The following is a 56,872-nucleotide window of genomic DNA, read 5'->3' as shown; positions in this document are numbered from 1 at the left end:
CGCGCGGCCTGATGGAGCTGCACATCGACGTTCCCTGGATCCTGCAGGTCGCCGAGGCCGCCGGCGCGAACGATCCGGCCCCTGACGACTACGGCGTCCCCGTCTCGGCGGTCGCCCGCCACCGGGCCGAGCTGTTCGAGCAGCCCGTCTACGACGGCCCCTACGCCAAGGCCGCCGCCTTGGTGCACACCCTGGGCCGGTGCCGCTGGCTGGAGCGCTCCAACCTGGCCGTCGCCGCCGCCTGCGGGGTGATGTACCTCGACGCCGTCGGCATTCCCGTCAAGCCCGCCCGCGAGGACGCCATCGCCCTCAAGGACCTGCTCCTCGACCCCGCCTGCACCGCCGGGAAGATCGCCGCCCTGCTGCGGACCTGGCCCACCGCCACCTGACACCCGCGAACGGGGCCCCGCGGGTCGCCTGTCTCGACCCGCGGCGCACAGCGCATCAGAGCATGAGCAGCAGCCGTGTGTTCGCGACGAGCTTGCGGTTCACGCTGGTGCTCTGCACGAAGATCGTGAAGTCGTCGTTGTGGTCCGGCTTGACGCGAACCTCCACGTCCGGCAAGCCGAGCAGGGCTCGGGCCTCGGGGCCCGTGTACACCCGGTCCGTCTTCTTCTCCAGCACCGCTATCTGCTTCCGCGCCTGGATCTTCTCCGACTTGCTCAACTGGTAGAACGCACCACCGGTGCGGTAGGTGTGCCCGCTTTCGACGACCCAGTCCCGGATCGCCGCGTCACGATCCACCGGGATCAGCTCGTACTGCGACGGATTCACCGGCGTGAGGCCGGCCGCCTTGATGGTGTCCTTGTTGACCGCCTCGGCACCCATGGAGAACACCGCACGCGATCCCCGGATGCCCTTGGTGCGGCCCACCATGAATTTCTCGGTGGCCTGCTGGATGACCTGCCCGGCCTCCTCCAGACCCTGTGTGCTCGTGGCGTCCCAGATGGCGATGTTGTCCTTCGGGAAACCGCACTGCATGGCCTCGCGCTTGCCCATCTGGTCCGGCACGAGGACGGCCAGCGTCCAGTTGACCTCCTGTGTCTCGATCATCTCGGCCACAGCCTTGACCAGTTCACGCGGATCCGTGGCAGGGGCGTCCGGGCAGTGATGGCTCGCGTTCTCCTGCCCGTCGGTCAGCACGAACGTCAGGAAGCTGTGGTCGCCGTACAGTTGGGCCGTCTGCGCCAGCTCCCGCTGTGACTTCAGTGCGGCCGCCAGCAGGGCCGTCATGCCACCGACCCGGTACAGCTGCTTCAGCGACGGCATCCGCAGCACGTCCTTGTCGTAGATGACGCACTCCACCTTGTCCGCGAAGACGTACACCGTGACACGGGTTTCCTGGTCCAGTTCCCTCGAACGGCGGGCAAGATACGCGATCTGCTGGTCGGCGACCTCGACGACCTTGCGGCTCAGGTGCGACATGGACGAACTGGCATCCAGCACAAGGGCAACGTGATTGATGTAGTTCTGGCTTCCGGACACGACGGCTCCCCCTCATCCCGACTCGATGCTCCTACCGTCTCACGCACCACTGACAATCGATCTTGACTCCCAGCCGGGCTGAGGAGCCCACCCCGCTCATGCCGGCAGGAGGCGCGTCACCATGGCGTTGATCAGGGCGTCGAGCCGGTGCGGGGTGAGGAGTTCCGGGACGGTCAGGTCATCGACGATCAGTCCCAGCATGGCCAGGTAGAGCAGGACCACCCCGGTGCGGTCGCCGGGCAGGCCGTACCCCAGGTGGAAGCCGATGTTGGCGTCGAGCTCCGCGGTGAGGAAGCGCGTCAGCTCCGTGTGGAGTTCGGGCCGCCGGGTGGCCTCCAGGCGCAGTTCGAGCATGGCCAGGTGACTGCTGCGGTCGCGGCGCATGCGGTCGACGAGCTGCAGCAGCAGGGTTCTGACCAGCTCATGTGACGGCTCGGCGGTCATCGTGTCGGCCAGCTCGGCCGGATCGGGAGTCAGGCGCTCGTGGGTGCGTCCCATGACCTGGGCCAGCATGTCGGCGCGGTTGGCGAAGTAGTTGGACGCCGTCCCGGTGGGGACGCCCGCCTCCTTGTCGACGGCGCGCAGCGTCAGGCCCCGGGAGCCTTCGCGGGCGAGGACCTCGATGGCGGCGTCGAGCAAGGCGGTTCGGCGGGCCGGGTTCTGACGCATCGACAGCTCCTGGGAAACTCATTGAAATCACTGCAAGTGAAGTACTACGTTCAAACCACTTCAAGCAGAGTACATCAACGAAGAGAGACTGAATGCGCAAGCTCACCTACTACGTCGCTGCCAGCCTCGACGGCTACATCGCCGCCCCGGACGGCAGTTACGACTTCTTCCCCTTCGAGGGAGAGGTCCGGGAGGCGATCCTCGCCGGGTATCCCGAGACGATGCCGGTGCACCTTCGCGGGCCGCTCGGCCTGACCGCCGTCCCGCACCGGCACTTCGACACCGTGATCATGGGGCGCGGCACCTATGAGCCCGCCCTGAAGGCGGGCATCACCAGCCCCTACCCCCACCTGGAGCAGTACGTCGTCTCGCGCACCCTGACCTCCACCGACCCGGAGGTGGAGATCGTCGCCGACGACCCGGCCGCGCTGGTGCGCGACCTGAAGAAGCGGGACGGCATGGGCATCTGGCTCGCCGGCGGCGGCAAGCTGGCCGCCGCGCTCCGCGACGAGATCGACGAACTGATCATCAAGCGCAATCCGGTCGTCATCGGCACCGGCATCCCGCTGTTCGACGGCCCGTTCGCCCCCACCGGCTTTCTGCCGACCGCACGCCGCGCCTTCGACTCCGGCGTCAGCATCGTCACCTACACGAGGAAATGACGTCCCTCGGCAAGACAAGCCGATGCCCCATCACCGCTTGGCCCGCGGGCGCGAGTTGGCCCACGACCGCGAGCCCCCTGCGCCGTACTCGACCCCCGCGGCGATGTCTCACTCCGGGGCGGCCGTAATGGAGGGGAAGAGGAGGCCGCTGACCTCGGCCCAGCGGCGGGGCAGGTCGGCGCGGCGGTTGAGGACGTCGCAGATGTGCTGCGTACCGAAGAACGAGGACACGAGGGCGTGCGCGGCGGCCTCGGGGTCGACGCCCTCGCGGAGCTGACCGGCACCGCGGGCCTTGGCCAGCAGCGTGGAGATGGTGGAGATCCACTCCACATAGGGCTCGGGCAGGGTCGTGTCGGCCAGGGACCGTTCGGCCTGGAGTCTGGCCCCGGCCTTGACGACGTCGTCGTTGAAGAAGTTGCTGGCCGCACGGCTCAGCAGCGCCTGGACGGTCTCCATGGGCTGCAGGCCCGCGGCGTGCGCCTCGTCCGCCAGTTCCCGCCAGCGGTTGTACAGCTCGCGTACGACCTCGGCGGCTATGTCCTCCTTGTCGCGGAAGTGGAAGTACACCGCGCCCTTGGTCATCCCCACCTGCTCGGCGATGTTGGCGATGGAGGTATGGGGGAATCCCCGCTCGGCGAACAGTTCGGCCGCCGCGGCGAGCACCTGGGCCCGGGTCTGAGCGGCCCGCGCCTGCTTCGGTGCGGGGCGGGAGGGCTGGCGGCTCGTGGCCGCGCGTGTGGTCCTGGGAGTAGGGGGCTTGCTCACGACACGATCCGATCTGTGCGGTTCCGCCTCCTAGCATACCGCCCCCCAGGTTTGTTCTACATGCGGGGTGCCTTGCCAGCTCGTCATCCCGCCGCCAAAGCCCGTCTGGAGGGCTGCTTCAAGCGATTCTCAAGCGCGCGTCATGAGGTCGCCAACTCGCTTGGAATATACCTTCCTGAAGGTATATTTCAAGCCCAGGCGACGTTGACCACCCTGCCTCTTGCCATGGTGGGGGGTCTGGTCACGAGGGGGTAGAGAAATGCGCGCTCAACTTTCGGCCGCAGGCATCAGCCTGCCGACTGCCGGGCAGCCGTCCTCCCCGTTCACTCGGGGGTGGGACGGGAGACCTGAGCCCACCCGTGACGCGGGGATACCCGGCCCGCGTTTCGTGCCCCGTCAGCTGGTCCACAAGACCACGGCGGGGCACGTTCTACTTACCGACGGGATACGACTGGCCCAGGACAGGTTCCTGCTCGCCGCCATGCTGCCGCCGGACCACGGCCTCTACCAGCAGGACAGTGCGGGCTGCACCGATCCGATGCTGGTGGTGGAGGCACTGCGGCAAACCGGCTACTACATCCAGCACCGCTTCTACGGCGTGCCGGACACACACAAGTTCATTCTCGGAGGAGTCACCTTCGGCGCCGAGGACACCGGGCTGCTGGCCGCCGGCACGTCCTGGCTCCCCGTCAATCTGCATGTGACCTGCACGCCCACCGGCCCATGGACCCGCCGCCGGCTGGGGATGCGGCTGGAGGTCGAGTTCAGCGTGGCCGGGCTGGTGTGCGGGCACGGCAGCCTCCTTTCGGAGGCGGTGGACCCGCGCCTGTACGAAGTGGTCCGCCGCCGGGCAGCGCCGGCCGAGCCGTCCGGACCCGCGCCGTCCGGTGGGCGCCTGCTGCCGCCCGGCGATGTCGGCCGCCGCGGCCCGACGGACGTCCTGCTGAGCGACGACGGGATCGCCGACGGCTGGCTGCTGCGGATCGACCAGGAAAATCCGGAGCTGTTCGACCACCCCGTGGACCACGTACCCGGCATGGTGCTGCTGGAGGCGTTCCGGCAGGCGGCGCTCGCCGCGACGAAGCCGGCGACGAAGCCGACGAAGCCGGCGACGAGTGCGCCGACCGAGCGCCGGGTCTCGCTCACCGGGCTGCGGGCGGAGTTCGCCCGATACTGCGAGCTGGACGGCCCCGCCCGGATCACCGCCAGGCCGCAGCCCGGCCATCCCGTCGCGGACCGGACGCTGGTCCACGTCACCGTCGAGCAGGCAGGCGCCGAGATCGCCACGGGCACGATGGAACTGGGACCGGACGCCGACGGAAGCGAGGAGGTGAACCGATGACGCCGACCTCGGTGTTCCCGGGCCGCACCCTGGACGTGACCGGCCTCGTGGACTGCGCGGCGCGGTACGCCGCCGAGGTCGACGGGGGGCGCCGGCTCCGCCCGGAGTCCGTGGCGGCGCTGGCCGAGGCGGGCTTCGCCCGGCATTTCGTCCCCCGCCGGTGGGGCGGCGCGGCCGGCGGCTTCGCCCCGCTGGTACGGGCGGCGACCACGGTGGGCGAGGCCTGCCCCGCGACCGCGTGGTGCGCGACGCTGTTCGCCGCGCACGGACGGATCGCCGCCTACCTGCCCGAGCAGGCGCAGCGGGAGATCTGGGGCCCCGGCCCCGACACCCTGATCGCCGCGTCCGTCATGCCGCCGGCCGGCCGCGCCGGGGCCGTGCCGGAAGGCTGGCTGCTGCGGGGGGAGTGGGGCCGGGCCAGCGGGGTCGACTTCGCCGACTGGGTGCTGGTCTCCTGTCCGGTGCCCGACAGCGACGGGGAAACGGTGCGGATCTTCGCCGTCCCGGCCGGGGACTGCCTGGTCAAGGACACCTGGCGCACGGTCGGCATGCGGGGCACGGGGAGCAACACCGTGGTCCTGGACGACGTGTTCGTCCCCGGGCACCGTACGGTCGCGCTGGCGGACCTGCTCGACACGCGGCGCCCGGCCGAGGCGCGCTGCCACAACGTCCCCTACCCCCTGGTCGCGGCGCTGATGTTCGCCGGCCCGCTGGTCGGAGCCGCCCTGGGCGCGGTGGCGGACTCGATCTCCACCTCAGGCGCGCGCCTGGCCTCGGATCCCGGTGCGCAGCAGGCGCTCGCCCGGGCCGCGGCGGAGACGTGCGCCGCCGCCCTGCTGCTGCGGGAGGCGGCCGACCGCGCCGACCGGGGCACGGCCGACGCGAGGACCATCGCCGAGAACCGGCGCGACGCGGCGGTGGCGGCGCAGCTGTGCGTCGGCGCTGTCGACCGGCTGTTCTCCGCGCGCGGCACCGGGGGGCTGGCCGAGGACGACCCGGTGCAACGGCGGTGGCGGGACATCCACGCCGCCGCCAGCCATGCCACACTGCGGCTCGCCACGGCGGCGGAGGCGTACGCGCAGGCCGTCCTGGCGTGAGGCGGCGGCCGCGCGCCGCCGGAGACTGACCGGGGTGGCACGGCCTAGGCCCGCGGCGGGACGCTGTCTCGCAGCGGGCCGGACAAGGCCGCCCACAGGTCGTCGAACCGGCGCGCGGCATCCGCGTCACCACGCGGCACGGGATGGGGAACCCCGAGAAAGACCGACATCAGCAGTCGGGCGATGGCCTCCGGCGGACATCGGCCGATGGTCCGAAGACCGGCCTGAGCCTCCGCCACGGCGCGGGTCAGCATCAGGCAGATCCGCTCCACGAGCCCGAGGCTGTTGCGGTCCAGGTGCGGCGCCTCCACGGCGAGCCGCAGCGCGGACCGGGCCCGAGCGTCCTCGCGCAGGTGCCGGGCGAGATCGAGCATGACCGCCCGCAGCGAGTGCAGCGCCGTCGCGCCGTGCACGGCGCGACGCGCCGCGCGCGCGGCCAGCTCGTCCCCGGCCTCCTCGATCAAGGCCGCCGCCAGCTCTTCCTTCGAGGAGAAATGCCCGTACAGCGCGCCTTTGGTCATGCCGGTGCGTTGCACCACGTCGAGCAGTGTCGTGCCCGTATAGCCGTGCGCGGCGAACTCCTCCGCCGCGGCGTCGAGCACCAGCTCCCGGGTGCGGACTGCGCGCTCCTGAGTCACACGGATCCTCCGTACGTGATACACAGAAAATACCTTTGCAAAGGTATGTTATTGGCTCGCGGCGGAACATGTCGCGCGTTCGCCCTGGCGACCAGGGTCGGGGAGGTTGTCATGACGGGTGCAGCGAGGCGTGTGGCGTTCTTCGACGTCGACGAGACGCTGCTGGTCGGCAAGAGCATGGTCGAGTTCCTGCGGTACTGGGTGGCGCGCGACGGGCGTGGCGACGCCGAGTTCCGAAGTGCCATGGCCGAGCTGCGGGCAGTGGCGGAAGGAGCCGGCAGGGCCGCCGCGAACCGCGCCTACTACCGGCGCTTCGCCGGCGTCCCCGGCGCGGAGCTGGCGGAGGCGGGCAGGCGCTGGTACGCGCAGTACCGCCGGCGGCCGAACGCCTTCGTGGCCTCCACCGTGGCGGCACTGGCCGCACACCGCGCGGCGGGAGACCTGCTGGTGCTGGTCTCCGGCTCGTGCCGGGCCATGCTGGATCCACTGGCCGCCGACATAGGTGCCGACAAGGTGTTATGCACGGAGCTTGCCATCGGCGCCGACGGACGGCTGACCAGCGAGGTGGGCCGCCCGATGATCGGCCCGGCCAAGGCCGACGCGGCGGTGACGCTGCTCGGGAGTCTCGGCGTCGGCCCCGACGACTGCTTCGCCTACGGCGACCACGCCAGCGACCTGGACCTGCTGACGGCGGTGGGCGGCCCGAGGGTCGTCGGCGACGACCCGGTGCTGGCCTCGTGGGCCCGCCGTCGGGGCTGGCCGGTGCTGCCTGCCTGAGTGAGCGTGCGCCTGCGGAGCACGGCGGTGCGGCCGGGGAGTCGACCGGTGCGGCGTCGGATCGCGCGGCGGTACGACGTGACCGCCGCGCTCCAGGGAAGCCCGGGCGTCAGATCAGGCCCAGGTGCCGTAGATCCGTCACGTACTTCTCGATCAGCGGCCGGGACAGGTGTGGAATGTCCTTCTGCGCCCCGATTCCGGCGGCGCGCACCGCCTCTCGGAACCGCTCGGCGGGGACAGCCGCCCCGGCCACGGGTGTCGCCGGTTCTCGCCAGGCGTGCATCAGGGGGAGGAGGGAGTGCTGCCGTTGCCTCTCCGGCAGGGCCCGCAGCGCGGCCTCGAACCGCTCGCGCCACTCCCGGTGGTCCCCGACCCAGTGGATGGCGATCCCGGAGTCGGCCAGCCAGTCGACGACCGTGTCCAGCGAGATGCCGTCGTCGTGCGGGTTGACCGCGTTGAATGTGCGGTAGCCGGCCGCACCGGCCCCCAGGGTGGCCACCGAGGCGGCGACGAAGTCACCCGGCAACCCGTCGTAGTGCGCGCGCGGCCGCCGGCCCGCGTCCCCGCCGCGGTAGAACGAACCGGGCGCGATGCCGGTAGCGATCAGGCTCAGCACCAGGCGGGTGAAGGTGTCCGGCACATTGAGCTGCCCGGTGTAGCGGCCGTGCGCCAGGATCATGTCCGAACGGAACACGGTCACCGGCAGCCCGCACAGGTCGTGGGCTTCCCGCAGCAGCACCTCGCCGGCCCACTTGCTGGTGGCGTAGCCGCCCGCGTGGCCCTCGTCGATCGGGCGCACCGGGTTGCCCACCCTGATGTCGATGTCCTCGTCCACCGCGGGCGCTCCGTGCGATGCGACGGCCACGCTGGACAGGTAGCTGATCGGCTTCAGCCGGGTGGTGATGGCCATCCGGATGAGTTCGGCGGTGCCGACGACGTTGGGACCGAACAGCTGCCGGTAGGGCAGGACATGGTTGACCAGCGCGGCCGGGTGCACGATGAGGTCCACCGTGGCCGCCAGTCGCTGCCAGGCCCGCTCGGTCAGGCCCAGGTCGGCCATGCCGATGTCGCCGGCCAGCACCTCCAGCGTGCCGCCTGCGGCCAACTCGGCGAAACGCCGCTTGAGTTCGGTGTCCCCGCTGTCCAGCGCCTCCTCCAGGCGCCGTCGAGCGGTTGCGTCATCGGCGCCGCGCACCAGGCAGATCAGCTTGCCGCCCGTCGGGGCCAGCCGCTGGAGCCATTCCAGGCACAGGAAACGGCCGAGATAGCCGTTGGCCCCGGTCAGCAGCACCGTGCTGGGCGCATCGGCCGGCTGGGGGAGTGCCTTGGCCGCGGTCAGGGTCGCCTGGTCGATGAACTTGTCCAGGGTGAGTTCCCCGGCCCGTACCTCGGTGGCGTCTTCGCCGTGCACGCCGGCGAACGTGGCTCGCTCCGCGGAGGAGCAGCGCAGCTGTTCGATCTGGTCGGCGATCCGGCCCAGGCTGTTGGCCGGTCCGATGAGCGTCCCGACCGGAACCTCGACGTCGAATATCTCCCGAAGCAGGTGGGAGAACGACAACGCCGACAGCGAGTCCCCGCCCATGTCGGTGAATCGCGTCTGCGGACTCAGCTCACCCTCGAACACGCCGAGCAGCGCCTGCGCGGCGCGGCCGACCGTCTCCACCACAGGGCGGCTCGTGCTGTCCTGCCGAAGCCCGCGCAACTCGTCGGCCTGCTCCTCGGCCAGCTCGGCGTAGCGCCGCTCGAGTTGCTCCCCGTAGCGGTCCTTCAACCGTGGCCGCAGCTGCTTGGTCGAGTCGGACAACAGACCGTTGTCCTGGCTGAACGGCTCGGTCTCGATGAGCAGATCACGCGGAATCTCGTAAGACTTCAGCTCGGCTTCCCGCGCGATGCGCTGCAGCGACTCGTTGACCGCCGTCTTCAACGCCGCCTCACCGGACGCCTGCTCCCGTGCCTCACGCGTCGGCACCACCACCGCGAGCAGATACGCGCGGGAACTGTTCCCGTACAAGAAGATCTGATGCACCAGCGGGCTGGTGACGAAGACCGACTCCAGCTTCGCCAGCGGCACGAACTCACCCTGGGAAAGCTTGAGTACGTTGTTCCGCCGGTCGACATAGACCAGCCTGTCGGGCTCGATCTCGGCCATGATGTCGCCGGTGCGATAGAAGCCGTGCTCGTCGAACACCTCGGCGGTGACCTCGGGGCGCCGGTAATAGCCGGGGGTGATCAGCTGGGTCTTGACCAGCAATTCTCCCCGGGGATGCGGGGAGTCGGTGGTGAAGTACCCGAGCTCGGGGACGTCGACGAGCTTGTATTCCAGCACCGGCGGCCGCTGCACGCGGTGATCCAGCATGACGAGCCCGGTTTCGGTCGTGCCGTAGCTGTCGTAGAACGGGATGTCGAGGCAGGACTCCAGGAATTCTGCCAGCTCCGGTGCGAGCGGGGCCGAACCGCAAGGCACATGGATGATGCGGCCGCCGAAAACCTCGTCCCGAAGATGCGCAAGAACCTCGGCCTGGGCGGCGGCCGGCACCTCGGCGCCCGTTGCCCGCTGGTCCAGCTGACTCTGGTAGCTCTGGAAGAGCATCTCGCAGACCCGTGGCACCAGGGCCATCTCGGTCGGTCGGATCAGCGCGAGATCCTCCAGGAAAGTGGACAGATCGCTGCTGGCCACGAAGTAGGCGGTGCCGCCCAGAGCGAGCGTCTTGGCCACGAGCCTCCTCGCGACGAGATGGCTCTGCGGGAGGAAGTTGGCCGTGATCATGGGATACGCGTGCTCGCGGTCCCATGCCGGGCGCCACGACAGGGACACGGTCGACTCCGGGAACATGACGCCCTTGGGAGTGCCGGTACTGCCCGAGGTGTAGATCAGCGCGGACAACGCCTCCCCCGCACCGTCCTCCGGCGGCAGACTCGGCGCAGGGGGCAAGGTGCGTCCGCGCTCGACGACGCGGGACAGGAGCTCCAGCGAAATCGGCGAACCGGCCTCGGCGAGTCGCCGGCGTGCCGCCGCCACGCCTTCCCGGTGCTCGGCGAGCTCAGGACAGTGGTCGAACACGATGAGCCGGCGGACGGACGTGTCCTGGGCCAGCGCTTCGAGCACCGTCTCCAGCCGAGCCGTGCTCGTGGCGAAGACGCGCGGGGCGGCCTCCGCCACCAGGCGGCGGATGTGGTCGACCGTGGCGTTGTTGTGCAGCGGCACGGCGACCGCGCCGACTTGACTGCAGGCCAGGTCCACGGTGGTGTAGTCGGTGCCGGCGAAGCCGAGGATCGTCACGAAGTCCCCGGCGCGCAGCGGGTGCCCGGCATGGTGATACCAGTCGGCGGCGACCGCGCTCAGCCGTGACCACAACTCGCCGTAACTGATGGTGTCGAACCTGGGCAGCAGCCGTATCTCAGTGCGTCCGGCCACGGAGACGAATTCCTTGGCGCGTTCGCCGAGCGCGGGCCGGTCGGCGTATCCAGCCAGGGTTCGTTTGATGATCTCGGACAGCCGCAGCCCGTATTCGGCGGTTTCCTCGAATACACCGGGCAGCGGCATACGATCGGCGAGCTCCGGCTCATCCCTCAACATCCCGGCGATTCGCTGTTTCCGATTTGCCTCCAGTTGAGCGCGTGCGGTGTTGACCCGCGAATTGTTCTCCATGGCTGCTACACCTTTCGGCGACCGTGACCTCTTTCCATTCCAAGGCGCGGTCAGCGTAACAGTGACGCCTTTCGCGAATAAACGGCTCGGAAAACGAGGACTGCCGCGGGGTGAATACGACTCAGTGCCGGTGCCGGTGCCGGTGCCGCAGCCCGGCCCGCACCGAGCCGGCCCTCGCCGCCGACCGACCCGCCCCGTCGTCCGGCTCGCCCCACCGGCCGGCGCTGTGCAACTGGGCACTGTCCCCAGTTGCACAGCGCGCTGCCACGTCCGGCGCGACCGGAGAAAAAAATACCTTGCCGAAGGTATGATCTAGCGGCAGTCTGGTTGGTGTTGCAGGACACGGGCTCCCCCGACGGTGAGCGGTGGGTGCGGCTGAGGAGTGGTCAAACGTGGCAGACACGGGGGCGATCACCCGCGGGTGGGACACGGAAGCCCACCCGCTGGAGCGTGCGGACGCAGAGGCGTGCCGCTGGCTCTCTGACGTGTGTACGGACATCGAATGGATCCCCATCGCCGAACTCGTCCTGTCGTACTCGCCCCGCTCCGCGGGCGAGGACGGCGAGCATGCGCGGGCCTTGGCGGAGTCGGAGTCGGGGGCCGAGTTGCCGCCGATCGTCGTACAGCGGGGCACGAACCGGGTGGTCGACGGGATGCACCGGGTCCGCGCCGCCCAACTCCGGGGAGAGCGGGTCATCCGGGCCCGTTTCTTCGACGGGGACGACGCGAGCGCGTTCGTGCTGGCGGTGCGCCTGAATGTGCAGCACGGGCTGCCGCTGTCGTTAGCCGACCGGAAATCGGCGGCCCGACGCATCCTGCGCGAGCAGGCGGCCTGGTCGAACAGGGCCATAGCGTCGGTCGTCGGGCTGTCGCCCAAGACGGTCGCCGCGCTGCGCGACGAGGCCGGACAACCCGGAGGTCAGGTCAGGATCGGCCGGGACGGCCGGGTGCGGCCGGTGAGCACCGCCTCCGGACGCGAGCGCGCCAAAGAGATTCTCCTGAGGGATCCGGCCTCGTCCCTGCGCGCGGTGAGCGCGGTCGCCGGAGTCTCCCCGGGCACGGTGCGGGACGTGCGCGACCAGCTCCGCCGGCAGGCCGGGGCGGTCGTCCCGGCGCCCCGCGCCGCCCCTCCCGCACGAAGCCCGGACACACCGCGCGCAACGGACACACCGCGCGCAACGGACCCGCCACGCGCAACGGACCCGCCACGCGCAACGAACGTGTCACGCGCAGCGGACCCTCCCTGCGCAACGGATCCTCCGCGCGCAACGGATCCTCCGCGCGCAACGAACGTGCCACGCGCGACGGACCCTCCGCGCGCCAGGGGCGGCGCCGCGTCGCAACGGGACGGCCTGGACAGGACGGACGCGATACTGCGCTCGCTCCGCTCCGACCCGTCGCTGCGGTTCAACCAGTCCGGCCGCTTGCTGCTGAGCATTCTGGCGGTGGCAGGAATGGACACACGGACGCAAGAAAACCTCATCGTGGACCTGCCGGACCATTGCGTCGACTTCGTCACCGAACTCGCTGAGGCGAGCGTGCACGCCTGGCGGGAACTCGCGACACGTTTGGCGCAGCGGCGGTCGGAATCCGCCTGATCACAAAGATTACGGCGCGCTGCAACAATGCACTCCAAAGAGAATACCGAATCAGGGAATCTTGACATGTCGGCGCGTGCTTTGATTGGCTCATAAAGCGACGCCGAGAGCGCGCCGGATATGAATTCTGGGATCTGCGAATTCTGGGATCCGGGGATTTTGATCTGGGGATTTGAATCTGCGGATGGGGTGTTGAAAAATGGCCGAAGCATACGGCTGGACCGGAAAGAATCGACGGATTCAGCGGCTTCTCCACCCGGTTTCCGGGACGACGTTCCTGGTCCCGCTCGACCATTCTCTGTCCGACGGCCCCGTGGCGACCGCCGCCGGTTTCGCCGGGCTCGTCGGGGCGATGGCCGACAACGACGTGGACGGGATCGTCGTCCACAAGGGGCGAGTCCGGTTCCTGCCGCTCGAGCTGCTCGGGGAGATGGCGCTGGTCGTGCATCTCAACGGCAGCACCCGGCACGCGCCGGACGCGGACGCGAAGATCCTGGTCGGCGCTGTGGAGGAGGCCGTGGCACTGGGCGCGGACTCGGTCAGCGTGCACATCAATCTGGGGTCGAGCAACGAGGCCGCACAGCTCACCGATCTCGGCGCGGTCGCCGACCGGTGCGCGCGCTGGGGCGTCCCCCTGCTCGCGATGGTCTACCCGCGCGGCCCCCGCGTCACCGACCCGACCGATCCCGCGCTGCTGGCGCACGCGGCGAACGTCGCGGCGGACCTCGGAGCCGACATCGTCAAACTCCCGTACACCGGTTCGCCCGTGACGATGCGCGAGGTCGTCGAGGCGAGCCCGATCCCGGTCGTGACCGCCGGCGGCGGCGTGGTCGGAGACACCGAGAAATTCCTCGACCTGATCGACAGCACGATGGAGTCCGGCGTGCTCGGGGTCGCGGTCGGGCGCAATGTCTTCCGCTCGCCGGACCCCGGCAGGCTGGCCCGGTCGGTCGCCGAGCGAGTCCACATCGGACTCCGGTCGAGCGAGCCCCTGACAGCTCTGGACCTGGCCCTGTCGCCGGCGACCGTGGCCTGACAAGAAATCACCCAACGACAAAAGGTGTGAAGATGAAATCCGCGTGGATCGATCTCCGTGGCTGTGCCTCCGAACTCGCCACCGCCGTCATCGAAGAAAGCACCCACATCGGCGTCGGAACCATCGTGCTGGACGACCCCGAGCTGGCCGGCAAGGTCCCCCCGACCCTGCAGAAGGCCGCTGTCGTCACCGGCGAGACGCCGACGTCCCTGATCGACCAGCTCGTCGACGTGGTGGACATCCTGGTCGCCGACCACGACATCGCCGAGAAGTTCGAGGGCATCCGGCCCGGCCTGCGCACCGGTGTCATGATCCGCGTGCTGGACGAGCCCACGCTCCAGCTCGCCTGCAAGATAGCGAACGAGACGGAGCTGACCCTGGTCGAGTTCCGCCAGGACCCCAGCAAGATCCCGCTGGAGATCCTGCTGGCGGCCGCCGACCGGGCCAAGGGCTCGATCGTCACCGTCGTCGAGGACGTCGAGGACGCGAAGGTCACCATCGGTGTCCTGGAGCGCGGCTCGGACGCGGTCCTGCTCACCCCGCGGCGCGTCGGTGACGCCAGCGAGCTGGTGCGGGTGTGCCAGGGCGAGGCCGAGTCGCTGCACCTGGAAGAGCTGGAGATCGTCGGGCTGACGCATCTGGGGCTCGGTGACCGGGTGTGCGTGGACACCTGCTCGCACCTCAGGCCGAACGAGGGCATCCTGGTCGGCTCGTACTCGACCGGCCTGATGCTGGTCAGCAGTGAGACCCACCCGCTGCCGTACATGCCGACCCGCCCGTTCCGCGTGAACGCGGCCGCCCTCAGCTCGTACACCCTGACGCCCGGGAACCGCACCCAGTACCTGTCCGAGCTGCACTGCGGGTCGGAGATCCTCGCCGTCAGCACGGACGGAAGCGTGCGGACGGTGGTGGTCGGCCGGATCAAGATGGAATCCCGTCCCATGCTGCGGATCGAGGCCCGCACCGCCGGCGGGGCCCTCGTGGACATGGTGGGCCAGGACGACTGGCACGTCCGGGCTCTCGGACCGGGCGGCAGCGTGCACAACTTCACGGAGCTCCGCAAGGGCGACGTCATCCTCGGGCACACCATGACCGACCAGCGGCACGTGGGATATGCGATCCGCGAGTTCCTCCACGAGCAGTAGAGGCCCGAGCCGGCTCAAGTGGTCGCCCGAGGAAGCGGCCGGTCATTGCGGCGCTCGACACCATCCTCCAGTTCTGAAGGAAGAGAGTGCGTGAGATGGCGCTCATTGTGCAAAAGTACGGCGGAACCTCGGTCGCCACACCGGAGAAGGTCATCGAAGCGGCGCGACAGATCCGCGCGGCGCGGGCGAACGGGCACGAGGTCGTGGCGGTCGTCTCCGCCATGGGCGGTGCCACCGACGAACTGCTCCGCCTGGCCTCCGCGGTGACGGACCATCCCGAACCGCGGGAGCTGGACGCCCTGCTGTGCACGGGCGAGGCCGCGTCCGCCGCGCTGCTGTCGATCGTGCTGAACCACCAGGGCGTCGCCAGCAGGTCGTTCAGCGGCGCCGAGGCGGGGATCCGCACGGATCACCGCCACGGCCGGGCGACGATCGAGCAAGTGGATCCGCGGAGGCTGCAGGAAGACCTCCGCAGGGGAATGGTCCCCGTCGTCGCGGGCTTCCAGGGCGAGGCGGGCAAAGGAGGAGCCCGCACCACCCTGGGCCGCGGCGGCTCGGACACCACCGGCGTCGCCCTGGCCGCGGCACTCGGCGCGGACCACTGCGAGATTGTCACCGACGTCGCCGGCGTCTACACCGCCGACCCCCGCAAGGTCACCGGCGCCCGGCGCCACACGACCCTGCTCTACGAGGAAATGGCCGAGCTCGCGGTAAGCGGCGCGAAGGTGCTCGCCTCGTCCTCCGTGGACTACGCACGAACCCACGGCGTCGACCTGAAGGTGCGCTCCAACCGCACCGCCTCCGGCCCGGAGACCTGGGTAGGACACCGCCGGCGTGCCGCCGCGCCGACGTCCGGCGACTCCTGGACGCCGGCCGGCGACGTCCCCGCGATCGCCGGGGTGGCCGGCTACGCCGGCCTCGTGCGCTGCGTACTGCGGCGGATCACCGCGGACCACGCCGTGCGCATTCTCAGGGGACTTGTCGAACGCGAGATCGAGGTCGAACTGCGCCGCTACGGCAACCTCGGCACCGAGGATGCCAGCGACGTCGCGATCACGCTGCCCGCGGAGAGCGTGGAAGAGGCGCGGGCGCTGCTGGCCGACGCCGACCGGGGAACCCGCCTCGACGAGGTGCACTGGACCTCGAACCTGGCAAGGCTCTCGGTCGTCGGGCTCGGAATCGGCCAACAGTCAGGCGCGCCGCTGCAGTTGCTCGACGCCCTGCGGTCGGTCGGCGCCGCGCGCACGGATCTCCTCGTCACGTCCAACAAGCTCAGCGTGCTGACAGCGGAGAGCGGCCTGGCCGAGGCGACCCAGAGCGTGCACGACGCCTTTGTCTCCGAGCCGGCCGTGCCCCGGATCCACAGCGCGGGGACGGATCGTGCGGGCCTCGGCCGCGACGGCGCGACCAGGCTGTGGGCCACCGATCGCACACACCTGAGCGCGGCCGTGCCCGCGCTGGCCGTAGCCGACTGAACCCAGGGCATCCCCCATGAAATCGCCGGATGAAATGCCATGTTCGGAGCATCCCCGATGACCATGCCGACATTCGATCCCACCTCGGACAGCCAACTGTCCGACCCCTATCCGACATACGCGCGCATGCGCGACGAGTGCCCGGTGCTCCACGACCGGGAGATGAACGTATGGGTCGTAACCCGGCATGACGACGTGATGCACGTGGTCCACGACCCGGAGACATATTCCTCGGAGAGCGCCGTACGGGCGACCACGGGCCCCGAATCCGACGAGGTCAAGCAGGTCCTGGCCGAGGGCTGGTCGCTGACGCCGAACCTGACCGAGAGCGACGGCGAGGAGCACACCCGGCTGCGCCTGGCGGTCAACCGGGTCTTCACGCCCAGGAGAGTGGCCGAGCTGGAGCCCTTCATCAGGGCGACCGCAGGGGAGCTGATCGAACGGTTCGCCGCCGCCGGTTCGACCGACATCATCGAAGACTACGCGTGGCCCCTGCCGCTGGCCGTCATGGCGCAGATTCTCGGCGTCCCGCCCAAGGACGTGCCGCGACTGCGCCAGTGGAGCCACAACTGGCTCAGACTGTCCGTCGGTACGGGCCCGGTGCAGGAGCGGGTCGAGTGGGCCCGCGACGTCGTCGCCATGCAGCACTATGTGCTGGCGCTGCTGCGGGACTCGCGGCAGACCGGCGGCGGCGGGCTCATCGCGTCCCTGGCCCGTGCCGGCGACGAGCACTCCCTCGACGCCGTGGAACTCATGCGGATCGTGATGAACCTGATCATCGCGGGCCATGTCACGGTCACCCGCGCCATCGGAAACGGCCTGGTGACACTGCTGGAGAACCCGCGTCAGCTCGCGGCACTGCGCGACGACGCGGGAATGGCCGACGCGATGGTCGAGGAGATCCTGCGGTTCGAGTCCCCGGTGCAGGGCCTCTTCCGCACCGTGACGAAGGAGACCGAACTCGGCGGCAGGCAACTGCGGCCCGGGGACCGCGTGATGGTGCACTTCGGCTCCGCGAACCGGGATGAGCGCGTCATCGCCGATCCGCACGAGTTCGCCATCAAGCCCAGGCCCGGCCGGCACATGCTGGCCTTCGGCCGAGGCGTCCACGCATGCCTCGGCGCGTCGCTGGCGCGGCTCCAGCTGCGGATCGCCATCCCACTGCTCTTCGACCGCCTCCCCGGACTCCGTCTGGGGTCCGCGGGCTCGCGCAGCCGAGAGCGACTGGTGATCGCGCGTGGATTCGATGAGCTCCACCTGCAATGGGATGTTTCACAAGTACAGGAGGCAACACTGTGACTACGCAGGAACAACAAGCCGTACCGGTGGCGGTCGAGAGGAACGCCGCCGCCCTGGTCGGGACGCCGCTTCTGCTGCTGGGCGTCGCCCTGGCAGCGGCGAACCTGCGTCCCGCGATCACCAGCATCGGCCCGCTGCTCGACCAGGTGCGCAAGTCGCTCGGCGCCTCCGAGCTCTGGGCGAGCGTGCTGACCGCGGTGCCCACCCTCTGCTTCGGCGTCGCGGCCGCGGCGGCACCGCTGGTGGCCCGCAAGCTCGGCCTGGCCCGGGCGGTCGGCGCCGGTCTGGTCGTGCTCACCGCCGGACTGCTGCTGCGGGTGGCGGGCGGCCCGTGGGTACTGCTGGCCGGCACGTTCGTCGCGGCGGCCGGCATCTCCATCGGCAACGTGCTCATCCCGGTCGTGATCAAGCAGGCGTTCCCGCAGCGGATCCCGCTGCTGACCACGGTCTACACCGTGACCCTGATGATCGGCGGCGCGGCGGGCGCCGCGGCGACCCCGTGGCTGGAGGACCAGCTCGGCGGCTGGCGGGCCACCCTGGCCGCGTGGTCGCTGCTGGCCGTGGCCGCGCTGCTGGTCTGGGTCGCCGGGACGCGCCGCACCGAACAGCGCGGCGCGAACCCGGTCGCGCAGCCGGAGCGCAAGCTGCTGCTGCGCAGCCCGCTCTCCTGGCTGATCACCGGGTTCTTCGGACTGCAGGCGGCGGGCTCTTTCGTCCTGATGGGCTGGGCCGCGGACGTGTACACCGGCGCGGGCATCAGCAAGAACGAATCGGGCCTGCTGCTCGGTCTGCTGGTCGTGGCCGCCTTGCCGGTCACGATGGTGGTCGTGCCGCTCGCGATGCGCAGTCGCAGCCAGTCCTGGTGGATCGTCGGGCTCGTGGGCCTCGAGATCATCGGCACGCTCGGCATGCTCATCTCGCCGACGACGATGCCGTGGCTGTGGTCGCTCCTGTGGGGAGCGGGCATGGGCGTGTTCCCCATCGCGCTCGGCCTGTTCGCGCTGCGCACCCGTACCGCGGCCGACACCGCCGGGCTCTCGGCCATGGCGCAGGGCTTCGGCTACCTGATCGGCGCCGCCGGTCCGTTCCTGTTCGGCGTGCTGCACAGCTCCGCGGGCGGCTGGACCGTTCCGATGGTCATGCTCACCTTGGTCTTCGGCGTGGACCTGCTCCTCGGGTTCATCGTCGGCCGGCCCCGGTACGTGTAGGACCCGGGACAAGGGAGGAGTGATCATGACGACCTACGACGTCATCGTGATCGGCGGCGGATCCGCCGGCTGCGTCCTCGCCAACCGGTTGAGCGCGAGTCCGCGGCTGTCGGTCCTGCTCCTCGAGGCCGGACCCGATTTCGCGACCATCGAGGAGCTGCCGGCGGAGATCGCCGACGCGACATACGCGCCGTACACGCACGACTGGGGCTATCGATCGGTTCCGGACGAGTTCGGCAACGAGGTGCCGGTTCCCCGCGGCCGGATCATCGGCGGATCCTCCTCCGTCAACGTCTGTGTGGCGATGCGCGCCCGGCCGTCCGATCATGACGCATGGGCGGACCTGGCCGGGCCCGCATGGGGCTACCCGCAGATGCTCCCCTTCTACAAGAAGATGGAGCACTACCCCTACGGCGAGGAGAAGTTCCACGGCCTCGACGGGCCGTACCGCATCACCCTGAGCGCGGCGGCGGACCTGGGTCCGCACGTCGCGGCGATGGGAGAGGCGAGCGCACGGCTCGGATATCCGAGAGTCGACGACTTCAACGCGCCGGGCGCGCCGGGCTTCGCGCACACTCCGCTCAGCGCGGCCGACGGCGTGCGGCTGAGCACGGCCATCGGCTACCTCAACCCGGTCCGCCACCGGCCGAACCTGGAGGTGCGCGGCAACGCGCTGGTCGACCGGGTGCTCTTCCGGGGCAACCGGGCCCGCGGGGTCCGGCTCGCCTCGGGGGAGGAGATCGGCGCGGGGCACGTCGTGCTGAGCGCCGGCGCCCACAACACCCCGGTCATCGCCATGCGTTCGGGCATCGGAGACCGCGCCGAGCTCGCGTCACACGGAATCGACGTGCTGGCCGAGCTCCCGGGCGTGGGGCGCAACCTCACCGAACACCCCGCCTTCTGGAACATCCACGTCGCCAAGCCGCCGCAGGATCCAGCGCGGCAGATGTTCGGCAGCGTGCTCAGCGTTGCCACGGGACCGGGCGAGCCGGACTACGACGTGCAGATCCTGCCGTCGGCGGCGGTGCCGACCGAGAGTCTGCCCGCCATGATCGTCCCGCCGGTCGAGAACCACCCGACCGGCTGGGACATGGTCTTCTTCGTCTCCTGCGTCCAGCCCCGTTCGCGGGGCACCGTGCGACTCGCCTCACGCGACCCCGAGGACGCGCCGACCATCGATCTCGGGCTCTACACGGTCGCCGACGACGCCGAACGGGTCGCCGACGCCGTGCGTATCGCCCGCAGGATCGCGCGCACCCAACCGCTCGCCGACCTGCTGGTGGACGAGCGGGTGCCGGGTCCCGGCGTGAGCGACGAGGAGCTGGCGGACGCGATCCGGCGGGCACCGGCGCACTACAACCACGGCAGTTCCACGATGCGGATGGGTCCGCACCGTGATCCGCACTCCGTCGTCGACACCGACGGCGCCGTGTACGGCGTCGAGGGACTCACCGTCGCGGACGCCTCGGTGTTCCCGGCGATGCCGCGCGTCGCCACCAATGTTCCGACCATCGTGATCGCCGAGCGGATCGCCTCGGTGCTGAAACAGAGGATGTCATGACTACGACGTTCGATACCGCTCAGCTCCTGCGGACGCGCTGGTCCTCGCCGGACGAGGCGGACCGGTTCACCGTGCACAATCCAGCGACCGGCAAGCCGCTGGCGGTCATTCAGGGCGCGGGCGCGGAGCAGGTGGACCAGGCGGTCCGCGCCGCGCACGAGGCGCACTTCGCGTGGAAGGCCCGCACGCCGCGGGAGCGCGGCAAGTGGCTGTGGAAGGTCGCCCAGGCGATCCGCGAGAACGCCGACGACATCGCGGCGCTCGAGTCCAGCGACAACGGCAAGCCCTTCACCCAGGCGCGGAACTTCGACCTCGAAGGCGCACCCACCATCTTCGAGCTCTTCGCCGGCCTGTGCGAGGCGATCCCGAGCCAGGCGCGTGACTCGGGCAGCATGCTGGACATCACGCTGCGCGAGCCCTTCGGGGTCATCGGCGCCATCATTCCGTTCAACTGGCCCCCGCTGCACACCGCCGGCAAGCTCGCCCCCGCGCTCGCGGCCGGCAACGCCGTGGTCATCAAGCCGCCGGAGCAGGCGCCGCTGTCCGTGATGCGGGTCGCCGAGCTGGCCCAGTCCATCCTCCCGGACGACGTCGTGCACATCGTGCCCGGTGCCGGTGCGGTCGGCGCGCAGCTCGCCGGACACAAGCTCGTGGGCAAGGTCTCCTTCACCGGCGCGCCCACCACGGGCCAGGCCGTGATCCGCACGGCCGCGGAGAACCTGACGCCGACTCTGCTGGAGCTCGGCGGCAAGAACGCCCTGGTGATCTTCGAGGACGCGGACCTCGACTCGGCCGTGCCGTGGGCGGTGGAAGGCGGCTACTTCAACCAGGGCGAGGCCTGCACCGCCGCCTCGCGCGTGCTGGTCCACGTCGACCGCTACGAGGAGGTCGTCCGGCGACTCACGGCTGCCGTGGGCCGGCTGAAGGTCGGCCACGGCGCGGACGCGGACACGCACGTCGGACCGCTGGTGACCCCGGCGCAGCGGCAGCGCGTGCTGGACTACCTCGACCTCGGCGTCCGCGAAGGCGCCACGATCGCGGCCCAGGCGGCGCTGCCCACCGACCCTGAGCTGGCGGACGGCTACTTCGTCCCGCCCACACTGTTCACCGGCGTCACCCCGGACATGCGCATCGCCACGGAGGAGATCTTCGGCCCCGTCGTCTGCGTGATCCCGTTCCGCGACGAGGCCGAGGCGGTCCGCATCGCCAACGGCACCGAGTTCGGCCTGGTCGCCGGTGTGTTCACCCGCGACACCGAGCGCGCCATGCGGTTCAGCCGGGAGCTGCGCGTGGGCATCGTGTTCGTCAACCACTACAACCGCTCGTTCACCGGTACCCCGTTCGGCGGTGTGGGTGCCAGCGGATACGGCCGCGAGCACGCCATCGAGACGCTGCAGGAGTACAGCTACGCCCGCAGCCTGCGACTGCCCTCCGGCCGCGGCGAGATTCCGCGCTGGGCACCGTCGCTCGAAGTCGTCACCGGAGGCTGAACCGAAGTGAGCACGACAATGCGGGCAGCGGTCTGCGTCCAGGCGGGTGGCCCGGAGGTACTGGAGATCCGCGAGCTGCCGGTGCCCGGGGTCCGCGAGGGCTGGAGCCTGGTCCGGGTGGAGGGCGCGGGCCTGAACCGGTCCGAGCTGAGGACCCGTCAGGGGCATTCGCCGAACGTGCAATTCCCCCGGGTGCTCGGGATCGAGTGCGTGGGAACGGTGGCGGCCTCGACCGATGCCGCGCTGCCCGTCGGCCAGACCGTCGCGGCCGTGATGGGGGAGATGGGACGCGAGTTCGACGGCGGGTACGCGGAGTACGCGCTGCTGCCGAACTCGCTGCTCATGCCGGTCTGCACCACGCTGCCCTGGGACGTGCTGGCCGCGCTGCCGGAGACGTATCTGACCGCGCAGGGCTCGCTGGACGCGCTGGGCGTGGTGCCGGGCGGACCCGGCCGCCTGCTGATCCGCGGCGGGACCTCGTCGGTCGGCATGGCGGCGGCTTCGATCGCGTCCGCCCACGGCATCGAGACCGCGGCCACGACCCGGCGCCGGGAGAAGGCGGACGCCTTGAGCGCGGTCGGCGTCGACCACGTGCTCCTGGACGACGGGGGGTCGCCGGCGGACATCGTGCGCAAGATCTGGCCCGACGGCCCGGACTACGTCCTGGACCTGATCGGCACGAGCACGGTGCCGGACTCGCTGAAGCTGGTCCGCCGCGGCGGGACGGTGTGCGTGTCCGGCTCGCTCAGCGGCTGGCTCATCAAGGAGTTCGAACCGATCGCGATGATCCCGCCCGGCACCAAGCTCACGGCCTTCCACAGCGACAGCCTCAAGGGCGCCGCCGGTGCGCCGGTGCTGCAGCGGGTCGTCGACGAGGTCCAGGACGGTGTCTACCGGCCCAACGTCGACCGGGTCTTCGACCTCGAAGACATCGTCGAGGCGCACCGGCACATGGAGAACGACCAGGCCACCGGGAAGGTCGTCGTGCTGCCCCGGACGAACGGAGGGATGAGCGGATGGGAACGGAGTTCGCCGAGACAGTCGTCATAGGCGGCGGCCAGCAGGGATGCTCGGTCGCGGGCGCGCTTTCCCGGCTGGGCTACCAGGCGTTGGTGATCGAGCGTGGCGAGATCGGCCAGGCCTGGGCCAACGAGCGCTGGGACAGCCTGCGCGTCAACACACCGAACAGGACGGTCGCCTTCCCGGACTGGCCGTACGACGGTGATGACCCCGAAGGCTATATGCCGGCCCGCGAGGTGGCCGAACGTCTCCGGTGCTACGTGGCCGCGACGGGCATTCAGGTCCGCGAGCACACCAGCGTCCGGATGGTCGAGTCCCCGATCGACGGGGCGTCGCACGAGGATGCGCGCTTCCGCGTCCACCTGGACAGCGGAGAGGCCGTCGAAGCCCGCAACGTCGTCGCGGCGTTGGGCGGGTACTCCTCGCCACGCATTCCGGAGGTGGCCGCGGGGGTGGACCTCTCGGTCACACAGCTGCACACGCGTTATTACCGCAACCCGGAGTCCCTGCCGAGCGGCGCGGTTCTCGTCGTGGGCGCGGGCAACAGCGGCCAGCAGATCGCGGAAGACCTCTGCGAAGCCGGCCGGGACGTGTATCTCGCGGTCGGCGGGCACAAGACCGCGCCCCGGCGCTACCGTGGCGCGCAGATCCTCGACTGGCTGCAACTGCTGCTGCCGGAAGGGAACCTTGAGACCGCGTCGGGCGGACGCGGTGACTCTCCCGTGCTGCCGGGCGTTTCGGTGCTCAGCGGAAAGGACGGCGGCCAGGACCTGAGCCTGCCGATCCTGGCCGCGAAGGGTGTCACGCTCGTCGGCTCCGTCCGCGGTGCGCTGGGCGGTGTGCTGCGGCTGGAGGACAACGTCCGTGCCGTGGCGCAGGCGGCCGCCCACAAGGAGAGCGAGCTGCTGAAGGCCATCGACGCGGCGATCGAGCGGCAAGGGCTGGTCGTTCCCGAGGCGGATCCCGCACCCGAGTACGACCCCTCGCTCATCGCGGACTACGGCAGCACGTTGGATCTGGTCGCCAACAACATCACGACGATCATCTGGGCCACGGGTTTCGTGCCCGACTACGGGATTCTGCCCGCCAAGGCCCTCGACGAGGGCGGCATGCCGGTGCATCGCAGGGGACTGGGCACGTTGCCGGGTCTGTACTACGCCGGTCTGCCCGAGGGCGGGTCCGTGATGCCGCTGCTCATCGCCGCCACGCGCAACCAGGCCGAGTGCGTCGCCCGGCACATCCAGATGGACAACACCCTCCGCCACCGTTCGCCCATGGCCATCGGCCGACTGTGGACCTGAGCGTATCCACCGGGCGTGCGGCGAGCACGTCGTGACCGGGGAGCGAGCCCGCAGCACCACGCGGGCTCGCTCTCTGCATGACATACGACTGCCGGCGGCAGGGGCTCCCCTGCCGCCGGCAGTCGTGTTCCAGGCCGTCATGCCGGGTGGGGGATGACCTCCAGGCCCACGGGGCCGTTGATGATGAACGATGTCAGGCGTGCGGGTTCTTGTCCGGGGTGGGCGAGGGCGAGATCGGGGAGGCGTGTGAACAGCGTGGTCAGGGCGATGTCCGCTTCCAGGCGGGCGAGGTGTGCGCCGAGGCAGAAGTGGGGTCCGTGGCCGAACGCGAGGTGTTCTTTGCTGGCCCGTGTGGGGTCGAAGCGTTCCGGGCAGTGCGGGTGAAGTTCCGGGTCGCGTCCGGCGGCGGCGAAGCCGAGGGTGATCGCATCGCCCTTGCGGATGACGACGCCTTCGCCGAGGTCGATGTCCTCAAGGGCGCAGCGCAGGGGGATGTGCATGACCGGCCCCTCGATCCGTAGCGTCTCCTCGATGATGTCCTGCCAGCTGATGGTTCCCTCCTGGACCCGGGTGAGGTTTTCGGGGTGGGTGAGCAGGGCTTGGACGGCACTGGTGATGAGGTTGACGGTGGTCTCGTAACCGGCGCCGATCATGAGGAAGAGGGTGCCGAGCAGCACGGGATCCGGCATCGCCTCCTCATCGGTCTCCGACGGCAGGAGCAGGTCGCTGGTCAGATCGGCGGCCGGATGCTCCCTCTTGTACCGCAGCAACTCGCCAAGCCGCTCGTACAGTTCGTTGTGGGCGGCCAGCGCGTGTTCCGGGTCGAGCGAGGAATCCAGAACGGCGTCGATCCCGGTGCCGATCCTTGTGCGCAGGTGATCGGGGACGCCGAACAGATCGCAGATGACGGTGATGGTCAGCGGCAGTGCCAGGTCCTTGCGCACATCCGCGCTGGCCCCGGGGGGCAGCGCGGCCAGCGCTTCGACCAGGCGGTCCGCGGTCGCCTGGACCTGCGGACGCATCTTTTCGACCTGCCGCGGCGAGAACGTGGGGGCGACGCGGCGCCGGGACCTGCGGTGCTCATCGCCGTAGGCGTTGAAGAAGCTCTGCTGCAAGGCGATGGGAGCAAGCGACCAGCCCTCGGGCATATCGGCCAGGCCCTCCCAGTGCCGGCGGATGTCACGCGAGACGCGCGGGTCGTTGGTCAACGCCTGGACGACGCTGTGCCGGGTGACCGCCCAGGCGCGGACGGGCCCTGGAAGCTCCACCAGTACCGCCGGCCCCTCGGTGCGCAACGCGGCAGCCTCGGCGTGCATCGTGGAGCCTGTGGGATCGAGAACGGGACACCTGAGAACGGACGAGGACGACATGCGATACTCCCTCACTGGAAATTGCATGGAATGGGGCCAGGATTCTCGAACTAGCTTCTGACGGTCGTGATTTCGGGGGACGTGACCGTTGCCGTCGGTTCGGCGGTGCGCTGTGCGGCCGTGCTGTCGGAGCGTTCCCGTAGGAATGCCGAAGCGACCAGCGCGATCAGGCCGGCGGCCGCCATATAGACGGCGATCGGCGTCCAGCTGTGGAACGTGCCGAGCAGTGACGTGGCGATGATCGGGCTGACGGCGCCACCGAGCAATCCCCCCACGTTGTAGCTGATGGACATTCCGGAATACCGCAGAGCCGTGGGGAAAAGCCGTGGATAGAATGCCCCCTGTACGCCGTAGTTCGCGGCGAACCCGGCGAACAGCAGCAGGAATCCGAGAGCCATCAGCGGGAAGGATCCGCTGTCCAGCAGCGGGAACCAGGCGAACGGGGCCACCGTCATGACGACGATGCCGCCGACGAAGAGCGTCTTGCGGTGGTACCGGTCACCCAGCCAGCCGGAGAACGGCATGGCGACGATCAGGAAGACGCACGATCCGACGAGCAGCACCAGCATCACGGACCGGCCGACGTTGATGGTCGCGGCGTATTTGAGCGAGAAGACCGACCCCAGGTAGAACACCAGGAACATCGGAAGCGCCGACAGCGAGGCGCACAAGGTGATCAGACCGTGCCGCACCACGACGTCGAACGTCGGCCTGCTCCTGACCACGCCCGCGGCCTTCACCTGCTCGAACTCGGGTGTTTCCGCGAGCCGCAGCCGGACGTGCAGCGCGACGCCCACGAGCACGGCGCTGAAGACGAACGGCAGTCGCCATCCCCACGACAGCACCTGCCGGTCCGGAAGCGCGGTGACGAGGAGGAGGGCGCCGTTGGCCAGCAGCAGTCCCCAGGCGTTACCGGTGCCGACGATGCCGGTGAGCAGGCCCCGCCGGTTCGGCTGGGCGCTCTCCAGCGCCATCAGGAATCCGCCGCTCGACTCTCCGCCGAGTGAGAATCCCTGGATGAACCGGAGGGTTGTCAGCAGTATCGGAGCGGCGACACCGATGGTCTTGTAGGTGGGGAGCAGACCTATCAGGACCGTCGCGCCCCCCATCACCGTGAGCGTGGTGATCAGCGTCGTCTTACGGCCGATCCGATCTCCGAAGTGCCCGAAGACAACGGCGCCGAGCGGCCTTCCCGCAAAGGCGACCGCGAACGTCGACAGTGACAGCAGGGTGCCGGTGGCGGCGTTGAACGAAGGGAAGAACAGTTTGTTGAAGTAGAGCGACGAGAACGAACCGTAGATGAGGAATTCGTAGAACTCGATGCTGTTCCCGATGAGACTGCTCAATACGGCTCTTCTACGCTGATCATTGCTTATGGTGACGGCCTTCATTTCGTCTCCATGGAATAGTCCGGATTCCTGGCAAGATCAGGGCGACGGGTCAGCGGGCTGTGCACCTGGGAGGTGCGCCAGTTGCACAGCCCGCGGGATCCGCCGCCGAATCGGGAAGCTAATTCTGGAAGTCCTCCTCCCACCATTCCTGCGCCGATCGCGCCTCCCGCTGTGCCTCCCTCCTCCGTAGCTCGGCGCGCTGGGTCTTGCCGGAGACGGTGGTCTTGGGCAGCTCGGCGAACTCGATGCGGCGGATGCGCTTGTACGGTGCGAGGTGTTCGCGGGCGTGCGCGAGGATGTGCTGTGCGGTCTTCGCTTCCGGCTGGTAGCCGGCGGCGAGCGCCACGTACGCCTTGGGCACGGCCAGGCGCAGCGGTTCGGGTGAGGGCACCACGGCGGCCTCCTGGACGGCCGGGTGCTGCAACAGCACGCTCTCCAGCTCGAAGGGGGATATCCGGTAGTCGGATGCCTTGAAGACGTCGTCGCCGCGCCCCAGGTAGGTGAAGCGGCCGTCGGCGTCACGGGTGGCGAAGTCACCGGTGCGGTAGTAGCCGTCGCGCGTGCAGCGGGCGGTCGCCTCGGCGTCGCCCAGATACCCGCTCATCAAGCCGAGCGGCCGGGCGGCGAGCGGCAGGCAGATCTCGCCCTGTGCGGAGGTGCCCCGGACGGGGGTGCCGGTGTGCGGGTCGAGCAGCGTCACCTCGTAGCCAGGCATCGCCCAGCCCAGAGTCCCATCCGCGTTCGGCATCCCCGGCGGGTTCCCGATCGAGGCGGTGGTCTCGGTCTGCCCGTAGCCGTCCCGTACCGTCACCCCCCACGCCTCGCGGATCCGGCGCACCACCTCCGAGTTCAACGGCTCCCCAGCGGCCACCGCCTCGCGCAGCGATATCGGCAACCGCGTGAGGTCTTCCTGGAGCAGGCTCCGCCAGACGGTGGGCGGCGCGCAGAAGGTGGTCACCGCGTAGCGCGACATCATCTCCAGCAGCGGACGCGCCGCGAACCTCGGCTGGTTGACGACCATCACCGTCGCCTGTGCGTTCCAGGGGGAGAACAGGTTGCTCCAGGCCCACTTGCCCCAGCCGGGCGAGGAGATGTTGAGGTGCACGTCGCCGGGGCGCAGGCCGAGCCAGTACATGGTCGACAGGTGGCCGATCGGATAACTCACGCTCGTGTGCCCGACCATCTTGGGGAGGGAGGTCGTGCCCGAGGTGAAGTAGATGAGCGACAGGTCCTCGGGCCGCGTCAGTACCGCGTCTTGGAGCGGCTCGGCGGCGTAGGCCTGCTGGTAGTCCCGCCAGCCCGGAACCGGGCCCCCGACGGCGATGCGCGTCCAGCCGCCGTGCAGTTCCTCCAGCTTGGGGGTGAGGTCGGCCTCGGCGATGACATGTCCCACCCCGCCGCGTTCCAGCCGGTCGGCCAGGTCGGCGGGCGTGAGCTGGACGGCCGTGGGGATCACCGTGCAGCCCAGGCGGAACGCGGCCAGCACGGACTCCCACAGTTCCACCCGGTTGCCGAGCATCAGCAGGATGCGGTCCCCGCGCCGTACGCCGGCCGACTGCAGCCATCGGGCGACCCGCCGGGAGCGCTCGGCCAGTTCGGCGAAACTCAGTGCGGTGTCGGCGACGATCGCGCCCTGCTTGTCCAGGTCGACCACGCGCAGCGCGGTGGCGTGGTTCTTGTCGGCGATGACATCGAACCAGTCCGCGACCCAGCTGAAGGTCTCCCCGATCGCGGGCCTGGGAAAGGCCCGGGCACGCGGCAGGTCACCGTAGGAATCCAGCAGGTGGTCGCGGGCGCGTCGAAACTCGTCGGTCGCTGTACGCATGGTGATTACCTCCCGGTGAAGCGTGCGTGGCCAGGGCCGTCGGTGATGAACCGCTGCATGCCGGTCATGCGGTCCTCGGTGCCGAACAGTCCGGCGAACGCCGTCCGTTCGATTGCCAGGCCGGCGGCCAGATCGGTCGCCAGGCCCCGGTCGATGGCGGTCTTCGCGGCGTGCAGGGCCAGTGCCGGTCCCGCCTCGAAGCGGCGCGCCCATCGCAGTGCGCTGTCCAGTACCTGGTCGGTCGGCTCGACGTGGTCCACCAGGCCGATCTCCAGTGCCTCGGCCGCGCCCACCTGGCGCCCGGTGAAGATCAGCTCCTTGGCCTTGGCCGGACCGATCAGCCGGGGCAGCCGCTGGGTGCCGCCCGCTCCCGGGATGACGCCGAGCAGGATTTCGGGGAGCCCGAGCCGGGCCTCGCTGCCGCAGATGCGCACGTCGGCGGTCAGGGCCAGCTCGCAGCCGCCGCCGAGAGCGGGCCCGTTGATCGCGGCCACGACGGGCTTGGGGATGGCGGCAACCGCGTCGAAGGCGGCCTGGAGCACGGCCGCGTGCCCGACCATCTCGGCGTGCGTCATCGCGGCCATTTCCTTGATGTCGGCCCCCGCCGAGAAGGCGGTGGGTCCGCCGTGCACGACCACCGCGCGGACCCGCTCGTCGGTTGCGGCCTGATCGGCGGCGCGGTGCAACGCGACCTGTGCCGCACGGTCGAGCACGTTCAGCGGCCGCCGGTCGAGGCGGAGGATGCCCACCGCTCCGTCGATGTCCAGCCGTGCGGCGGGGTGCCCCGCCTCGGGGACGCTCGTCATGACCACAGCAGGCCCCCGTTCACTTCCAGGACGTGGCCGTTGACGTAGGAGGACTCGGGACCGGCCAGGAAGACCGCCGCGTCGGCGGCCTCGTCGGCATCACCGGGCCGGCCGAGGGCCAGCCTGGTCTTGTAGCGCGACCAGACCCGGTCGTTGGTGGTGAGCTGCTGGCCCATCCCCTCGTCGAGGATCCCCGGGGCCAGCGAGTTGACGAGGATGCCGCGGGAGGCGAGCTCGATCGCGCTGACCTTGGTGAACATCTCCACCGCGGCTTTGGTGGCGCAGTATCCGGCGGCCCCGATCGCGACCCGGGTCGCCATGCTGGAGGAGACGTTGACGATCCGGCCGCCCTCGCTGCGTTCCAGGTAGGGGACGGCGGCCTGGGTACAGAGGAAGACCCCGGTCAGGTTGGTGGCCACCATGTCCTGCCAGTCGGCGACCGGCAGCCGGTCCACCTTCCCGTCCCGGCTCACGCCGGCGTTGGCCACCAGGATGTCGATGCCGCCGAAGAGTTCGGCGGTCTCGGCCATCAGCGCGGCAACCGAATGGTGACTGGTGACGTCGACCTGGACGTAGGCGCTGCGCTCGGGAGCGAGGTCGAGAACTTCCTTGATGTCATAGGGGTTGCGGGCGGCGCAGACCACCCGTGCCCCTTCCTTCAGGTAGCGTTCCGCGATCGCCCGGCCGAGGCCCCGGGAGCCCCCGGTGATCACGGCGGTCTTCCCGCTGAGTCGCATCACGATCCTCCTTGCCCGAAGGCCGGTATGGGGAGCAGGGCGGTGGCGGTGCAGCCGGCCGTCCCGATCACATCGAAGAGCGAGCCGCAGCCACGGCAGTCGTAGGGGACCTTGCACACCGCCCCGCCGAAGCGGGCGGCTCGCGCGACGTCGTCGCTGCCGCAGTAGGGACACCGGGGAGCAGCCCCCGCCACCTGGTAGCCGCCCTTGCGCAGCGCCTCCCGGCCGACGGCGGTGACCGCTTCGGGCTGCCACGCGCCGCGCTCCCACACGATCTCGATGTCGTGTCCCGGAGCCGCGTCGTCGAGCGCGGACCGCACCCGCCGGGCGATCTCACCGAGGGCGGGGCAGCCGAGCCGGGTGGGGGTCAGGCGGACCTGGATCCGGTCGCCGGTCAACGACACCGAGCGCAGCACCCCGAGGTCGCGCAGGCCCACGTCGATCTCCGGGTCGCTCACGCCGGCGACCACGTCGGCGAGCTGGTCGGGATTCAACTGAACACCCCCGGGGCGTAGTCGTCACGGACCACGCGGCCGCGGGCGAGGGAGTCGGCCAGTGCGCTCCCGCCCAACCCCGCGGTCCGCGTCAGCGGGCGCTCCGGCAGCCGCGCTCCGGGCCCGCCGTTGTCGCTGACCAGCGCGGCGAGACGCGCGTGCAGTGTTGCGGCCAGAGCCGGATCACCGGGAAGCGCGCCCTGCGCCGTGGCGCCGAACATGTCGCCGGCGCACTCGGTCACTTCGGCGTAGGCACGCGCGAACTCCGCCCGGGTCTCGGGCCAGGCGGTCAGCGCCTGCGCCCACCGCCGCCAGTGGTCCAGGTGGACCCGCTGCTCATCGCGGATGGCGGTGATCGCGGGCAGCTGCGCCGCGCCGGGCGCGGCCCCTGCGGTCTGCTCGGCCAGTACGGTGACGGCCGCGGCGATGACGAGACCGCAGGCCACGGTGGACGGCCAGTCGGTGAGGCGCTCGATGGCGTGCGACACCTGCCACTGCGCCTGCGCCCGGTCGAAGAAGCGGGCGTCGACAGCGGGCTGGTCGAAGCCGCACAGCATCAGGATCGTCCCGGCGTGCGCCAGCGCCTCCTGTCCGATCGAGCCGACCGCCAGCGCCTCCTCCACGTCGATGTAGTCGCAGATGCGATCGCCGAGCCTGTTGCCCAGGACGAACAGGTCGTCGGCGAGCGCCAGCCACAGGTCGCGGAGTTCGGACTCGCCGGCCCCGAGCATGTCGTCGCCGCGCTCGGACAGGGCGATGTCATGACGCTCCGGCGTGGAGGCGACAGCAGGCGGGGCGGAGCGGTCGCGGCGGCGTGCGGTGGGGAAGCCGGGCTGGCGGTGCGGCATCCGCGTCTTGGCGGCGAGGAGGTCCCGGTCCTCCGCGCTGGAGACGATCATGTCGGTGCGGCGGACCACCCAGAGCTTGGCGAGGTCGTCGCGCCGCCCATAGGCCTCCTTGGCCAGGTACCAGGCGGCGTCCCGGCGCGGCGAGACGATGGAGCCGACATGGCTGAGCGCCATGGTGGAGCCGCTCTGCGCGAACACCTCGTAGACGTCGGCGTCGGTCGGGGCGTGCGGCATTTACGCCACCCCCTGCAGCGCGCGCCGGTAGTGCGCATTGCGGTCCAGGGAGCGGCGCACCCAGTCGAGGCGCCGCTGCGACGACGGTCCGCCGTTTGCGATCAACTTCTTCACCTCGGCCCAGTCGGCCATCGCGAACTCCCACTCGCCCGTGGGCGCCTGGCGGACCAACGCGGGGTCCACCTGCACGCCGAGCTTCCGAAAGACTGGAATGATCTTGTTCAGCCATTTCTGGCGCACCGCGTCGTTGCTGTCCGGCTTCATGCCGAGTTGCCACATGCGGTTGGCATGCAGGGTGTCGGTGTCGGGCGGCCCCAGGTAGACGAGCAGGCGGGGCAGCCACAGCTCGAACGCCTCCTGCACCCGACGGCGCTGCTCGGCGTCGCCGTGTGTCATGACCTCGTGCGTCAGGTCCAAGGCGTGCTGGTAGTGGAAGGACTCCTCGCGTTCGACCTTGCGCAGCGCCCGGGCGTAGGGCAGGTACACGCCCTTGGCCAGGGACTGGAACTGGCAGATCGCCGCCGAGTTCGTCAGGAGCAGCCCGGCGCCGAGCTCCTCCCAGGTCGCGAAGGAGAAGTGGAAGATGTTGTGCAGTTTCGTGCGGCCCTCTAGGTAGTCGAGGAAGATCTGTTCGCGCGGCATGCCCAGGTCTTCGGCGACACGCGCGACCGCATGCCCGTGACCGACCTCGTCCTGGATCTTGGCCATGAGCATCTGCCGCCTGGTGTGGCTGGGCGCGCGGTCCAGCCACTCGACGTACTGCAACACGCCCACCAGCTCGTTGAGCGCCTGCACGCTCGCGAACCGCCTGGCGCCCTCTCGCACTTCGTCAGGCATCGGATCCCACAGCTCGTAGCCGCGGTGCCCCGCCGCAGTTGCCGTCGGCATGTATGTCTCCTTCCACTGCGTTTGCATGGTTTTCAGCAGCTGTCCGGCCGGCTCAGTACCAGCGGACGACGACGGCCCCCGCGGTCATGCCACCGCCCACTCCGGCCAGCAGCAGGCGCTCGCCCCGCCGGAAGGGCCGGCGTTCGTGCTCCGCGCGCAGGGTGAGCGGGATGGAGGCCGCGGCGGTGTTGCCGAAGTGCGGTGCGGTGAGCGGTACCCGGGCGGGGTCGACGCCGAGTTCGCGGCAACACGCCTCCACCAGGCGGGTGTTGGCCTGGTGCAGGATGAGGCGGTCCACCTCCTCGAGGCGGAGCCCGGCCGAGTCGAGCGCCCCGCCGATCACCTTGGGGAGGGTGTGGAGCGCGTAGTCGCGTACCGCACGGCCCTGCATCCGGAACAGGTGCCCGCCCGCCTCCCGAGCCTCGGCGTCCAGCGGTGTGCGGGTGCCGCCTGCGGGTACCTCGACCAGGTCGCGGTGCTCTCCGTGGGTGGCCAGCCGCCAGCCCAGTACGCCGTACTCCTCGGGCACCGGACCGAGCAGCACCGCCCCGGCCCCGTCGCCGAACAGGCTGACGGTGCGCGGGTCGGTGCGGTTCATCAACGAGGAGTAGATGTCCGTACCGACCACCAGGGCGTAGTCGCCGCCCCGCCGGGACTGCCGCGCCGACACCATCGAGTCGGCGACCGCCAGTGCGTACAGGAAGCCGGAGCACACCGCGTTGACGTCGAATGCCGGGACGTCGGACAGGCCGAGCTTGTTCTGCAGGATCGCCCCGGTGGAAGGCTGCGGCTGGTCCGGCGTCGAGGTGGCCACCACGATCAGCCCGAGCCGGTCCGCCGCCTCGGGCCGTACGGCCAGTGCCTCACGGGCCGCGTGCAGCGCGAGGTCGGAGGTGGTGGTACCGGGCTCCCGGTACCTGCGTTCCAGGATGCCGGTCCGCTCGACGAGCCAGCTCTCGTCCACGCCCGCCCACTCGGCGACCTGCGCGTTGTCGATGACCACCGGCGGCACATGGCCGCCCAGGCCGAGGATTCCCAGGCCCATCAGACCCCCTCCTCCGGCACCTGCACGACGGCGCAGGCCCAGGTCCAGGCCGCCCCGCCGCCGATCACCAGCGCGTAGTCGCCCGGCTGGAGCGAGGCGTGATCACGCAGGTCGGCCAGGTTCGCGAGGAAGTCCCCGCAGCCCAGGTGGCCGGTGGCCGTGCCGAACCGCAGCGCCTCCGCCTTCAGCACCTCGTCCAGGACCGGCGCGTAGATGGAGTCCAGCACGCTCACTCCGAGCCGCGGCAGCGCGATGTACTTGATCCGCGGATCGTCGAGCCGCAACCCCGCGTCGCGCACGCTGTCCACGATCACTTTCCGGATCAGCCGGCCGGCGATCTCGCTGAACCGCTCCTTGCCGTGCTCGGCCATGTAGGACTTCTTGGGACGGCGAAGGTCGATGTAGTCGTTGTGCATCAAGGGCGCGGCGCTGAAGTCGTCGCCGTGCCGGAGCATCAGCTCGAGCTCGGCGGCGGTCGCGGTGGCCAGGGACACCAGCGCGTAGTCGTCGGGTTCCGCGTCGCCGTGGTGCAGCAGCACCGCGGTCCCCGCGTCGCCGTAGCCCAAGCCGTAGTCGCAGGCCCAACGGCGGAAGCCGGGAGGCTCGAAACGGTCGCCGGTGGTGATGAGCGCACCGCCGAGCCCGGGCTCGGCGGCCAGTTGGGTCGCGGCCAGCTGGAGGGCGAGCGCACCACCGTTGCAGCCCTGGTAGACGCCGTACGCGAGGGCCTGGGAGGCACCCACCTCGTTCGCCACGAAGTGCGGTGGCGACCACATGTCATGGCCTTGGTGGTAGATCCAGGTGTGCAGGACGAGGCCCACCTTGGAGGGGCTCCAGCCGGCCCGGTCCATCGCGTCGCGGGCGGCCGCTGCCGCCATCTCGGGAGCGGACAGCCGGGCCGAGACCGGCAGTTGGGTGACTCCGATCTTCTCCGCGACCGGGGCGTCCAGCTTGCCCGCCGCGATGGCGTCCTCGACGGTCTCGTGATCCGGTGGGAACCACGAGGTCGCGGTCTTGATCCGCAGGTCGTTTCCGAATTTCATCAGGTTCCTTCGAAAGCTCGGGATCCGTGGGGTGATCGGGGAGTGCGATGTCCGGCGGGCGGACGTCGGGGTCACCGGCGGCGGTTCGTCCGGCCGGGGGAGACAGGCGCGCCGTACCTGGCGGAGCGCGGTTCGCGGTCGTCCGCCATCTGGGAGCTGACACTGGTGCCCTGAGTCACCGGTGGCTTCGACTATTACATACCTTCATGGAGGTATGTCACGCGGACGTGTCGAGCACTGTTGCTCCAGTCGGCACGGTAACCCCGGTCACTGTGTAACTGGGGGACATCCCCAGTTGCACAGCGGGGAGCCCTCCCTTGCCCCAGTAAAAAACCTTTGCAATGGTATGTTTTCGGTTTCACCGACATCGCGGTCGAAGGGCACGCAGGATGATGGATAAGACGACCGAACGGCTCAAGCTCGACCGGGTGGTGATCCGTTTCGCCGGCGATTCCGGCGACGGTATGCAGTTGACCGGCGACCGGTTCACCTCCGAGGCGGCGGCATTCGGCAACGACCTGGCCACGCTGCCCAACTTCCCGGCCGAGATCCGCGCACCTCAGGGCACCATCCCCGGTGTCTCCTCGTTCCAGGTGCACTTCGCCGACCATGACATCCTCACCCCCGGCGACCGGCCGGACGTGCTCGTGGTGATGAACCCGGCCGCGCTGAAGGCGAACGTGGCCGACTTGCCGGCGGCGGGCACGCTGATCGTCAACACCGACGAGTTCACCCCGCGCAATCTCACCAAGGCCGGCTACGCGTCGAACCCGCTCGAGGACGATTCGCTCTCGGCGTTCCAGGTGCACACGGTCGCGATGTCCGTGCTGACCCAGGGCGCCCTGGCCGAAACCGGCATCGGCAAGAAGGACGCCGAACGCTGCAAGAACATGTTCGCGCTCGGCCTGCTCTCCTGGATGTACCACCGCCCGACCGAGGGCACCGAGCAGTTCCTGCGCGAGAAGTTCGCGAAGAGGCCCGAGATCGCCGAGGCGAACATCCTGGCCTTCCGCGCCGGCTGGAACTACGGCGAGACCACCGAGACGTTCGCGACCACCTTCGAGGTGGCCCCCGCGAAACTCGCCCCCGGCACCTACCGCCAGATCACCGGGAACACCGCGCTGGCCTACGGGATCGTCGCGGCCGGGCAGCGGTCCGGTATGCAGGTGCTGCTCGGCACCTACCCGATCACCCCGGCGTCCGACATCCTGCACGAGCTGTCCAGGCACAAGGACTTCGATGTGATCACCCTTCAGGCCGAGGACGAGATCGCCGGAATCGGCGCCGCGCTGGGCGCCTCGTACGGCGGAGCCCTCGGTGTCACCTCCACGTCGGGCCCCGGAATCGCCCTGAAGTCGGAGACCATCGGCCTCGGTGTCATGCTGGAGTTGCCGCTGGTCGTGATCGACGTGCAGCGCGGTGGCCCGTCGACCGGCCTGCCGACGAAGACCGAGCAGGCGGACCTGCTGCAGGCGATGTTCGGCCGCAACGGCGAGTGCCCCGTACCCGTGATCGCGCCGCAGTCCCCGGCGGACTGCTTCGCCGCCGCGCTGGAGGCCGCCCAGATCGCGCTGAAGTACCGCACGCCGGTGCTGCTGCTGTCCGACGCGGCCAACGCCAACGGATCCGAGCCCTGGCTGGTCCCCGACGTGGCCACGCTGCCGGACCTGTCGGTCACCTTCGCGACCGAGCCGAACGCCCCGGACGGCTCGGGCGAGTTCTGGCCCTACCTCCGTGACCCGGAAACCCTCGCGCGAGCCTGGGCCGTGCCCGGTACCCCCGGTCTGCAACACCGGGTCGGCGGCTTGGAGAAGGCCGAGGGCAAGGGCGACATCTCCTACGACCCGGACAACCACGACCACATGGTCCGGCTGCGCCGGCGCAAGATCGACAACATCGCGGTGCCCGACCTCGTGCCCGACGACCCGTCGGGTGGCAAGGCCCGCGTCCTGGCGCTCGGCTGGGGCTCCACGTTCGGCCCGATCGGCGCCGCGTGCCGCCGCGTACGCCGGGACGGGATGCCGATCGCCCAGGCCCAGCTGCGCAGTCTCAACCCGTTCCCGGCCAACCTCGGCCAGATCCTCGCCTCCTACGACAAGGTCGTCGTGCCCGAGATGAACCTCGGTCAGCTCGCCCTGCTGCTGCGGGCGAAGTACCTGACCGACATCCACTCGTACACCGCGGTCGCCGGCGTGCCGTTCAAGGCCGAAGTACTGCACCACGTGTTCACCGACATCATCAAGGAGGTCGACGCGGCATGACCGCCACCGACATCGGTCTGCCCACCCTCGGTGGGCTGGACCTGATCCCGGCCGACGACGCGCCGCAGAAGGCCAAGGACTACAAGTCGGACCAGGAGGTCCGCTGGTGCCCCGGCTGCGGCGACTACGTCGTGCTCAACACCGTGCAGTCCTTCCTGCCGACCCTCGGCCTCAAGCGGGAGAACATCGTCTTCATCTCCGGCATCGGCTGCTCCTCCCGCTTCCCGTACTACCTCGACACGTACGGCATGCACTCGATCCACGGCCGCGCGCCGGCGATCGCCACCGGCCTCGCCGTCACCCGCCCCGACCTGTCCGTCTGGGTCGTGACCGGCGACGGCGACGCCCTCTCGATCGGCGGCAACCATCTGATCCACGCCCTGCGCCGCAACGTGAACCTCAAGATCCTGTTGTTCAACAACCGGATCTACGGCCTCACGAAGGGCCAGTACTCGCCCACTTCCGAGCCCGGCAAGGTCACCAAGTCCACGCCCGCGGGCTCGCTCGACACCCCCTTCAACCCGATCTCGCTCGCCCTCGGCGCCGAGGCGAGCTTCGTCGCCCGCGCCCTCGACTCCGACAGGCCCGGCCTCACCGAAGTGCTCACCGCCGCGGCTCGGCACCGCGGCTCCGCGCTCGTGGAGATCTACCAGAACTGCCCGATCTTCAACGACGGCGCCTTCGACGTCCTCAAGGACAAGGACCAAGCCGCGGGCCGCCTCATCCCGCTCAAGCCCGGCCGGCCGATCCGCTTCGGCCTCGAACAGGAATACGGCGTCACCGCAACCGGTCGGGGCGGCTTCGAGATCGGCAAGGTCAGCGAGATCGGCGAGCACAACCTTCTCGTGCATGACCCGGCCATCACCGACCCCGCCTACGCCTTCGCCCTCTCCCGCCTCGACGACCAGAGCCTCACGCACACCCCGACCGGCATCTTCCGCCAGGTTCAGCGCCCCACGTACGACGACCAGGCCCGCGACCAGGTCCAGCACGCCCGCACTCAGCGCACGCCGAACCTGCAGTCACTGCTCACCGGCAAGGACACCTGGACCGTCGTCCCTTGAGCAGCGGGCAGGAAGAAGGCCCGCCGGTGCCCTCGGGGGATTAGGGGGGCGCCGGCGGGCGGTTCGGTGCTCCGCGAGGGCTCATGCCAGACCGCATCGCAGCTCACGCCCCTAGCATCCCGCCCCCGCCCTCGACGGGCACTCGCGCGGCCGTGGAGTCTCGCCGTCCTGGGCCCGTCGGGTCGTGGTGCTCGGGCTGACGTCCGCGACGATCAGACCCGGCCGGACCACCTGTGTCAGGGTGTGCCGTCGGCCGGTGTGGACGGCGGCGGGGTGTGCGGCGGGCGGCGGCCCCAGGCGGAGACGGTCATCTGAGGGATGTCGACGAACGCCGGGTCCCGCAGCAGTTCGGTGAACTCGCCGAGGTCCGACTCGGTGACGAGGCCGCCGGCCAGGAGGGCGGGGGCGGCCCGCTGGATGAGCGGGCGCCAGCGGTCCTTGTCGAGTCCCCCCATGCAGCCGGGGTTTGCGGCGTAGGCCACCTCGGTCAGTGCGTTACGGGCGAGCAGCGCGGGCAGTTTGCGGGCCCAGGTCATGTCGGCGCCGTGCTGCCGGCAGGTGTGCTGGTAGGCGGTGAGGATGCGCTGGACCAGCGGGAAGGGGGAGTCGGCGGGCGGCAGGTCGTAGGGTTCTTCGACGACGAGCCAGCCACCTGGGGAGAGCCAGCCGGCGGCCCGGGCGATCATCTCGTCGCGGTCGGGGAGGTGGCAGAACAGGTAGCGGGCGTGGATGAGGTCGAAGGTGCCGGGCGCGTAGTCGTGCCGTGTGACGTCGGCTTCCCGGATCTCCAGGTTGGCGGCCCTGCCGGCCTCGAGATGGCGGGTGTCGAGGTCGACGGCGACCACGCGTCCGGCCGGGCAGCGGGCGGCGAGCCAGTAGGCGATGGAGCCGGCGCCCGCGCCCAGTTCCAGGCAGTTCCAGGACGCCTGGACCGGAAGGCCGTCGATGATGTTCGTGGTGAACGTGTCCACACCGCGCTGTATGGACTCCAGGCGGTCACGTTCGCCCGGGTCGTCGTTGCCGAGCATGCCGGTGCGGTAGGGGGTGGTGGCGGCTTGGCGTTGTGTCACGGGTTTCGCCTGTTCGTGGGAGGAGTGGCCGGGTCGGCGGCCGGCACGTGCCGGCCGGTGCGGTCCGGCGTGACGGGGCGGGACGCGCCGGGGGTCGGTACGGCGGCACCGGACGCGGTGCAACCGGACCCGGCGGGGCCGGTCGTGGTGGGCGGCAGCGGGAAGGAACGTACGGCGGGAAGCTTGCGGCACAGCAGGACGGCGAGCAGGAAGTCGGTCTCGCTGCGCAGGTTGTCGTCCCGCGGGCTCGCGGTGGCCAGCGGGTTCGGGCGGGGTGTGCCCGCGGCGGCCCTGGCCAGGAGGGCGGCCCGCAGCCAGCACGCCGTGAACGCCGGCTCGACCTGTTCCTCGGGCAGATCCTGGGCCGTGACGTGGCGGCGGGCGCGTTCCATCGTCTCCGGTGTCACATAGTCCTGCAGGAGGAGCAGGGCGTCGCGGATCTCGATGACCTGGCGGTAGAGCCGGAGACGGAGCGTCCGCGGACTGCCGAGCAGTGAACGGATCCGGGTACGCGGTCGGTTCAGCACGACGTGCGGGACGGCTTCGACCAGGTCGCGCCACAAGGGGTGCAAACGCCACAGGGCCTTCGCGTCACAGGCCGCGCGATGGCAGGTGAGGGCCAGCGGCAGACCGACCCCGGCGGTCATCAGCCAGGCCGTGAGGGCGATGTTGTCGGGGAACAGGGTGCCCAGCCAGGCGGGGCGGGCGAGCAGGAAGGCCAGGACGACGCACCAGAACACGCACGACGAGGCGAAGCCGGCGGCGAGCAGGAGCAGCCCGGTGCGCAGCGGCCGGTCGTCGCGGGCCGTACGGCCGTAGCGCACGCACAGCACGGCGCAGGGGATCGTGCCGACGAGGTGGGCGGTGATGAGCAGCCACCAGAAGGGGCTGTACCAGGGGACGGCCTCGGCGGTGACACAGCCGGCATGCGGGTCGGCCGTGTAGTTGAGGGTGATCAGGGCCGCGTTCGTCGCGATCATCGGGCCGTAGACCAGCCAAGGGCGGCGCCGCGACATGGCCGCGAGGACGAAGTCGAGGATGAGGGCCGAACTGAGCACCCCCCACGCGTTCATGAACAGGCCGCAGGTCTGGGCGAAGGCGAAGGTGTGGTTCAGTACGGCGGAGACGGGGTCGAGGTAGACGGTGATCGACCCCGCGAGGCCGGTCACGGCGATCAGCAGCATCTTCTGCTGGTGGGAGCGGCGGGCCGTGGGCAGCCGCAGCAGGATCACCAGCCATAGTGCCAGTGCCCCCAACAGCTCGGCGGTGCAACCCAGTTTGTGCACACATCGGATGTCCATGGCCGCTACCTGCGGATCCCGAGGGCGGCCTCGAGCGCGCCGCGCACACCCGCCGACGGCGAGGGGGCCCGCATGCCCGCGGTGGAATGGATCAGGCTGGCGACCAGCTCGGCTTCCTGTTCCTGCTCGGTGGTGTAGTTGGTGCGGGCCAGGAGCCGGCTGATCATGACGGGGCTGATGCTCGGCAGCAGCGTGCTGAGTGCGCCCAGGGTCTCCTGGTCACTGATGCGGTGATCGCACAGGATGTGCCCGATCTCGTGCAGGACGATGTGTTCCCGATGGAACTTGGTGGTCTTCTCCTCGACGAAGATGATGTCGCTGGTGTCGGTGGCGATCCACAGCCCGCAGGCGTTGACGGCCGAGCCGATGGGCATGGTGAGGATCCGGATCGGCCGGTCGCGCCGCACCGACAGCTCCTCGACGAGGGCGTCGATGGAGAAGGGGCTCGGCAGATCGAGCGCGCCGACGAGCGCCTGGCACCGTTTGCGAACCTTCCGTGTGGTCATGGTGTCGCCTTGCTTTTCGGTCGGACACCGAGGAGGCCGCGGTCCTGTATGTGGCGGGTCGCCACGCCTCCGGGCCCCGTGCCGTGGGTCCCGGCCGTGTCCGCCGGACGCGATCCGGCCGTCACGCGCCCGGACGGAGCCCGGCACGGGGTGCGCTGTCGGTGTCTCGTGCTGGTGGGGGGTTGGAGACCGGTGCCCGCTGCCCTAGTCGCTGGTCGGCGGTACGCCGCGCAGCGAGTCCCGGGCCTGGGCCGCGGCCTCGATGATGCCGGCGAGGAGCTGCGAGACCTGGTCCGTGGCCGTGGCGACCGGCGTCGCGTGCGACGTTCTCAGGGCAAGGCCGTGTGCCCTGCTCTCCCGCAACTGCCCGAGCAGTTCCAGCTCTTTGTTGACCTGCTGGAAGACCTGATCGTCGAGGAAGTACGCGCAGCGCTGGATGCCGAGGCTGTACGCGACCTTCACCAGGGTCTCGATGGTGAGGTTGGCGCCGTCGGCGGACTCCACCGACGCCAGGGTGCGTTTGGACACCCCGGCGAGTTCGGCGAGTCTGGCCAGGCTGAACGGTCCTTCGGGGTGATGCCGGCGGATGTGGCGAAGCCGCGCGGCGATGTCGGTCTTCGTCGCGTGGACGTGGTCGTCCAGGGTCCGCGGCGCGGACGTGTCGGTTGCCTGCTGCTGCTCCATCGCCACCTCCTTGGTGCACCATGCTGCTCCAAAGGCGCAACATGTTGCAACCAGGCCTCAAGGAGGCCTATGGTCCTCGATGTGTGGAGCGGGGGCTCACGAGAGGGTGATGGCACATGCTGACGCGACATCAGAACAGCGTGCACTCACCCGAGATGAGCGGCGCCTTGTCCCTCACAGAGTCCGCCACCGCTGGAGCTGCGGAAGCCGCGGAAGCTGCGGAACGCACGGAACACGCGGAAGACTCCACGGCGTACGAGCGCCCCGGCGGACCCCTCGTCCAGGCGCCCCTCACCACGCGGTACCCGGTTGCGCCCAACGCCCCGGAGGCCGCGATGCGTTGACCCGGAAAGGCCCGAGAGAGGGCCGAAGCACAGGACGCCCGGTCGCTGGATGATGCCAGTCATCCACGGCCGGGGGTCCCCTTCACCGCGCGGCCTGCCAGGGCCACGCGGCAGCGCTGTCCCCTCCGGGTGCCACCGGAGCCGGCCAGCGGTGTAGTCGGGTTCCTGCCAGAACCCGGAAGCCCGAAGGCTTCGCCTGTCCCAGTGCAGCCACACGAAGGACGTTGGTCATCATGCAGCACCACGCTGCCTCATGTCACCCCGCACGCGACCCGAATCCACCGGGTGAACCCCTCGTTCCGCCCCCGCACTCCCGCCCGTTACCGGCCCGGCGCGGCAAGGGCCCGACGACATCCGGCCACGCGACCTGCGGCCACGCACCCGTCGTGCGCGTGCCGTCCCGGCGGCCATGACGACGGACCCCGCCACCCGCGCCCCACACGTCCGACAACGCGTCAAAGTGCCGTGGCGCCTGGTCGCTTCGGCCCACTACCCCGATGTCTCGCTGAGCGTCTACGTGAAGATCAAGGCGCTGGCGCTGCGACCGGAGGGCTGCACCGCGGCGGCGGCGACCCTCGCCCGCTATCTCGGCCTGTCCAAGGCCTCGGTGGAACGGGGCATCGCCCACCTGCGCAGGCCCGCGCCCGACGGCGTGGTGGAGCTTCCGGAGAACACCCGGCGCTCCCTCCCGGGCGGCCGCGGTACGACGGCACGGCGCCGCGTGCGTCCGCTGCGGGGCGAGGAACGCTTCGTGTGGCTGCCGGTGGCGGCGTGCGAGAACCTCACACCCCGTCAACTGCGCGCATACGCCGTCCTCGCCTTCGCCCAGGCACAGCGAATCGCCGTGAGCCTGGGCGACCTCGCCGGGTTCCTGCGCCACCACCGGGGCCGGCGTGCCGGGCAGCCCCTCACGGCCGCGGCCGCCGCGACGGTGGTCGACGCCCTGGAGGCGGCCCGCTGGATCCGCGTGCGGCGCCGCGCCGGAGAGCAGGGCCGGCACCGCTTCCTCGTCGAGCACCTCGCGCCCACCGCCGTGCCCGCGGAGCGGCATGCCGACGCCCGAGGGCGGACCGAGCAACGCCACGCGGACCAGGACCGTACGGATCAAGGCCCCACGGCGGCTCAGGCAGCCGCCGCGTCGGCGACGACGTCCGCCCGGTCCGGTGAGGGATCGGGTGCGGCAGGCGGTGACGGATCCCTCGCGGATGAGGAATCACCTAGGACTGACCGACCGGAGAACACGGGCCGCAGGCCCTCATCCGCCGTAGGCGAGACACCCCTGGGGGAGGCGGCAAGCGGCGAGGGATCACCCCGGCCCTACCGCCAACCACCTTGCAGCGCACCGGCGTACAACGGGCCGCGGCTCACCCTGAGCCCGCAGATCTACGCGGTGCTGGAGCCGGTGCACTGGCTGCTGGCGCGGATCGGCAACGTGTTCGTGGTACGGCGGATCGCCCGTGAAGTGGGCCGCCAGCTGCGCGCGGGCACGGACCCCGGCCGCCTGCGTGCACGGCTGCGGCTGCGCTTCGCCCGCACCTCGCCGGCCGAGATCAGGGATCCCGGCCGCTGGCTGCTGGGCGCGGCGCTGCCCCGTTGGGGCTGTGGTCTGGCCGACTGTGAGTCCGGGCTCTTGTGGACGACCGGGCGACGGTGCGAGGTGTGCGCGGAGATCGCCGTGGACCGGCGCACCTGCCCACGGTCGACGACCGGCGCACGCACGCGGCACGAGCCGGCCGCGACAGGCGCGACAGGCGCGCCACGCGGGACATGCGGCGCGTGCGGCTGCCGGATCCTGCTGATCGGGCCCGCGCTCGCCGACGCACTGTGCAAGCCTTGCCGCGAGGAACTCACCGGATCGAATTCCCCGCCGGGGAATTCCCGTTGAATGCGTCCGGCGCATTCACCGCATGCTCTCCCGTTATTGGTTCTCCCGCTCATTTCGTCCTACCGTATTTCCCGGTGACTAACGGCACCCGGGCTCCCCTTACCCCCGTGGGGAGCCCGCATTTTTTCGGTGATAAACGCACCCCGGGTGAACGATCCGGGTGGGCGTCGGGAGGGTGGCGCGGTGATCAGTTCCAATTACGACGTCGTGGTGGTGGGCGGCGGCCCGGTGGGGCTGCTGCTGGCCTCCGAACTGTGTACGGCAGGCGCGTCCGTGCTCCTCGTGGAGCGCAGGGCCGAGGCGGACACCACGATCAAGGCCGGGGTGCTGGGACCGCTCGCGGTCGAGGCACTTCAGCGGCGGGGCCTGGGCGAGCGGCTGACCGCGGTGGAGCAGGAGCGGTTCCGGCAGGCGGCCGCGATGGCGGCGGCCGCGGCCGGTGTCGACGACCCCGCCCAGCTTCCCCCCTCGGCCGTCCGGCTGGGACCCACCAACCACTTCGCCGGCCTGGAATACCTGGAGCCGGACCGGGTCAAGGGCTCCCAGCGCCGGCGGATGGCGGTCAACCAGTACGCCCTGGAGCTGATGCTGGCCGAGCACGCCCACCGGCTGGGCGTGGAGGTCCGCCGCGAGCACGAGCTGACCGGCCTGGACCAGGACGCGGAGGGCGTGACCGCGCGGCTGTCGACCCCCACCGGCGAGAAAGTGGTGCGCGCCTCCTACCTGGCGGGCTGCGACGGCGGACACAGCACCGTACGCAAGCTGCTGGGCATCGAGTTCGAGGGCACCGGCCCGACCCTGACGGGCCGCCAGGCGGTGGTGGAACTGGCCGACCCGGGCGCCCTGCGGCTGGGATGGCACCGCAGCCCCGGAGGGATGCTGGCCTACGGGCTCGGTGTGAAGCGGGTCTTCACGGTCGAGTTCGACGGCCCGCCTGCCGACAAGGACGCTCCGGTGACGCTGGCGGAGATCCAGGACAGCATGCGCCGCACCAGCGGTGTGGACGTCGAGGTGCTGTCCGTGAAGGCCCCGGCCCGCTTCACCGACAACGCCCGCCAGGCCAGGGAGTACCGCCGGGGCCGCGTCTTCCTGGCCGGCGACGCCGCGCACGTGCATCCGCCGTTCGGCGCCCAGGGGCTCAACGTCGGCCTGCTGGACGCGGTGAACCTGGGCTGGAAGCTGGCCGCGGCCGTGGCGGGCCGGGCGCCCGAAGGCCTGCTGGACTCCTACGCCGCGGAGCGACGCCCGGCCGGGCGACGGCTGATGCACAGCACCCGGGCGCAGACCGCGCTGATGCGCCCCGACGCGCACACCGACGAATTGCGGGCGCTGTTCGCCGCCCTCATGCGCCACGACGACGTCAACGAGCACCTCTGGAACATGCTCACCGGCCTGGACGAGCGCTACGACCTGGGCGACCCGCACCCGCTGGTGGGCACGCTGAGCCCCAACTGGAGGCTGAGGATGCGCGAGGCCGGACCGGGAGGGCAGGGGCTGGAGACGGACGTGGCCGAGCTGATGCGCGGCGGCCGCGGTCTGCTGCTCAGCCTGACCGGGCGCCCGCCCCTCGGCTGGTCCGCGCAGGTGGACCCGGTCGCCGTGGTCCCGGACACCAGGGGTGTGGACGCGGGCGGATCGGAGGCCGCGTCGTACGCCGATCTCGAGGCGCTGGAGATGGTGCTGCTCCGGCCGGACGGGTGCATCGCCTGGGTCGGTGTCGCCGGCGATGCCGCACAGGGGCGGCCGTCCCTGTCGCAGGCCCTGCGCCGCTGGTTCGGCGACACGGCCTGACGGCCCGTCATGCGGCCCACAGGGGGGGGAGGCGGACCCGCCTCCCCCCCTGTGGCATGCGCCGGCAGTGCACCGATCACCTCGCCCCCGGCCCGGGCCGGGTCACCGCCCGGCCGCCTGGGGCGGTGGTGCGGCGGGCAGGTCGTCCGGTTCCAGCACCGCCCTGACAGAGCTGTGGATACGGGCGCGCAGCCACTGGTGGGCCGGGTCGGTGTCGTCGCGCGGATGCCAGGCGAGGGACAGGTGCAGCGGGGGCAGGGGAACGGGCAGTTCGCGGGTGACCAGGCCGAGGGTGTGTACGTTGACGCGGTACTGGCGCCAGGGGAAGAGGCCGATCATGTCGTGCCGGTTGGCCAGCATCAGCAGCGTGGCGGCGAACGTCGGGGCGACCACGGCGGCACGGCGGCAAAGACCCAGCGCGGCCAGGGCGTCGTCCAGCGGCCCGTTCAGCCGGCCGCGGCGCGAGGTGACGATGTGCCGGGCGCCGGCCACCCGCTCGGCGGTGAGTTCCCCCTCGGCCAGCGGATGGTCGGGGCGCATGACCATCACGGTGTGGTCCGTGGTGAGCGGCTCGGTGCGGACCTCGGGCGCGAGCGGTCCCAGGACCCCCAACTGCAGGTCGACGCTGCCGTCCCGCAGCCCGGTGTGATCACCGGGCGGCTCCGCGAGGAAACGCAGCGTCACGCCCGGGGCCTGCTGTTCGACGCAGGTGAGCAGGTGGTCGCCGACGGAGGTGACCATCGCGTCGTTGGCGCAGATCGTGAAGGTACGGGTGAGGGAGGCCAGGTCCGCCTCGCCGGCCGGGGCGAGCACCGCGTGGGCGCGCTGCACCAGCGCCCGCACCTCGGCGCGCATGGCCACGGCCCTGGGAGTCGGCTGCATGGTGTGCCCGGCGCGGACCAGGACGGGGTCCTCGACGACCTTGCGTATCCGTCCCAGCGTGCGGCTCATCGCCGGCTCGGAGACGGCCAGGCGGTCGGCGGCCGCGGTGACCGAGCACTCCTCCAGCAGAGCGTCGAGCGCGACGAGCAGATTCAGGTCCAACTTCGTATGCACAGCGTGCATTTTATGCATCACGTCCATGCATTTGAAGTTATCTTCCTACGTTCCTACGGTCGTTGACGCACCGTAGGAGAAAGGAAGGACATGACTGCGGAGAGCGCAGCGAGCCCCCACGCCGACCAGGGCCGTGAGGCGAGGCAGCAACCGGGCCGGACAACGGGCACCGCTCCCGGCCGGGCGGCACGGCGCACCGTCCCGCGCCTGATGAACGCCGCCGTCATCGCCGTCCAGGCCATGGTCTCCGGCGTCAACCTGGCCATCCCCCAGCTGTCCGGGAGCGCACTGCATCCCTCGGCGACCCAGCTGGTGTGGATCGTGGACATCTACCTGCTCGTCTTCGCCGGGCTCCTCATCCCGGCCGGGGCGCTCGGCGACCGGCTGGGCCGCAAGCCGGTACTCCTCGCCGGACTCGCCGTGTTCGGCCTGGGCTGCCTGGGCTGCGCCCTCTCCCCGACCGTGACGGCCCTGCTCATCAGCCGGGCCACAGCGGGCCTGGGCGCGGCACTGGTGATGCCGGCCACCCTCGCCCTCTCCCTCGCGGTGACACCGCCCCCCGAGCGCGGCAAGGCGGTCGGCGCCTGGTCCGGCGCGACCGGGCTGGGCGGCATGCTCGGCAACCTCCTCGCCGGCACCACCCTGCAGTTCTTCTCCTGGCCCGCCTTCTTCGCCCTCTTCGTCCCGGCCGCCGCGCTGCTCGCCGTGCTGGCCGCCCGCTGGGCCCCGGACACCGAACCCCACCGCGTCCGCGCCGACATCCCGGGCACCCTCCTGCTGGTGGCCACCCTGACAGCCCTGCTGTTCGGGCTGATCGAAGGCCGCGAGCTGGGATGGACCTCCGCCCCGGTCCTGGCGGCGTTCGCCGCGGCCGCCGTCATCGGCACGCTCTTCGCCGCGCACTCCCTGCGCAGCGACCACCCCCTGGTCGACCTGCGGCTGCTGAGGACACCCGCGGTGGGCTCGGGCACCCTCGGGGTGGCGGGCGCCTTCCTCGGCATGTTCAGCCTGTTCTTCCTCAACGCCCAGTACCTGCACTACGCCAAGGGATTCAGCGCCGTCGAGACGGGCCTGGCCATCCTGCCGCAGGGCCTGTGCATGAAACTGGTCTCACCCAGGGCCGCCCGGCTGGCCGCCCGCTGGGGCACACGCCGGGTCGTGGCCGCCGGCATGACGCTGATCGTCGCCGGGCTCGTGCTGCTGTCCCTGGCGACCTCCGCGACACCGTACTGGAGTTACGCGATCGACCTGCTCGTGATGGCCACCGGCATGGGCCTGGCCACCCCGCCCCTGTCCAGCGGCATCGTCGCCGCCCTGCCCAGGAGCCAGAGCGGCCTCGGATCCGCCCTCAACAGCACCGCCCGCGAGATCGGCAGCGCCGTCGGCATCGCCGTCGTCGCCACCATCGTCACCAGCCGCTTCCTCGCCCACCTGCCGCCGGCCGTCGCGAACAGCGCGCACTCGGCCTCGGACGCGATGACCGCCGCCGACCACCTGGGCACCGCCCAGCACGCGGCCGCCGTGCACGCGTTCACCGACGCGATGACCCAGGGCTACCGCGTCATCGCCGCCCTCGTCGCCGTCACCGCCGTCGTGGTCCTCCTCTGGCAGCCACGCGCCCGGCGCACCGCGACCGACACCCGGCAGGCGGCACCGTGATCACCACCCGGCAACCCGCACCAGCGGTGACCCCGCCCCCGGGCGAGCACCGCTCCAAGCCCGGAGGCGGCGGGCGCAACCTCGTCCAGGCGGTGACGGTCGGCCTGCTCATGGCGGCGGCCGTCTGCACCGCCCTGGCCACCACCCCGCTGGCCTTCGCCCTCCTGGTCGGCATCGCCCTGATGCTGGCGATCGTCGAACTCGGCCGCGCCCTGCGCCGCTCCGGCCTGCACCTCGCCCTCACACCCGTCCACCTCGGCAGCCAGACCACCCTGTGGCTGACCTGGCATGACGGCGAGGCAGGGCTGCTGCGCGGACTGGCGGCCGCGGTTCTGCTCTGCATGGCCTGGCGCGTGACACGCGGCCCCGCCGGCTATGTGCGCGACACCGCCGCCGTCCTGATGCTCCTCGGCTACATCTGCCTGCCCGCCTGCTGCGCCGTACTGCTCGAACAGCAACGGCACGGCGTGCTCCTGGTGGTGGGTGTGCTGGCCTGCGTCACAGCCTCCGACACCGCGGGCTACGCGACCGGAGCGCTGCTCGGACGGCACCACATGGCCCCGGCCATCAGCCCCGGCAAGAGCTGGGAGGGCTGCGCCGGCTCACTGCTGGCCGCGACCACCGCCGGAGCCCTCACCTTCGGCCTGCCGGGCCACGCACCGTGGCCGGCGGGGGCGCTGTCCGGTCTGCTCATCGCGGTGGCGGCGATCGGCGGAGACCTCGTGGAGTCCGCCGTCAAACGCGACCTGGGCATCAAGGACATGAGCGCCCTGCTGCCGGGACACGGCGGCCTGCTGGACCGCCTCGACTCCCTCCTGCCCGCCTTCGTCGTCGCCTGGCTCATGCTCGGCGCGCCGCAGTGACACCGCCCCTTGCGGTAATTCCCGAGGGAACGCGTACGCCGTCCAAGGGGTTGGAGAATTTTATTGCACCACTAAAAACATTGCATGTTACGTGCGAGTAGTGAAAGATCATTGGTGGGGGCACAGACACGCGCGACGTCAATGACCGAAAAGCCGCCCACGGGGATCCCGTTGCTTCACAGTCAACAGGAGGCAGCAACTCATGAACGTCACTGATCTGCAAGCGGCGCATTCAGCCATAGGATTGGTCTCCAAGAAATGGGACCTCCATGTGCTGGCATCCCTGCAGAGCGGTCCCCGGGGATATTCGGAAACAGCACGGCTGACCGGTATGGACCGCAAGCAGCTCACCCGGGTGCTGCGCCGCCTGGAGGACGCGCGCCTCGTCTCCCGCCGGGTGGAGACCCGGCGCGCGCCCATCCGCGTCTGGTACGGCCTGACCACCGCCGGCTGCGAACTGCTCGACGTCGTCGCCCAGTTCGCCGACTGGTGGCACCAGGACACCGACGCCCACCCCGGCCGCGGGATCACGCACCAGCGCGCCGCCGCTGAGGACCACCTCGGCATGGACCACCCGCAGACCTGCCTGGTGTGAGCCGACCTGACGTGAGAACGAGCAAGCGCCGAGTGCGGTGAGCACGGACCCAAGGCACCTGCTCACGGCACTCGGCGCACTCCACGCCTCCTGCGGAGGGGGCGACTTGCTATCACGCAGCCCGGTCGGCGACTTGGCGTTACGGGGCCTGGTCGGCGACTTGGCGTCACGTAGCCCGGTACGGCGGCTTGGCGTCGTGGGGCTCGGTCGGCGACTTCCCATCACGCAGCCTCGACTGCCATTTGTCGCCACCGCACTCGGCGCGCTCCACACCTCCGGCGCGGGCGGCGACTTGGCGTCACGTAGCCCGGTCGGCGACTCGGCGTCACGGGGCTCGGCCCGTGCGGCGACCGGCGATCCCGCGGCCCCGACTGGTACCCGTCGCCCACCTGGCGCCGGGCGGCCACCCTCGCCCACCTGGCGCGGGGCGGCCACCTGCCGTAACCCGGGCCAGGCGGCGAGCGGCGACCCCGCAGCCTCGGCTGCCACTCACCGACACCTGGCCGGGACCGGCGACCTGCCGTCACCTGACCCCTCGGCCACGCACGACACCTGACCCCTGGGCCACCCACGACACCTGGCCCCGCGACTTGCCCTCACCCAGCCCGCCCGCCCAGCCAGCCCAGCCCCCTCCGCTCACCCAGCCTGTCCGGCCTGTCCGGCCTGTCCGGCCTGTCCGGCCTGTCCGGCCTGTCCGGCCTGTCCGGCCTGTCCGGCCTGTCCGGTCCGCCCAGCCGCCCCCGCCGCCCGGGCCTCTGCGATCCACGCCCGCACCGTCTCCGGCGGATGCCCCGCGCTGTGCAGCCGCTCGGCCAGCACGTCCGGTGCCGCCCCGTCCCGCAGCCCCTGCCGCACATACGGCAGGAACCGCGCCCGCTCGATGTGCGCCCGCTGACGCTGCACCGCCGACCACAGGGCCTGTGGTGCGCCGGCGTCCAGCACCTCCGCGAGCACCCGCAGCTGCGCCCGGACCAGATCGGCGGTCACCTCGTCGGTCAGCGACACCGTGCCGTCCGGGCCGGTCGTCAAGGCGCTAGGCGCGGAGGCGACGACCACTTCAGGCTCGGGTACCACGAGGTTGCCCAGCCCGTTGAGCAGAGCGCGGGCATCACCGAGACAGCGCAGACCGTTCATCCGCCCCAGCGTGGCGACCCATACGACGATGCCCTTGCCGGCGAGGGCCCCGCGGCCATGCGGCCGCGAGAGCCAGTCGACGGCGTTCTTCAGCACGCCGGGAACGGCGTGGTTGTACTCGGGAGTGGCGATGACAAGCCCGTCCGCGCCGGCCACCGCCGCACGCAGCCGGGCCACGGCCGGTAACGCCGGATCGGTGTCGATGTCCTCGCTGTACAAGGGCACATCCGCGAGACCGTCGAAGAACTCGAAGGCCAGGTCCGGCGGCGCCAGCGCCGTGGCCGCCCGCAGCAGACGGGTGTTGAACGAATGCCGGCGCAGCGAACCGGAGAGCGCGAGGATCCGGTGCATGGCTTCCCCCCGCTCCTCAGCCGTACGACAACGGCGTGAGCTGATGGACGTCGTGCTCCGCCCGCAGACGCGCCACGGCCTGCGGATCGACCCGGTCCTCGGAGGAGAAGATCTCCAGCAGCCCGTCGAAGTACTCCTCGTGGTCACCGGGCGGCGACGACTGGAAGAGCATCCGGGCCGGCCGGTCGGTGCGGTTGGCGAAGGCGTGCGGACACCCGGGCGGCACGAACATCAGACTCCCCGGACCGGCGGACACCACCCGCTCACCCGTGGGCGACTCCCAGTCCAGCCAGTTCTCCGTCCGCTCGCGCGGTTCGAAGGCCAGCATGTCGAGTTCACCCTCCAACACGTAGAACAGCTCTTCGCCATCCGCGTGGTAGTGGGCACCGGTGTTGAAGCCCGGCGGCACGACGACCTCGAACGTCGACGCGTAGGCGGAGTGCTCCCCCGTCACCTTGAAGGTGACGTCCTGGGCCTTGGCCACCAGCCGCTTCCCCTCACCGGGCGGCACGATCAATCCGCTCAGGGACATGAGCGGTCCTCCTGTCGATACATGAATACGGCGTGCGCGGAAACGCGCGAGAAGAACTCGGGACAGAACGAAAGGGAGGGCCACCCCCGCCCCGCACGGCGAGGGCGCCTTCCCTGGGGGAACCGGCGGCCTCAGCCGGCCAGCGGGTTCTCGATCCCGGCCGGGATCCTCACCGGGAACCCGGTGCCGGCACGGTCGTGCACCCACGACCCCACCGCCAGCTCCGCCGTGATCCCCGGCCCGAACCCGGCGATCACCCCCTGCGCGCCATGCCGCAGCGGCCGGTCCTCGAACAGCCGCCGCAGACCGTCCAGCACCACGGCGCTGGCGATGTTCCCGTACTCCGTCAGCGTCGCCCGGCTGTAGCGGAACTCGCCCGGCGCCACCCCCAGATACTTCGACAGATCGTCGAGAATCCGCGGACCGCCGGCGTGAATGATGTAGAAGTCCAGCGCCCCCACGTCCCACGAGTGGCTCTCGGCGATCTCCCGCACCACCGGAGCCAGCGGCTTCATCGTGCCGGGCACGCGCTTGTCCAGCCGGAAATGGAATCCGCTGTCCTTGACATCGTACGAAATCCAGTCCTCGGTGTGAGGAATGAGATACGACGCATTGCGCTCCAGCCGCACCCCGGTGCCGCCGCTGCCCCGCACCACCGCGGCCGCCACAGCATCACCGAAAAGCCCGTCCGACAGCAGCGAACCGACATCCGCGTCGGTCGGCTGATAGCACAGTGAACAGAATTCGCAGGACACGATGAGCACATTGCTCTCGGGATGCGCCGCGCAGAAGTCATGGGCCCGGTTGATGGCCGCTCCGCCGGCCGCGCAGCCGAGCTGCGCGATCGGGATCTGCCGCGTCGAGGGCCGGAAGCCCAAGGTGTTGATCAGCCATGCCGTCAGCGACGGCATCATGAAGCCCGTGCAGGACACATAGATGATGGCGTCGATGTCCTGCGCCGTCAGCTCGGCGTTGGCCAGGGCCTCCTCCACCACGGGCGGAACCCGACGCTTGGCCTCACGCTCATATATCTTGTTACGTATCTCAAAGCCGGGATGCGCGAGCGTCTCCTCGAGCGGCTGAATGATATGACGCTTCGCCACCCCCGTATTCTTGATGAGCCGCAACGCCAGATTCAGGCTCGGGCTTTTCGCATGCACCCGCTTCGCCATGTCGAGCGTCTGCTCCATGGTGACCACATTCTCCGGAACCGCCACCGCAGGCTTGCACAGTGTCGCCATAATCCCTCCCAGTCGTTTCCGCGTTCCGCTGGCGCCCAAAAAACGTATTCGACCCCGATCGCCCCCTGCAAGAGGGATCTTTTGCCGCCGGGAGGCATTCCTGCCACACAGGGAAATGAATTGCCGCAAAGGATTTATACGACCCGGCCCGGCGCCGCAATCGAGGCTTGCGCTGGAGAAGGGTGACCACGCCACGTTCCCGGGGGACCACGTTCGCCGCTCCCGGCCGGCCGTCGCCGCATGGGCAGAGGGCGTCCGTAGGGTTCTCGCATGACGGATGAGAGTGAGCGGGCCGTCCAGGCGGCTATCGATGGGGAGATGCGGCTTCTCGATCCGGAGGTGCGCGCTTCCCCGGACCGGGTCCGGCCGGTCCGTGGCCGGGTCGGCCGTCCTCGCCGTAAGCCCGACTCGCTGTTCGCCGACCGCGGCTACGACCACGACATCTACCGCGACCAGGTCCGCGCTCGCGGCATCGTGCCGGCCATCGCCAGACGCGGAACCCGGCACGTTCGACTGAGCCTCGCATGGCTTGCAGCTGGGCTTCGTGCGTTGCTCGCCATGGTCGTAAGGTCGGCACTGCGTACTAGGTCGACGGCGCGTTGCCCAGGCTTGTGCCTCGGTCGCTACCCGACCGAATCGCTCAGTGCTGTCGCGCCGGCGGCCAGCAAAGCTCCTCAGAAGCCGGTCTACTGATCACCGGTCCAGCTGACCGGCGGGACTGAAGAAGCCCACGAGCCACCACGGCCCTCAGCTCCGCACCAGACGGGCATGTTGAAGAAGTAGAAGGCGCTGATCCCAGACAGCTGGGCGCCGCCATCTGGTAGTCGAAGAACACTCCTGACAGCGGCGCCGACCTGGCGTCGCGCACGGTGGTGTAGGTGACCAGGTTCTGCCCGGCCTTCGTGGAGATCGGTTCATCGGACCCGTTGCCTGAACCGGTGATCTCGCCAAACGCACAGGTCGGCTTGACACTGACGGACGCTGTCGGCGCGGCTTGAGCTGTGCCGGGCAGCATGGCCAGCACGCTCATCCCAGTCGCCGCAGCCGCGATTCCCCACCTGAAGAGCTTCACGAATCCCCTCCGCTTCACCACGTGCCATCACGAGACCGGTTTGGTCAAACAGGGTTACTGATCGGGTGATCACGCGGGGAACGACGCTGCCGGCTTGACCCTCTCCTTACGTCAGGCTTGAGGCTGTATGCCGACGAAAGGTCAGGTGGATGAGCTACTCCGTGGGACAGGTCTCGGCCTTCGCCGGTGTGACGGTACGTACGTTGCATCACTACGACAAGGCAGGGCTGCTCTCGCCCAGCGACCGCAGCCACGCCGGCTACCGGCTCTACAATGACGCTGACCTGGTCCGTCTCCAGCAGATCCTCTTCTACCGCGAGCTCGGTTCCTCCCTCGAGGAGATCGCTGCGATCCTCAGGGATCCGCTGTCGAACGCCCTGGAACATCTGCGCGCCCGGCAGCGGCAACTGAGGGAGGAGATCGCCAGGCTGCAACGGCTGGCCGAGGTGGCGGAACGGGCGATAGAGGTCCAGCAGACCGGAGTGTCCCTGACTCCCCAGGAACGCTTCGACGTCTTCGGTGAGATCACTTTCGACCTGAGCTATGCCACCGCGGCCGAGTTGAAGTGGGCGCAGTCGGATGGACAGCGCGAGGCGATGACGCGCGCGGCTGCCCACACCAAGGAGGACTGGCGGCAGCTCATGGGCGAGGCAGCTGCCTGGCGCGCGGAGCTACTCGCGGCCTTCGACGAGGGGGAGCCGAGCGATGGCGAGCGGGCCATGGACCTCGCCGAGGAGCACCGCCTGCACATCTCACGATGGTTCACCTGTTGCCCACCTGACATGCACCGGCGCATCGCGGACGACTTCATCGCCGACCCGCGCGCTTTCGCCCTGGTCGTACCGCCGTCGCAGCAACGCCCGGGACTGGCCGTCTACACGTGCAAGGCGGTCCACGCCAACGCGGCCCGCCACGCAGCCGGCCGTACCGATTCCGAGGAGAACCGATGAGGATCCTGATCGCCGCAGCCGGATCACGCGGCGACGTCGCCCCCTACACGGGCCTGGGCGCAGAACTGCGCCGCGCCGGATACGACGTCGTCCTCGCCACCACGGAAACCTTCGCGCCCCTCGTACGCGACGCCGGGCTGGAATTCCGCAGTCTCCCCGCCGACCCGCGGGGACATGGCGGCGTGTCGGGCAAGCGCGAACTGATGCGCACTGCTGCCGCGTTCATCACCGAACTGGGCCAGGGATTTGCCGACGCGATGGCGGACGGCCCGGATCTGCTCCTGCTGTCGACCACCACGGCCCCGCTGGGCTGGCATGTCGCCGAGGCCACGGGCACACCGAGCATCGGTGTGTACCTCCAACCCACCGCACCGACCGGCGACTTCCCACCCGTCGTGACCGGCTCACGCTCGCTAGGCCGTCCCGCCAACCGGATGGCCGGGCGTTTTGCTCTTCGCATGACCGACCGGGTCTTCGAGCAGGCGGTGGCAAAGCTGCGCCACCGACTCCGGCTGCTGCCGGCTTCCGCGTCAGCGACGCGCAGACGGCAGGAACAGGCGAACTGGCCCATCCTGCACGGCTTCAGCACGGCACTCGTGCCCCGGCCCTCAGACTGGCGCCCCGGACTGGAGATCGTGGGCAACTGGTGGCCCCATCACGATCCGTCTGGCCGACTGCCCGCCGATCTGGAGGACTTCCTTCGTGCCGGCCCCCGGCCCGTCCTCATCGGCTTCGGGAGCATGGCGGCCGGGGACGGGGTACGGCTGAGCGAGCTCGCCGTGCGGGCCCTGCGCCGCGCCGGGCTGCGCGGCATCCTCCAAGCCGGCAGTGCTGGGCTCGCAGCCGACGGCGACGACGTGCTCACCATTGGGGACGTACCGCACGCCCTGCTGTTCCCACGGCTGGCTGCTGTGGTCCACCACGCAGGGGCCGGCACGTCAGCGGCCGCGTTGCGCGCCGGAGTGCCCGCGGTCACCGTGCCGGTGACTGCCGACCAGCCGTTTTGGGCGAGACGGCTTGCTGTCCTCGGCGCCGCCACCAACCCGATCCCCTTCCGATCCCTGACTGCCGAACGGCTGGCCGACTCACTCGACCGGGTCGTGAAGCAACAGGCATACGCACGAGCCGCCGCGAGGGGCGCGCAACACATGGCGACCGAGGACGGAGCCGGCCAGGCCCTCAAGGCCATCCAGCAGCTGGTGAGATCCAGCTAGGTCGGTGGAGCGGCTTCGGGGTGGCGCTACTTTGGCGCGAGTGATCACGGCCCCGTAAGCTTCCGGCGCGTCGGGCAGTCCGTGGACCTGCGCACGGACACCGGCCGGAGTAGAGCGGGGCGTACATGGCACGTATGTGGCACGACCCCGGACACGCAGAAGGGCCAGCCCGGGAAAACCCCTCCTGAACTAGCCCTTCTCTCTGTGCCCCCGGCAGGATTCGAACCTGCGACAGCCGCTTTAGGAGTTCGATCCGCGATGCCTGCGGCCCTGGATCGCTGCGTATTGCTCGTTCGGGTGCGTATCTCGTGCAGGTTCTGCCCCAGATGCCAAGGCTTGACTTCGCGATGTGTCTCCTCGTGAAGGTGGAATAACATGCCGACGTACGTCGCCTTGCTGAG

Annotated in this window: 48 protein-coding genes and 1 pseudogene (1 of these 49 cut by a window edge); 26 read left to right on the top strand and 23 right to left on the bottom strand. The window is 70.3% G+C overall.

Annotated elements, in window-relative coordinates; genetic code table 11:
* Together ACWC0C_RS17445 and ACWC0C_RS17440 are read left to right on the top strand one after the other, a co-directional pair.
* A protein-coding gene (locus ACWC0C_RS17445) for a hypothetical protein (RefSeq protein ID WP_450864727.1) crosses the window boundary here: on the top strand, positions 1 to 12 show its 3' portion. Its footprint begins 228 nt before the window's first position; 12 of the gene's 240 nt are visible here — the last part of the coding sequence; its start codon lies beyond the left edge, outside the window; it ends in the stop codon at positions 10 to 12.
* On the top strand, positions 12 to 389 hold the full coding sequence (locus ACWC0C_RS17440; RefSeq protein WP_449195610.1) for a fic family toxin-antitoxin system, toxin component: 378 nt from the start codon (positions 12 to 14) through the stop codon (positions 387 to 389). Before ACWC0C_RS17445 ends, ACWC0C_RS17440 begins: the two co-directional genes overlap by 1 nt.
* Before the next feature lie 55 nt (positions 390 to 444).
* Here ACWC0C_RS17440 and ACWC0C_RS17435 read toward each other — a convergent pair whose 3' ends face one another.
* The gene (locus ACWC0C_RS17435; protein ID WP_450864726.1) at positions 445 to 1,485 is read right to left on the bottom strand and encodes a vWA domain-containing protein; all 1,041 of its coding nucleotides are present in this window, start codon (positions 1,483 to 1,485) and stop codon (positions 445 to 447) included.
* A 96-nt stretch (positions 1,486 to 1,581) separates the two neighbouring features.
* Complete coding sequence (locus ACWC0C_RS17430) at positions 1,582 to 2,154, bottom strand: TetR/AcrR family transcriptional regulator (protein ID WP_450864725.1); 573 nt, start codon at positions 2,152 to 2,154, stop codon at positions 1,582 to 1,584.
* Positions 2,155 to 2,246: 92 nt separating this feature from the next.
* Here ACWC0C_RS17430 and ACWC0C_RS17425 point away from each other — a divergent pair, with 92 nt between their 5' ends.
* The gene (locus ACWC0C_RS17425; RefSeq protein WP_449195607.1) at positions 2,247 to 2,816 is read left to right on the top strand and encodes a dihydrofolate reductase family protein; all 570 of its coding nucleotides are present in this window, start codon (positions 2,247 to 2,249) and stop codon (positions 2,814 to 2,816) included.
* A 108-nt stretch (positions 2,817 to 2,924) separates the two neighbouring features.
* Here ACWC0C_RS17425 and ACWC0C_RS17420 read toward each other — a convergent pair whose 3' ends face one another.
* A complete protein-coding gene (locus tag ACWC0C_RS17420; RefSeq protein WP_449195606.1) occupies positions 2,925 to 3,581 on the bottom strand; it encodes a ScbR family autoregulator-binding transcription factor in 657 nt (218 codons plus the stop codon).
* A 388-nt stretch (positions 3,582 to 3,969) separates the two neighbouring features.
* Between ACWC0C_RS17420 and ACWC0C_RS17415 the strand changes: the two genes are divergently transcribed.
* Together ACWC0C_RS17415 and ACWC0C_RS17410 are read left to right on the top strand one after the other, a co-directional pair.
* Positions 3,970 to 4,923, top strand: coding sequence for a ScbA/BarX family gamma-butyrolactone biosynthesis protein (locus ACWC0C_RS17415; RefSeq protein WP_450864724.1), 954 nt, complete (start codon positions 3,970 to 3,972; stop codon positions 4,921 to 4,923).
* Positions 4,920 to 6,020 (top strand): acyl-CoA dehydrogenase family protein, encoded by a 1,101-nt coding sequence (locus ACWC0C_RS17410; protein ID WP_450864723.1) that lies wholly within the window; start codon positions 4,920 to 4,922, stop codon positions 6,018 to 6,020. The genes ACWC0C_RS17415 and ACWC0C_RS17410 overlap by 4 nt, the downstream gene beginning before the upstream one ends.
* A gap of 44 nt (positions 6,021 to 6,064) precedes the next feature.
* On the opposite strand, the gene ACWC0C_RS17405 is transcribed toward ACWC0C_RS17410, so the two are convergent.
* Complete coding sequence (locus ACWC0C_RS17405) at positions 6,065 to 6,658, bottom strand: TetR family transcriptional regulator (protein WP_449195603.1); 594 nt, start codon at positions 6,656 to 6,658, stop codon at positions 6,065 to 6,067.
* A gap of 111 nt (positions 6,659 to 6,769) precedes the next feature.
* On the opposite strand from ACWC0C_RS17405, the gene ACWC0C_RS17400 reads away from it, so the two are divergent.
* Positions 6,770 to 7,435: an HAD family hydrolase gene (locus ACWC0C_RS17400; protein WP_450864722.1), complete on the top strand. Its 666-nt coding sequence runs from the start codon at positions 6,770 to 6,772 to the stop codon at positions 7,433 to 7,435.
* Between the two features lie 109 nt (positions 7,436 to 7,544).
* Here ACWC0C_RS17400 and car read toward each other — a convergent pair whose 3' ends face one another.
* A complete protein-coding gene (gene car / locus ACWC0C_RS17395; protein WP_450864721.1) occupies positions 7,545 to 11,084 on the bottom strand; it encodes a carboxylic acid reductase in 3,540 nt (1,179 codons plus the stop codon).
* 392 nt (positions 11,085 to 11,476) lie between these two features.
* Between car and ACWC0C_RS17390 the strand changes: the two genes are divergently transcribed.
* The 10 genes from ACWC0C_RS17390 (at position 11,477) to ACWC0C_RS17345 (ending at position 24,217) form a co-directional block, all read left to right on the top strand.
* The gene (locus ACWC0C_RS17390) at positions 11,477 to 12,682 is read left to right on the top strand and encodes a ParB/RepB/Spo0J family partition protein (protein WP_450864720.1); all 1,206 of its coding nucleotides are present in this window, start codon (positions 11,477 to 11,479) and stop codon (positions 12,680 to 12,682) included.
* A gap of 199 nt (positions 12,683 to 12,881) precedes the next feature.
* Positions 12,882 to 13,718: a 2-amino-3,7-dideoxy-D-threo-hept-6-ulosonate synthase gene (locus ACWC0C_RS17385; protein WP_450864719.1), complete on the top strand. Its 837-nt coding sequence runs from the start codon at positions 12,882 to 12,884 to the stop codon at positions 13,716 to 13,718.
* 32 nt (positions 13,719 to 13,750) lie between these two features.
* Positions 13,751 to 14,863 (top strand): 3-dehydroquinate synthase II family protein, encoded by a 1,113-nt coding sequence (locus ACWC0C_RS17380; RefSeq protein ID WP_450864718.1) that lies wholly within the window; start codon positions 13,751 to 13,753, stop codon positions 14,861 to 14,863.
* Positions 14,864 to 14,958: 95 nt separating this feature from the next.
* Positions 14,959 to 16,338 carry an aspartate kinase gene (locus ACWC0C_RS17375; protein ID WP_450864717.1) on the top strand — a complete coding sequence of 460 codons (1,380 nt, stop codon included), beginning with the start codon at positions 14,959 to 14,961 and terminating at the stop codon, positions 16,336 to 16,338.
* A gap of 57 nt (positions 16,339 to 16,395) precedes the next feature.
* On the top strand, positions 16,396 to 17,637 hold the full coding sequence (locus tag ACWC0C_RS17370) for a cytochrome P450 (RefSeq protein WP_450864716.1): 1,242 nt from the start codon (positions 16,396 to 16,398) through the stop codon (positions 17,635 to 17,637).
* Positions 17,634 to 18,845, top strand: coding sequence for an MFS transporter (locus ACWC0C_RS17365; RefSeq protein ID WP_449195595.1), 1,212 nt, complete (start codon positions 17,634 to 17,636; stop codon positions 18,843 to 18,845). Before ACWC0C_RS17370 ends, ACWC0C_RS17365 begins: the two co-directional genes overlap by 4 nt.
* Positions 18,846 to 18,870: 25 nt before the next feature.
* Positions 18,871 to 20,406 (top strand): GMC family oxidoreductase, encoded by a 1,536-nt coding sequence (locus ACWC0C_RS17360; protein WP_450864715.1) that lies wholly within the window; start codon positions 18,871 to 18,873, stop codon positions 20,404 to 20,406.
* Positions 20,403 to 21,896, top strand: a complete 1,494-nt coding sequence (locus ACWC0C_RS17355; RefSeq protein ID WP_450864714.1) for an aldehyde dehydrogenase family protein — start codon at positions 20,403 to 20,405, stop codon at positions 21,894 to 21,896. Before ACWC0C_RS17360 ends, ACWC0C_RS17355 begins: the two co-directional genes overlap by 4 nt.
* A 6-nt stretch (positions 21,897 to 21,902) precedes the next feature.
* Entirely contained in the window at positions 21,903 to 22,946 is a 1,044-nt protein-coding gene (locus ACWC0C_RS17350) for a zinc-binding dehydrogenase (protein ID WP_450864713.1), read from the top strand.
* Positions 22,913 to 24,217, top strand: coding sequence for a flavin-containing monooxygenase (locus tag ACWC0C_RS17345; RefSeq protein WP_450864712.1), 1,305 nt, complete (start codon positions 22,913 to 22,915; stop codon positions 24,215 to 24,217). Before ACWC0C_RS17350 ends, ACWC0C_RS17345 begins: the two co-directional genes overlap by 34 nt.
* 137 nt (positions 24,218 to 24,354) lie before the next feature.
* Here the strand turns inward: ACWC0C_RS17345 and ACWC0C_RS17340 are convergent, their stop codons facing one another.
* The 10 genes from ACWC0C_RS17340 to ACWC0C_RS17295 all read right to left on the bottom strand — a co-directional run bounded on the left by ACWC0C_RS17340 (position 24,355) and on the right by ACWC0C_RS17295 (position 34,898).
* Positions 24,355 to 25,533 carry a cytochrome P450 family protein gene (locus tag ACWC0C_RS17340; RefSeq protein ID WP_450864711.1) on the bottom strand — a complete coding sequence of 393 codons (1,179 nt, stop codon included), beginning with the start codon at positions 25,531 to 25,533 and terminating at the stop codon, positions 24,355 to 24,357.
* A gap of 104 nt (positions 25,534 to 25,637) precedes the next feature.
* On the bottom strand, positions 25,638 to 26,978 hold the full coding sequence (locus ACWC0C_RS17335; protein ID WP_450864710.1) for an MFS transporter: 1,341 nt from the start codon (positions 26,976 to 26,978) through the stop codon (positions 25,638 to 25,640).
* 118 nt (positions 26,979 to 27,096) lie between these two features.
* A complete protein-coding gene (locus tag ACWC0C_RS17330; RefSeq protein ID WP_450864709.1) occupies positions 27,097 to 28,803 on the bottom strand; it encodes an AMP-binding protein in 1,707 nt (568 codons plus the stop codon).
* A gap of 5 nt (positions 28,804 to 28,808) precedes the next feature.
* Complete coding sequence (locus tag ACWC0C_RS17325) at positions 28,809 to 29,609, bottom strand: enoyl-CoA hydratase/isomerase family protein (RefSeq protein WP_450864708.1); 801 nt, start codon at positions 29,607 to 29,609, stop codon at positions 28,809 to 28,811.
* A complete protein-coding gene (locus tag ACWC0C_RS17320) occupies positions 29,606 to 30,346 on the bottom strand; it encodes an SDR family NAD(P)-dependent oxidoreductase (RefSeq protein WP_449195587.1) in 741 nt (246 codons plus the stop codon). The genes ACWC0C_RS17325 and ACWC0C_RS17320 overlap by 4 nt, the downstream gene beginning before the upstream one ends.
* Positions 30,346 to 30,840, bottom strand: coding sequence for an iron-sulfur cluster assembly protein (locus ACWC0C_RS17315; protein ID WP_449195586.1), 495 nt, complete (start codon positions 30,838 to 30,840; stop codon positions 30,346 to 30,348). Before ACWC0C_RS17315 ends, ACWC0C_RS17320 begins: the two co-directional genes overlap by 1 nt.
* On the bottom strand, positions 30,837 to 31,922 hold the full coding sequence (locus tag ACWC0C_RS17310; protein ID WP_450864707.1) for a Phenylacetic acid catabolic protein: 1,086 nt from the start codon (positions 31,920 to 31,922) through the stop codon (positions 30,837 to 30,839). The genes ACWC0C_RS17315 and ACWC0C_RS17310 overlap by 4 nt, the downstream gene beginning before the upstream one ends.
* The gene (locus ACWC0C_RS17305; RefSeq protein ID WP_449195584.1) at positions 31,923 to 32,810 is read right to left on the bottom strand and encodes a Phenylacetic acid catabolic protein; all 888 of its coding nucleotides are present in this window, start codon (positions 32,808 to 32,810) and stop codon (positions 31,923 to 31,925) included.
* A gap of 52 nt (positions 32,811 to 32,862) precedes the next feature.
* Positions 32,863 to 33,855 (bottom strand): 3-oxoacyl-ACP synthase III family protein, encoded by a 993-nt coding sequence (locus ACWC0C_RS17300; protein ID WP_450864706.1) that lies wholly within the window; start codon positions 33,853 to 33,855, stop codon positions 32,863 to 32,865.
* A complete protein-coding gene (locus ACWC0C_RS17295) occupies positions 33,855 to 34,898 on the bottom strand; it encodes a ketoacyl-ACP synthase III family protein (protein WP_449195582.1) in 1,044 nt (347 codons plus the stop codon). Before ACWC0C_RS17295 ends, ACWC0C_RS17300 begins: the two co-directional genes overlap by 1 nt.
* A gap of 389 nt (positions 34,899 to 35,287) precedes the next feature.
* On the opposite strand from ACWC0C_RS17295, the gene ACWC0C_RS17290 reads away from it, so the two are divergent.
* Both ACWC0C_RS17290 and ACWC0C_RS17285 read left to right on the top strand, forming a co-directional pair.
* Entirely contained in the window at positions 35,288 to 37,159 is a 1,872-nt protein-coding gene (locus ACWC0C_RS17290; RefSeq protein ID WP_450864705.1) for a 2-oxoacid:acceptor oxidoreductase subunit alpha, read from the top strand.
* On the top strand, positions 37,156 to 38,223 hold the full coding sequence (locus ACWC0C_RS17285) for a 2-oxoacid:ferredoxin oxidoreductase subunit beta (RefSeq protein WP_450864704.1): 1,068 nt from the start codon (positions 37,156 to 37,158) through the stop codon (positions 38,221 to 38,223). Before ACWC0C_RS17290 ends, ACWC0C_RS17285 begins: the two co-directional genes overlap by 4 nt.
* Before the next feature lie 236 nt (positions 38,224 to 38,459).
* On the opposite strand, the gene ACWC0C_RS17280 is transcribed toward ACWC0C_RS17285, so the two are convergent.
* The 4 genes from ACWC0C_RS17280 to ACWC0C_RS17265 form a co-directional block, all read right to left on the bottom strand.
* A complete protein-coding gene (locus ACWC0C_RS17280) occupies positions 38,460 to 39,293 on the bottom strand; it encodes a methyltransferase domain-containing protein (protein ID WP_450864703.1) in 834 nt (277 codons plus the stop codon).
* Complete coding sequence (locus tag ACWC0C_RS17275) at positions 39,290 to 40,594, bottom strand: MAB_1171c family putative transporter (RefSeq protein ID WP_450864702.1); 1,305 nt, start codon at positions 40,592 to 40,594, stop codon at positions 39,290 to 39,292. The genes ACWC0C_RS17280 and ACWC0C_RS17275 overlap by 4 nt, the downstream gene beginning before the upstream one ends.
* A 5-nt stretch (positions 40,595 to 40,599) precedes the next feature.
* Positions 40,600 to 41,100, bottom strand: coding sequence for a hypothetical protein (locus ACWC0C_RS17270; protein ID WP_450864701.1), 501 nt, complete (start codon positions 41,098 to 41,100; stop codon positions 40,600 to 40,602).
* A 204-nt stretch (positions 41,101 to 41,304) separates the two neighbouring features.
* Positions 41,305 to 41,784: a helix-turn-helix domain-containing protein gene (locus tag ACWC0C_RS17265; protein ID WP_449195576.1), complete on the bottom strand. Its 480-nt coding sequence runs from the start codon at positions 41,782 to 41,784 to the stop codon at positions 41,305 to 41,307.
* Positions 41,785 to 42,537: 753 nt separating this feature from the next.
* Here ACWC0C_RS17265 and ACWC0C_RS17260 point away from each other — a divergent pair.
* A complete protein-coding gene (locus ACWC0C_RS17260) occupies positions 42,538 to 44,013 on the top strand; it encodes a hypothetical protein (RefSeq protein WP_450864700.1) in 1,476 nt (491 codons plus the stop codon).
* Between the two features lie 183 nt (positions 44,014 to 44,196).
* Positions 44,197 to 45,804, top strand: coding sequence for an FAD-dependent oxidoreductase (locus ACWC0C_RS17255; RefSeq protein WP_450864699.1), 1,608 nt, complete (start codon positions 44,197 to 44,199; stop codon positions 45,802 to 45,804).
* A gap of 102 nt (positions 45,805 to 45,906) precedes the next feature.
* Here the strand turns inward: ACWC0C_RS17255 and ACWC0C_RS17250 are convergent, their stop codons facing one another.
* The gene (locus ACWC0C_RS17250; RefSeq protein WP_450864698.1) at positions 45,907 to 46,869 is read right to left on the bottom strand and encodes a LysR family transcriptional regulator; all 963 of its coding nucleotides are present in this window, start codon (positions 46,867 to 46,869) and stop codon (positions 45,907 to 45,909) included.
* 81 nt (positions 46,870 to 46,950) lie between these two features.
* Here ACWC0C_RS17250 and ACWC0C_RS17245 point away from each other — a divergent pair, with 81 nt between their 5' ends.
* The 3 genes from ACWC0C_RS17245 to ACWC0C_RS17235 all read left to right on the top strand — a co-directional run bounded on the left by ACWC0C_RS17245 (position 46,951) and on the right by ACWC0C_RS17235 (position 49,977).
* Positions 46,951 to 48,519, top strand: coding sequence for an MFS transporter (locus ACWC0C_RS17245; protein WP_450864697.1), 1,569 nt, complete (start codon positions 46,951 to 46,953; stop codon positions 48,517 to 48,519).
* Complete coding sequence (locus ACWC0C_RS17240) at positions 48,516 to 49,382, top strand: phosphatidate cytidylyltransferase (RefSeq protein WP_450864696.1); 867 nt, start codon at positions 48,516 to 48,518, stop codon at positions 49,380 to 49,382. The genes ACWC0C_RS17245 and ACWC0C_RS17240 overlap by 4 nt, the downstream gene beginning before the upstream one ends.
* Before the next feature lie 202 nt (positions 49,383 to 49,584).
* The gene (locus ACWC0C_RS17235) at positions 49,585 to 49,977 is read left to right on the top strand and encodes a winged helix-turn-helix transcriptional regulator (RefSeq protein ID WP_450864695.1); all 393 of its coding nucleotides are present in this window, start codon (positions 49,585 to 49,587) and stop codon (positions 49,975 to 49,977) included.
* A gap of 636 nt (positions 49,978 to 50,613) precedes the next feature.
* Here the strand turns inward: ACWC0C_RS17235 and ACWC0C_RS17230 are convergent.
* From ACWC0C_RS17230 to ACWC0C_RS17220, 3 genes are all read right to left on the bottom strand, one after another.
* Positions 50,614 to 51,462, bottom strand: a complete 849-nt coding sequence (locus tag ACWC0C_RS17230; RefSeq protein ID WP_450864694.1) for an NAD(P)H-dependent oxidoreductase — start codon at positions 51,460 to 51,462, stop codon at positions 50,614 to 50,616.
* Between the two features lie 16 nt (positions 51,463 to 51,478).
* On the bottom strand, positions 51,479 to 51,994 hold the full coding sequence (locus tag ACWC0C_RS17225) for a cupin domain-containing protein (protein ID WP_449201291.1): 516 nt from the start codon (positions 51,992 to 51,994) through the stop codon (positions 51,479 to 51,481).
* Between the two features lie 131 nt (positions 51,995 to 52,125).
* A complete protein-coding gene (locus tag ACWC0C_RS17220; RefSeq protein ID WP_449201290.1) occupies positions 52,126 to 53,235 on the bottom strand; it encodes a type III polyketide synthase in 1,110 nt (369 codons plus the stop codon).
* 354 nt (positions 53,236 to 53,589) lie between these two features.
* On the opposite strand from ACWC0C_RS17220, the pseudogene ACWC0C_RS17215 reads away from it, so the two are divergent.
* The 3 genes and pseudogenes from ACWC0C_RS17215 to ACWC0C_RS17205 all read left to right on the top strand — a co-directional run.
* A pseudogene (locus ACWC0C_RS17215) lies at positions 53,590 to 53,772 on the top strand (IS5/IS1182 family transposase); the annotation flags it as partial.
* A gap of 684 nt (positions 53,773 to 54,456) precedes the next feature.
* On the top strand, positions 54,457 to 55,257 hold the full coding sequence (locus ACWC0C_RS17210; RefSeq protein WP_450864693.1) for a MerR family transcriptional regulator: 801 nt from the start codon (positions 54,457 to 54,459) through the stop codon (positions 55,255 to 55,257).
* Complete coding sequence (locus ACWC0C_RS17205; protein WP_450864692.1) at positions 55,254 to 56,471, top strand: glycosyltransferase; 1,218 nt, start codon at positions 55,254 to 55,256, stop codon at positions 56,469 to 56,471. Before ACWC0C_RS17210 ends, ACWC0C_RS17205 begins: the two co-directional genes overlap by 4 nt.
* Positions 56,472 to 56,872 lie beyond the last annotated feature (401 nt).

This window comes from Streptomyces sp. NPDC001709 (assembly GCF_053596375.1).
The sequence above is the reverse complement of the archived record's forward strand: the minus strand, read 5'-3'. Positions and strand labels throughout refer to the sequence as shown.

Bases quoted from the DNA above. Each gene is read 5' to 3' on its own strand.
- ACWC0C_RS17310 (WP_450864707.1), bottom strand. From the start codon at position 31,922: ATGCCGCACGCCCCGACCGACGCCGACGTCTACGAGGTGTTCGCGCAG.
- ACWC0C_RS17300 (WP_450864706.1), bottom strand. From the start codon at position 33,855: ATGGGCCTGGGAATCCTCGGCCTGGGCGGCCATGTGCCGCCGGTGGTC.
- ACWC0C_RS17210 (WP_450864693.1), top strand. From the start codon at position 54,457: ATGAGCTACTCCGTGGGACAGGTCTCGGCCTTCGCCGGTGTGACGGTA.
- ACWC0C_RS17295 (WP_449195582.1), bottom strand. From the start codon at position 34,898: ATGAAATTCGGAAACGACCTGCGGATCAAGACCGCGACCTCGTGGTTC.
- ACWC0C_RS17410 (WP_450864723.1), top strand. From the start codon at position 4,920: ATGACGCCGACCTCGGTGTTCCCGGGCCGCACCCTGGACGTGACCGGC.
- ACWC0C_RS17225 (WP_449201291.1), bottom strand. From the start codon at position 51,994: ATGTCCCTGAGCGGATTGATCGTGCCGCCCGGTGAGGGGAAGCGGCTG.
- ACWC0C_RS17285 (WP_450864704.1), top strand. From the start codon at position 37,156: ATGACCGCCACCGACATCGGTCTGCCCACCCTCGGTGGGCTGGACCTG.
- ACWC0C_RS17270 (WP_450864701.1), bottom strand. From the start codon at position 41,100: ATGACCACACGGAAGGTTCGCAAACGGTGCCAGGCGCTCGTCGGCGCG.
- ACWC0C_RS17375 (WP_450864717.1), top strand. From the start codon at position 14,959: ATGGCGCTCATTGTGCAAAAGTACGGCGGAACCTCGGTCGCCACACCG.
- ACWC0C_RS17320 (WP_449195587.1), bottom strand. From the start codon at position 30,346: ATGCGACTCAGCGGGAAGACCGCCGTGATCACCGGGGGCTCCCGGGGC.
- ACWC0C_RS17330 (WP_450864709.1), bottom strand. From the start codon at position 28,803: ATGCGTACAGCGACCGACGAGTTTCGACGCGCCCGCGACCACCTGCTG.
- ACWC0C_RS17425 (WP_449195607.1), top strand. From the start codon at position 2,247: ATGCGCAAGCTCACCTACTACGTCGCTGCCAGCCTCGACGGCTACATC.
- ACWC0C_RS17220 (WP_449201290.1), bottom strand. From the start codon at position 53,235: ATGGCGACACTGTGCAAGCCTGCGGTGGCGGTTCCGGAGAATGTGGTC.
- ACWC0C_RS17305 (WP_449195584.1), bottom strand. From the start codon at position 32,810: ATGCCGACGGCAACTGCGGCGGGGCACCGCGGCTACGAGCTGTGGGAT.
- ACWC0C_RS17235 (WP_450864695.1), top strand. From the start codon at position 49,585: ATGAACGTCACTGATCTGCAAGCGGCGCATTCAGCCATAGGATTGGTC.
- ACWC0C_RS17335 (WP_450864710.1), bottom strand. From the start codon at position 26,978: ATGAAGGCCGTCACCATAAGCAATGATCAGCGTAGAAGAGCCGTATTG.
- ACWC0C_RS17355 (WP_450864714.1), top strand. From the start codon at position 20,403: ATGACTACGACGTTCGATACCGCTCAGCTCCTGCGGACGCGCTGGTCC.
- ACWC0C_RS17325 (WP_450864708.1), bottom strand. From the start codon at position 29,609: ATGACGAGCGTCCCCGAGGCGGGGCACCCCGCCGCACGGCTGGACATC.
- ACWC0C_RS17345 (WP_450864712.1), top strand. From the start codon at position 22,913: ATGGGAACGGAGTTCGCCGAGACAGTCGTCATAGGCGGCGGCCAGCAG.
- ACWC0C_RS17400 (WP_450864722.1), top strand. From the start codon at position 6,770: ATGACGGGTGCAGCGAGGCGTGTGGCGTTCTTCGACGTCGACGAGACG.
- ACWC0C_RS17340 (WP_450864711.1), bottom strand. From the start codon at position 25,533: ATGCACGCCGAGGCTGCCGCGTTGCGCACCGAGGGGCCGGCGGTACTG.
- ACWC0C_RS17250 (WP_450864698.1), bottom strand. From the start codon at position 46,869: ATGCACGCTGTGCATACGAAGTTGGACCTGAATCTGCTCGTCGCGCTC.
- ACWC0C_RS17430 (WP_450864725.1), bottom strand. From the start codon at position 2,154: ATGCGTCAGAACCCGGCCCGCCGAACCGCCTTGCTCGACGCCGCCATC.
- ACWC0C_RS17385 (WP_450864719.1), top strand. From the start codon at position 12,882: ATGGCCGAAGCATACGGCTGGACCGGAAAGAATCGACGGATTCAGCGG.
- ACWC0C_RS17275 (WP_450864702.1), bottom strand. From the start codon at position 40,594: ATGGACATCCGATGTGTGCACAAACTGGGTTGCACCGCCGAGCTGTTG.
- ACWC0C_RS17260 (WP_450864700.1), top strand. From the start codon at position 42,538: ATGACGACGGACCCCGCCACCCGCGCCCCACACGTCCGACAACGCGTC.
- ACWC0C_RS17290 (WP_450864705.1), top strand. From the start codon at position 35,288: ATGATGGATAAGACGACCGAACGGCTCAAGCTCGACCGGGTGGTGATC.
- ACWC0C_RS17245 (WP_450864697.1), top strand. From the start codon at position 46,951: ATGACTGCGGAGAGCGCAGCGAGCCCCCACGCCGACCAGGGCCGTGAG.
- ACWC0C_RS17230 (WP_450864694.1), bottom strand. From the start codon at position 51,462: ATGCACCGGATCCTCGCGCTCTCCGGTTCGCTGCGCCGGCATTCGTTC.
- ACWC0C_RS17265 (WP_449195576.1), bottom strand. From the start codon at position 41,784: ATGGAGCAGCAGCAGGCAACCGACACGTCCGCGCCGCGGACCCTGGAC.
- ACWC0C_RS17440 (WP_449195610.1), top strand. From the start codon at position 12: ATGGAGCTGCACATCGACGTTCCCTGGATCCTGCAGGTCGCCGAGGCC.
- ACWC0C_RS17370 (WP_450864716.1), top strand. From the start codon at position 16,396: ATGACCATGCCGACATTCGATCCCACCTCGGACAGCCAACTGTCCGAC.
- ACWC0C_RS17360 (WP_450864715.1), top strand. From the start codon at position 18,871: ATGACGACCTACGACGTCATCGTGATCGGCGGCGGATCCGCCGGCTGC.
- ACWC0C_RS17380 (WP_450864718.1), top strand. From the start codon at position 13,751: ATGAAATCCGCGTGGATCGATCTCCGTGGCTGTGCCTCCGAACTCGCC.
- ACWC0C_RS17205 (WP_450864692.1), top strand. From the start codon at position 55,254: ATGAGGATCCTGATCGCCGCAGCCGGATCACGCGGCGACGTCGCCCCC.
- car (WP_450864721.1), bottom strand. From the start codon at position 11,084: ATGGAGAACAATTCGCGGGTCAACACCGCACGCGCTCAACTGGAGGCA.